Origin of the sequence: Pseudoalteromonas sp. SG41-2 (genome assembly GCF_014164535.1) — a bacterium.
Taxonomy (GTDB): Bacteria; Pseudomonadota; Gammaproteobacteria; order Enterobacterales; family Alteromonadaceae; genus Pseudoalteromonas; species Pseudoalteromonas rhizosphaerae.
Genome location: NZ_JACJFK010000009.1, coordinates 1 through 57,671, shown reverse-complemented (window position 1 = coordinate 57,671; position 57,671 = coordinate 1). Strand labels below are relative to the sequence as shown.

The window sequence follows — 57,671 nt, the reverse complement described above, 5'->3', positions numbered from 1 at the left end:
ATCACTTTCAATAGACATTAGCGTAATTGAAAGTGCTGGAAAACAGCTTGTCTAACTTCAATATACTCAATGTGGCCATTACTAGGTATGATCATATCTTGAAATTCATACTGGTATCCGTTGAAATTAACAAAGACATCACAGGTATAAAAAGGCGTACCCTGTGCGCCAGATTTACTGACAGGAACCACACGTTGATGATCGCTGGTTGTGAAATTTTCGCGATCAATACGCCCATACGAAAACCCCTGTGATGATTCAAACCAAGTAAATGCAACAATTGAAAGAATTACGGGCATACACAAGTAAGCGTGCTTTATAAGCCTTTCCCTATATTTATAGGCCAAATTTGGTAGCATAATCATATTAATAACAATTAATGCCGCAGATAAATAAACGCCAAAAATGAGGAGTAAACGAGTATCAGCCATTGCGATCACCATAAATGGAAATAAAGCGATAACGATTAAGATAATGGCATAACTAAGGCGGGTTTTAGGGTTGCTTGCAAATAATGCTAATAACACCATTCCTATAAAAATATAAGCAAGGAACAAACAAAGTGGTAAGCCAAGTATTGAAACGCTAACATATATTTTCTGCATGCGGGTAAAGTCCAGCATCGGTATATTTACAACCGTTACAGCAATAACGTAAGCAATTAAATAAACCATTAAACTTATTTTAAAGTTGTTAAAGACTTTGCCAATAAGCCAGTTGATTGACTTGGTAATGTAGCAAATAGGCGATAGCATATTTAAGTCATCTTTAACTTCTATTAACTTTTCTTTACTCATTTAGCTCCAATCATCATATGTATTTTTTAAGTTATTGACTCCATTAGTATTATAAGATAGTTGCGTAAAAATAGTAATCAGAAAAAGTTGCCCTTAAAATACACGTCGTTACTTAATTTAGTTCCTTAGGTTTATTCTTAACCCCAAAACCAGCACTTCAGTAGGTGATTATCACTAATTAGACCTTTTCTGTAAAAAATATTTATATTAATTATTTAACTGTTTTTTAGTTAAGCCGTGCAGGAAGCTTGAGCCGATAGGAAATCTATAACTGCATGGAAAATTCTGGAATTACTGAAGAAGATGTAATTCGTTGTCGATAATCGAGATTGGTTAACCCAATAAATTGGGGCGTTAAATGCAGGGCAAGCTTACTGTCGAAAACAGCAAAGAACTGGGTAATACAAAGGGTCGTAAAGTAAAATTTATCATAATAGTTATAATCACTTTTTTTAAGAGGTTGTTAAAACTAGCATTACACGGGCTAACTCTCTATGACCAGATTTTTGATAGCTATTACGATATTTGTTTTTGATTATTAAAATTGCATTGCCTGCGATTCAATTCCCACCTACAACTGCTACAGATATTAAGAAGATAAAACCATGAAATTACAAAGCAGATAATTGATTCAAGATCTTTACCGACTAAATTATATGGTTTTTGAACAATTAGAGTAAAAATTGCAACCCCAAATTTGTAGAGAAAATCTAATTGATTTGTAAGTGCTATTAGCTGAATACAATTAGCGACCAGTTAAATGCTTATTCATGGCGTACGTATTATCAAGCTGTTGCTCTATTAAGTTAATCGTTTGCTTATTTACGCCGAGTGCTTTAGCTGTGTCTTTAAAGTTGAAAATAATCTCTGCTATTTCAGATATGATCACTTGTACCTGCTTCCAATTTGCATAACCAGCTGCAGAGGCCAGCTTTTGAATCGCTTTTAGTGGTGGGTTTTTTCCAAATCCGGCAAATGAAGTCGCATGCTCGTTAAAAGGATGAGGACTAAAAGTTACATCATAAAAAGGCGCTAAATCCCACTCACCTGAATCTTCTTGTAAAAAAGCCCAGTTTTTACTGTGGTCATCTTGATTACAGCTAAATAAATTAAACATAGCTCGACGAAATTGCAATTGCCCTGCAGCAGGTGATTTGCATAAAACACGGCTCGCTTTAATTAAATCCTCATAATCTAATGAAGGTGTGCGAAAATCAGCATCCAGTAAGCCACATGCACTATGCATATGTTTGCAGCCCATTTTATCACCCATTAATTTAAACCTATCGAATCGCTTTAAGGCGAGCCATTGCTTTGCACCGGTTCCTTCTGGGGCGGGTACCAGTAATCTCTGAGGTGGGTTTAATCCCGTTTGTTCAGCCAAATCCAAATATACAGCTTCACATAACCCTTCCTCATGTCCTAAAGCGAGGTTTTTGGATGTGAACTTTATTAACCAAGCATCATCGCCCGATTTAGGCTTTGTTCTACATTCTTGTATATTATTGTCAGGAAAATAAATTTGAGCCTTAGGTCGTGCACCGCCGGAACTGCCAGCAGCTACTAACGCAGAAAGTACTTCTTCTGTTTGCCCGTCAAATATTGCTTGAGCTTGTTGACCTAATGTAGCAAGGCCAGCCTCATTGTCATTTGTGCCATCATAATGAGTTTCAGGTGTAAACGATAATGCGCCCATAGCCGAATGGCCAACAAAAGATAAGCGGTCCATAGCGGTAACAAAGTTAGGCATTATATTATTTTGTCTGAATACGCGGTCCTGTAGTAGTAACCCCCACCCATCAGGTAAACAATCAGAAAAGACCCCATGCAACCCGTTGTGTGGGTTTTTAGGTGCTAACTGAACCTCTCTATTAAAGGCGAGTGAGAATGGCGAAAGGTTACCGTATGTCTCTAAATAGCCCTGATCGTATTGAAAGTAAACACCTTGCCTATTTTGAGCAAGTACACCCACCATTAACTCTGTTGAGTCTGACAGCGTACGTTTTACTTCTAGCTTATCTATGGGTTTAAAGGCCATTGTTTAACACCTGATCAATAGACGTTGGCGCATTTTTATTTTGAGCTGGCACTTTTGTTAAGTCATATAAACGAGTTAAGTCGTCGAGTGTTTGCCACAAAAGCAATAGCTGTCTGAATGAAATAAGCCCTGTAACCTCAAACTTTTTTATTGTAGAAGCAGGTACTGTGCTTTTTTTAGCTAACGCCTCGCGTGACATTTTTGCTTTTTTGCGACATTCTTTTAGATGCTCAGCAAAGGCTTGCTGCACATCACCTTCGCTTAATAATAGATAATTAATAATAGCACCTCACGAACTTGATTGGACATTACTATAGCCAAAATTGCTTTTTTATGATCTTAATGGATATTATAGTATCCATTTTTTAGTTGTAAAGTGAATGGTTGAATGCGGATTACCTAATATGATTTTTATTGATTGAGATCAACAAGAAAACGCGGAATAAAATGCATAATTTACGGCTGCAAATTTATGCTAGAAGTACTAGCTCTAATAAATGAGGTTAGAGAGTGGCTTTACTAATTAACAGCAAATGCATTAACTGCGACATGTGCGATCCAGAATGCCCTAACGAAGCGATTTATATGGGCGCTAAAATATACCAAATCGATCCTGCAAAATGCACCGAATGTGTAGGCCATTACGACAAACCCACCTGCGTGAGTGTATGCCCCATTGATTGCATAAAGCCCGATCCCGCTCATCGTGAAAGTATAGATGAACTGGCGGAGAAGTATGTGAGGTTGATGGGTTAGTTTAGTATTTTTTTGTTATTCAACGAGCGTGATTTTAAAACGAGAGGCAATGTCTCTCGTTTTTAGTTTTTATGAAATGTGGTTATTTCAAGCTTCAAAATAACTCTCTTATGTTTATCAGTATTGCCAATCCTCGTAAGCTAAAGGCAAGCTGTTTAGTAAGTCTCGGCGCTCGCGCCAGTTATGCATATGCTTATCCATTAATGCTTTAAAGCGTTCATTGTGGTGTCGTTCAAGTAAGTGGATTAGCTCATGTACTAAAATATACTCTAAACATTCAGGTGGCTTTTTAGCAAGTTCAAGGTTGAGCCAAATCCGCTTTGCTTGAATATTACAGCTGCCCCATTTGGTTTTCATTTTTTTGATATTAAGTGAGTCTGCTTTTACGCCAAGCTTTTTTTGCCATGAAGGCAGTAACTTTTCAATTGATCGTTGCATTTCATCACGATAAAAACGGTTTAATAACTTGAGGCAATTATTGGGTGATGTATTCTCATTCAATTTTAACTCTAACTGACCGCTACCTTTCGCGGTCACGGTAAATTTACCCTCAGGCTTTTTTATTGCTAGCCGGTATTTTTTTCCCCAAAGGTAATGACACTCACCATTGACCATTTCACGGATTGACTGTCGTTCTTGCTTGGCAAAGTCAACTTGTTGCTTTTTTATCCAAGCAAGTTTATTAACAATAGCAAGCCGAATGGTTTGTTCGCTTGTTTTATTAGGTACCGATAATCTAACCTTACCATTGGGCGGTAACACACTTAGATGGATGTTCTTAATGTCTCGTCGATTAATTTCAACATCAATACCGCCAATTTGTATCACTTCAGTATTAGCCTTATCCACTAATGATATTCCTTTTGGGCTTTTACAAGCTCCATAACTTCATTAATATCGACTTCATAACTCGATGTCTCTTGCCTAATTGCATTAACAATCTCACGCTCTTTAAACCTATCGCCAAGCCACTCAGCTTTTTTTGTGTAGCGCACTGCGGTATCAATTTTACTTGTAAGTACTTCATCATTGCCAAAATTATCGTAAATAGCCTGTTTGGCAGGGCTATCTACTGAAGTAGGGTAGTTATGGGCATTATTGCCTGTCGGGTTCACAACTTTTTTAGCTAAAGCTTTAATTTGTTCTAGGTAGTCTTGGTAGCTTATAGCTTGCTCTCTGCGCTGCGCAATAATAGCGTCAAGTAATGTAGCCATGCTTTCAAAGTACTTAGGGTTTACAGGGTTTTCATCAACAATGGTTTTTCTAACGTTATTTTCAATCGCTTCCGCCATCGATTCTTCATTATTTCTAATGCCTTCAGGTAATGAATCAAGTCCTGCGCCATTATTATTTACCACTAAATCTATTAAGCCAAGTTCCTCAAAATCCATGAGTATTTCGCTGTCATCAGCACGAATATACATATCGAGCAAATGTCGCATTGCAGGCTCAAAGCGTTTCATTTCGAGTAAGTCGCCACTGGCTAGTTTTACTTCGTCACGAACTTTCTCAAAATAAGCGACTTCTTTTTTTATTTTTTCAGCTTCAGTCAGTGAATAACCAGCTTGATCCATCTCATTTGCAACATTGGCGTACGCACGTATAAGTTTGGCAACGGTTTGATAAAGGGTTAAACGTAGTGCTTCTTTTTCATTGCGTTCGTTTTCATCTGTTGGTTCAACTCCTGATTCACCACAAAAGTAATGAATAAAGTCTTTAGTATTTCTTGGTGCTTTTACTGGTTCACATAAAGCTCTAACAGCTTCTAATGCATTGTCTAAATCAGATTTAGATTCTTTGAGGCGATCTTTTAATAAACCAGCGACATCTTCTTCATCGTAACCATCAAAAGCTTCAGCGGTGAAATCTTTAATCGCTTTATCTAATGAGCGAAATAAATCTTTATAATCGATAATATAACCATAGTCTTTATCTTCACCGTCAAGCCTATTTACACGACAAATTGCTTGAAACAGATTGTGGTCAGCCATCTTTTTATCAATATATAAATAGGTAGCAGAAGGAGCATCAAAACCGGTCAATAGCTTATCTACCACAATAAGTAACCGCATTTGACCAGGTTCATCAATAAAGCGCTTTTTAACTGTTTTTTCAAACTCTTCTACGCGTTTTGCAGCTTCATGTTCGGGTTGCTCAAAATAGTTCGCCAGCATTTTTCGGTAGGTGTCGTACTTAAATAATTTTTGAGTTAAACCTTCACCTGATTCTTCACCTTTAATACTACTTGCAGAAGGCTGATAACTTGTCACAACAGCGCATTTGCCAGCAAGATCCGTTTTACTAAATAAGTCATAAACAACGCAGGCTTGGTGCACACTTGCGCAAACCAACATGGCATTACCTCTGCCGGTCATAAGTGCAGGTTTGATCTCCATATCCATCAAAATGTCACTAACAATTTGCTCTAAGCGAGATTTACTCGAAAGCACCTTTTGCATGGTGCCCCATTTTTGTTTGAGCTGCATTTTGGCTAGGTTTGAAAGCCCTTTAGTCTTAGCCTCAAACCATTGATCTACTTTTTTCTCTGAAGTTAAATGCTGATCGATGTCTCTAGCTTCATACCGTAAGTCGAGTACTACACCGTCATTTACAGCTTCATCAAACTTATAGGTGTGAATGTATGGGCCAAATACTTCTAAAGACTTTTTCTTGTCCTTTTTCATTAATGGTGTACCAGTAAAACCAACAAACATAGCATCAGGTAAAAGCGCTTTCATTGCTTCGTGTAACTTACCCGATTGCGTTCTATGACACTCATCCACAAACACAAATAGGTTGCCTTTAGCAGCAAAGTCACTTGGTAAGTTTTTAGTCAGTGCTTCAAGATAATCTTTTGTTGCTTCTTCATCGTCTTCATCGTTTGGAGCTTCACCATTACGGCCAAATTTGTGTACTAATGAGCAAAGTAGCCAAGGGTTAGGTTGGTTTAAGGTGGCAACTAAATCTTGACCACTTTGGGTACGATATATCTCTTCATCAACACCAGAAAATACCTTCTCAATTTGTTCATCTAGTTCGGTTCTATCCGTCACGATTAATACTCGTGAGTCCGTTATGTTTTCGCGTATCCACTTAGCTAGCCACACCATAGTCAGGCTTTTACCTGAGCCTTGAGTGTGCCAAATAATACCATCTTGCTTTGCTGTTACATGTTTTTTAGCGGCTTGAACACCAAAAAACTGATTATGCCGGCAGGTTTTTTTAACACCGGCATCAAACACAATAAAGTCATGTATAAGCTGCAAAAATCGATGCTTATCGCATAATTGAGCAAGATGAGTATCTAGTAAGGTGTCTGCTGTTACCCCCGCAGCTGGTAAGCCTTGTGTGCTATTTGGCTCTTTCCATTCTAGGTAATATTTTTCAGAGGTTTCAATTGTACCGTAGCGTATACCTTGCGTATCGTTACCCGCCATAATCAGTTGCATGGTGCTAAAAAAATTACGAATAAAATCTTTTTTCTGGTTATCTAAGTTTTGACGAATACCTTCACTTACTGAGACCGAGGAGCGCTTTAATTCAATTACGCCAAGCGCAATGCCGTTTACATAAATTACTATATCAGGGCGCTTTCTTTTAGGTGAGAGCTGGTCGCCTTTTACGGTTACCTCTTCAGCAATCGCAAAATGATTAGCTTCTGGGTTTTCCCAATCGATCAGCCAAACTGTTTGATTTTGCTGTCCCGTGCCTTCTTTTTCTTTTACGCCATAACGCAGTAGCCGGTATACATCTTTATTAGCATCAAAGAGCTTTTTACCTTCGCCTAGAGCTGCGGCAGTGTCTAATTTTCGTAGTGCACGCTTAATAAGCGCTTCAGGTGTTCCACGGGCTTTAAGCCATTTAGTAAGTAATGGCGTTTCAATGTTGTTGTTGCCTTCGCGGTATTCCCAATCACCTAGATAGTCGTAATTAAGCTGCTCTTTGAAAAATGTTACTGCTCGGCTTTGGGTTTTTCGTTCTAATTGACCGACATTACTCATATTACTTCCTTGTTTGCGTTTTCTTTTTTGTTTTTGTTGAACCACATAAAATAGACAGCATTTCTTGTCCATGCTTTATTATTTGGGTGTCTTCCCAGCTATCGTCTTGCTCCATTAGTTGTAGCATTTCATATAGCTTTAGGCTATCGATCTGATTTTTCTTTAATCCAGCGGTAAAATGATTAAGTTTTGTTTTAGGGGGGAAATTACTTAAACGTGAATTTTTACTATGACTTATTAAGCACAAATTACCGAACTCATGAAGCGAACCACCTTTAAGTGGTTCGAAGTCATTCATTGGATGTTGCGGATAAAAGTGCTCAACTGAGCTTCTAAATGTAAACTCGAACTCAGAAATAACAGCTGTTGAATTACGCTTTTTTCGCCAAAGCAAATAATCAAGATAGTTAAAAACAAAGTTATTCTCTATTTCCCCAAAACACAGCTTATCAATATTAATATCATTTGCGGTTAAATTTTTTGGATAGTCGTTTGATTTCGACTTATAAATCATTTCAAAGTACGTTTTACCCTCTTGGTGAGAGAGAAAACGGTCAAATATAAAGCGTTTAGCTACCCGTCTTAGGTGCTTCATGTAACCTTCAAAATCCACTTCTTCTGCGTTGTATAGATAGTAAAGAGCAGCATTGAGCCAATGCTTATAAACCAAAGTCGGAGTGGAAACATGAAAAGCCGACAGCAACATTAGGCATACTCGGTTTTGTCCCTTAAAGCCATCTTCATCATCTAGTTCATTACTGCCACCAAAAGTGTTTATATAGCTTTGGCTTTTTGTATTATAAAAATGCAGACGTTTTAAGCTCCATTTATCTTTACCGTCACTAAATTCACGTTTGATGATGAATTGGTCAAAAAGGTATTTGCACTTTAATAATGCATAAACGAAGTCTTTTACTGCTTTAACTTTATTGTTGCTGTCTTTTAAATATCTATCAAACTGTTCTAGTAAGCGCTTATCGTCTAATGCGATGTCTTGTTTTGTTAAAACTCGTAACACATGAAGTAAGAAGTTTGAAAAGTTAATCACGCTATTAAAGCGCTCAGGTGTAAGCGTAATATCTGTCCCTAAAGACGACGGTGGTGGCTTGGCTAACATGTCATTTAGCGAAAGAGAGGCGCTTTCAATTTTTCCGCTCTGTTTTGTTTTGGCTACGCTTTCAATACACGCAGCTAAATCAGCATAATTTATTGGCGTAAATTGCCCCCAGTCATCTTTACCAAATATGCAGTGGCGCTCATCTGGATTAAAACCATACTGAATGTAACGTTCCATATTAGCGGTAGCGTCCCAGACCTTACTTAATAATTCTTTATCATTGTCATCGGTTAGCACCGACATCAATCTTGCTTTAATCACTTCATGCTTTTCAAGCTGCTCACCACGGTTATTCATTACCTCAAAGTAATGATTCAAATCGGTATCTTCTGGTACACAAACACGAGTAATTTCTACTTTATCGAATAAGTAAGAGCAAAAACCTTCTAGCTTAGCTCCAAGCGCTAATAAGCCCTTTTCAAGTAATGTATAACCATTAATTACATCTAAATTATAGTCATCTGTGCTTAGATTCTCTAAAGCAACGCCCTGAATCAAACTTGCAAAAGTGTCAGATGACTTCTGACGATTTTCAAAACTGAGATTTACTACGTCATACCAACCCATATCAAAGGCTTGATACTTAGTGACCATACGTTTAAGAGCAAAAGCCAATAAGGTAAGGGTCGTAAATCGCTGCTGGCCATCTATGACTTCATAGCTGTCATCTTTGCGCTTAAACACCACCAATGTACCAATATAATAGGTTTGATTTGGTTTATTTTCCTGATAATCCAACACATCTTGTATTAATTGATTAATTTCACCTTCACCCCATGCATAGTTACGTTGATACATAGGGACTAAATATCGGTTAGTATCACTTAATAACTCTTTAACTTTGTAACTATGTATCTGATTGTTCGCGTTGACATTACTGCTTTGCACCTTGAGCGCTTGGACATTATTCATAGTACTTCATTTCCTCAAACAGATTAGCGATCTCAGTAAGCTTAGTTCCATTACATTCAGACTTTTTCAATGTTGGTAAAGGCCAATTTAATACATCACTTGGTTGTACTGCTTGTTTTATTCGCTCAAACACATTATGGCTGAGTGCATGTTTATTCATGCGCTCAATACCAACAACCTGCATTTTCAAGCGGCAGCTATAAGCCCAAATAAACAGCTTTTCTATAGCTTGCGATAGCTCATGTGGGCCAAACTTATCTAAATAAAAAATCACCGCGCAATCAAATAGATTACGTATATAGCCATCACCTGTTCGTGTACGTGAACTGTAGCTGTTAAGTGTGTATAAAATCTTACAAGCACGTGGTTCTAGTTCATTATCTAATATGCGAATAAGCTGCTTAGAGTCGTTATTTTTGCTATTACGTTCATCGCTCACTATCTCAGCAATTTTTTGCTGATAATGACTCGTCATTTCAAAAAAGCGCCTACCGTTTATAATCATTTGATCAAGGTGGAAAGGAAAACGCATATGTTGATGATCAATATGGCGCTGATATTGCGCGTTATAGTCATCAACAAAGTGATGGGAAATGCGAAGTGGTTCTACATACGGGTAAAGTCCAACCTGGTCAATATTTACCCCTTTAAATAATCCCACTTGTGATTTGTTAAAATACAGTGCCGATTTCCCTTGTGCCCAGTTGCGAATACGAAATAAGTAGTTAGCAAATAATCGTGCTAGCTGTCCGCTCTCTAAGCTTTCCCAATGGCGTACAGAATCGGCTTTTAATTCGGTTTCAGCGTCTGAAAACTCACGTAAATGAAAGGCTTTTAACAAATCGTGCGGATCTAAATCTCGGCCTCTGGCATTTTGTGAATCAAAAAACTGAAAGGCTTCAGATATATCATTAAGTACAAAAGTAACCACTTCACAGCGTTTCAATAAAAACTCAATATCGGCCTCGGTAAAATCACTTCGTGCTACCGCGCGTTTAGCTGCCATAAAATTTTGATGTAAATTACGATGCGATATATCACTATTAAAGGTTTGACGTTGTAAAAAATTATTAATTGGTTGCTCAAGTGAGAGCAGTAATGTTTTTACATCTTGACGTTTAATTTGTGCATTGGAGTCATTTGTATTGAGTCGTTCATCTAGCAAGGCTTTTACTAATAGCACAAGTGTGAGCGTACGTTGCTGCCCATCAACAATGTCGAGCGTTTCTTGTTTTTTTTCTGAATGTTGATGAAATACAATAGACCCAAGGCGGTAAGCTAATTTACCTCTATAAAATTTTAAATCACCGAGCAAATCAGCAAGGTTAGCTTGTGTCCATTTGTAAGGGCGTTGATAGTTGGGTATAGCTAAATTACTCTTTTTGAGTAATGTGCTAACCGATATAATGTCCTTATTAAGTTTTCCTGTCATAGTTATTATTTCAACTTCACATTTTAGATTATTAAAACTCTTTATTTATAAAGTAATCAAGCAAATTGATTTAAATAAAGTTTATAAATTACAGCTTGTTATGTTTTTTTTTGCTTTATAAAATCACTTAATTGATTTCCTAGTCAAGCAACGGTCAAGCAAATTAATACCAGTGTGGTACGTAGCGCATTGCTTTGGTTCCTGCATCGGCATCATAAGGTTTAATTAAGCCCGCATGGACTGTATCCTTTATTATTCTGCTTACCATTGCGCTATTCTTTTCAGCAATAGCAAAGCGCTCGCGTAGCGACTTATTATTCATATGCTCTCTGTTTACATGCTTTAAACAACAATGCTGATAACAGGCACGAATACGATCTTCTTTGTCCATTTCAGCAAATTCCCTATGACCAAATAAAACAGAACGAGTATGGTGCTCTGTTACTTCAAATAAAGGGGCAGGTAATTGATATAACTCAGTTTGAAAAATAACTTTATCAATACCCGTACCGCGCTCTTCACAAATATTAATACGACGCATAAAAGAAGCTAGCGCTTCGTTACGGCTTCTAGGTGGGGAATCTAAAAATCGATCTGTATCGACTAGCGGAATACCAGGGTTGGTTATTTCCATGCGCGTATCGCTAGCTCTGGATACATAGGTACTTCTTTACGAAATGCTTTGCCAATTTCTTCATTAGAAGGCAGTAGGGTCTTTAAATAATCTATAAGTCCTTCGAAGCCAACGGCATAGCCTTTATTACCTTCGAGTTCTCGTACTGTTTCTACTCGGCTATTCCCTTTATACTGCACTAACCGCACGGCTTTACGAGCTAAATGCTGAAAATCTTGCAGCTTTTTAGCAAATAATATCGCCCCTAAATTGGTAATATGCCATTTACCCGCTTGCGTTGCACTAATGAGTTTATCAGCTTCAAGTGCGTTTAAAATCCCTTCGCGACCTTCAGGTAGAGGCAAATTAACTAAGTCAAAATAAGAGGGGTAGTCTATAAGCTTTAGCACTTCTTCAACATTGCAATTTTCTGCTGCTAATTGTTGCTCAAACGGGGTGTTATCAAATACGCGCCATAACGCACGTTCTTTTTCGGGGTATTCACGTAGCTTTTTTTTGTAAGAGCCAATACGAATAAACTCTGTACCATCAAATTGCACAGGTGTATGCGCTGCTGCCTGCACCTCCAAAATAACAACAGGTAAATCGTTAACATGGCTAAATTCGTAAAACTGAAAATGTATTTTGGGTGCGGTTTTTTGTAACAACCAGCTCTCTAGCTCTTGCCCTTTATGCTTTTGAGTTGAAGGTTTAAAGTTCGTACCAATTACATCATGGGTCTTATCATCTACACCATAAACTAAGTACGCAGTTTGCTTGCCAAGTAGCGCGGCTGAGTTTGCGAGTGCAGAGATATATTCGCCAATTTTAATCACATCAACATTATGCTTAAATTCCACCCATTCGGTTTCATCGGGTAAATGGCATAACTCTTTTAACAGAGCTCGCAGCTGGGCAAGGTTTTGTTCTGTCGGCATCAGCTACCTCCATCCTGTTTAGTCTCAAGTTTTTTAAATGGCAACCTTGTGCGGCCTGAGAGTAGCTGTTGCATCATACCTTGCTTGATTTGGCGCGTTTTCGTCAAGCGTTGTTCAAGGGTTTGGATTTCGTTATCCATATCCGAGAGGATAGTGGCGGTAGCGACTTGTTCTTCTTTTGGTGGGAGCGTAATAAGCATGTCAGCAATCATTTCTCTGCGAACAGAATCCACAGACGACTTTGCTGTCATAGACATGATCCTATCGTAGAAAAAATTGCTAAAGTAAATATAAAAGTAATAACCGTCAATTCGGTCACCAAAGTTATGCATCAAATAAACTCTTTGGTGATAATCAAATTTGCCATTGATGTAATGAAAAATTTTGCCTGTACCAACCCCGTCACCAGCAGTAAGTACAGCTTCTCCATCGAAAGAATAGGTATCAATACGCTCTATAGTTTGTGATCTAACAAAGAATGGGTATTTGCCGCTTGATAATTTATCTTGAGTGTTTCTACTACCTGTAGTTATTGATACAACTGAACCTATTTTTTCAACATCCCAATCCTCAGGGATTTTGCCTAGTTCGCTGGATTTTGTGCCTTTACGCTTACCTTCGTCAGCGCCTTCAGTGTATGTAGCAAACTGCGGTAAACGGGTTTTACCTGTGAGTAGTTGCTGCATGGTGGCGGTTTTAATCGCTTGCTTTTTAGTGATTAGGTTTTCTAATTCAGTTAATAGCGCATCAACATCGGATAAGGCATTGGCAATAGCGGTTTGTTCTTCCTTTGGTGGTATTGGTAAAACACACTTTTTTAGCTTTGTTGTGCTAATAAAGGGCTGATCAGTTCCAACAGCACTTTCTTCTACGAACAATTTTATAAATTTCGTTAGCAAAAAGAATGCGAAATTAAGATCTATATTTTTATCAGATGTTGAAATTTTACCAACGCGTTGATATAGGATACTAGGTAGATCGTGTGGGGCTAATTTAGCTAATTTTAGCTTTCCATTAGTGATTGGCCTATTTAACGCCAATAGTAGATCACCAGCTTGAAGAATTAAATGAGGGTACTTGTTTACATAATTCTCAGGTAAATAAGCTATAGAATCCCAAATAACCTTTCCATAAGAAACATTATCAATTCTTAACAAGTTTAAACCACTCTGCGTATATTCAGATTTACCAAACCCCAAGCCAGCGATGATGTTAAAGCACTCACCAAATGGTTTGATATCCCATGTTTTAGGGATTACTCCAACATCTGACTTTTTAAAACCATCAGGGACTAAATCTATAGTACTCATAGTGACCACTCCAAACCCATTGCTTTTAAGTGGTCTGTGACTTTATCGCTAAGGTCATCGACTGATTTTGTGAGTGTTGGCAGTGGCGTGCTATAACGTTCTTCCAGCTCTTTAACTCGGTTTGCCATTTGCTGAGTGACTCGTTCAATTTCTGCAACGATATTAGCTTGTAGAGTGGCAAGCCATTTGTCATCGACAATCAGGGTTTTGATTTCATCAATGGTTAGTTTTGGATATTGATTGAATACAGCTAAATCCAGAGCCTCTTGTGCTTCTTTTACTGCTTTTTTCGCAGTCGCTTCAGCGTTAAATAGCTTGGTTGCTTGTTTCAGCGCTTTCACTTCTTCAACATCAGTTGCTAGCTTAGCTCTTGCGGCAACACTGGCTTTGGTGATTTTGTCTTTATCGTTGAGAGCTTCAGTCAGTAAGCCATCTTCACCACCATTTTCCTCAAGGTAGCTTTCTAGCGATTGAGTGGCTGCGTCTTGTTTAGCTTGCAGAGCATCAATCTGAGCTTGAACACCTGCAAAGTAACGAGCAACTATTAAGCTTGGTGGAATAAGCTCGGCTTTGTACTTTGTTTTATTGATAATTAAATCAGGCGTTTCTTTAAGCTTTTCGCCTTTTTTAGCAATTAACTCCCGTAACGTATTACCTGCTTGCCAATCATCTTGTGCTATTACATACACATCGTCTTGTTGGGTATCGGCCCAGTAGTCCATCAGAATTTGGTAAATATCGTATTTACTGAGTAGCTCGCTATTGGCATAGCTGCTCAGTAAGTTTTCTGAAATATTAAAGATAAACTCTTTTGGATTATCACCGACTGTTATCTCTTTTAATTTAGCTTCAGGTATCCAGTTCTTAAATGGCAATAAGCTGCGGCTAGCAAAGTCTTTAAACTCTTGATGAGCAAGAATGCTGCTTTTAACTTGGCTGGCTTCAAGCATACAGAGGCTGTAACCGCTTCGTTTAGGGTCAGGCGCTGGCTTGAATAAAGTCGCCCTAATGCTTGGGAACACTTGCCAGTAATGCTGTAATACATCGATATCTCGGTTAGGAATACCGCCTTGCAGGTGAGCGCTTAAATCGTGTAAATCTTCTGGCTCAGATGAGTCAATATAACGAGGGATATTAAGGTTAAAATCATTCTTGGCGATTTCGTCAATCGGTACTAATCGGCTAAAGCGTTCAAGCTGTAAACCTTTGTTAAATACATCAACAATTTTATGAATGTCTTGGCTGCGCAGGCGGTTTTTGTTGCCATCTTTAATAAAGCCTTTACTGGCATCAATCATAAAAATAGAGCGACCTTCAATGGTCGGTAGATTTTCATCGTCTTCAGTAAAATTAGTAACCGCTTTTTGCGCGTGCTCTTTATCGATCACGATAATACAAGCGGGAATACCCGTACCGTAGAACAGGTTAGCAGGTAAGCCAATAATGCCTTTGATGTAACCTTGCTTAATTAGGTTTTCACGAATGGTGGCTTCGGCATTACCACGGAATAATACTCCGTGTGGTAATATTACTGCCCCCTTACCGGTACTTTTTAAGCTTTTAATAATGTGTAGTAAAAAGGTGTAGTCGCCGTTTTTTTCTGGTGGTATGCCCCACGTAAAACGGTTATATAAATCGTTTTCTGGGGTTAAGCCGCTAGTCCAGTTTTTGTTTGAAAAAGGCGGATTAGCAACTGCAAAATCAAATGTTTTAAGTTGGCCATCTGCGTCTTTCCAATGTGGTTCTGAAAGCGTATTACCCTTGAAAATTTTAGCCGTTGTATTGTTGTGCAATATCATGTTCATACGAGCGAGTGCGCTAGTCGCGTTATCCATTTCTTGCCCGTAAATAGACAGCCCTCGAGGGGCTTCGTCACTGGCTTTTAATAATAACGAACCTGAGCCCGATGTAGGATCGTACGCGGTAGCATCTTGCGGGGTATCTTTTGTTATTCCCACTACTTTGGCTAATATTTGAGAAACCTCAGATGGCGTATAAAACTGGCCTTTTGATTTACCCGATTCAGTCGCAAAGTGGCGCATTAAAAACTCATAAGCATCACCTAATAAGTCGTCGCCGCCAGCACGGTTGGTTGATAAGTCTAACCCCTGAAATATACCTACCAATTTGGTCAGGCGGTCAATCATATCTTTGCCTTTACCGAGCTTGTCTTCATCGTTAAAGTCGGCAACATCAATCACGCCCTTAAGGTCGTTTTCTTCAGCAAGGGCTGAAATGATTTTATTAATTTTATCGCCAATTTCTTTATCGCCTTTAGCGGCAATCATATCGTCGTAGCTTGCACCTTTTGGTACGACTATCATGGCGTAAGGGTCGCCTTTAAATTTGTCGCTTACGTACTTCATAAATAACATAGTCAGTACGTAGTCTTTATATTGGCTGGCATCCATACCACCACGTAGTTCGTCACAACTTGCCCAAAGAGATGAATAGAGTTCTGTTTTTTTAATAGCCATTGGAGTTTCGTTTAATCCTTGTGAAAGCGTTATTAGAGCAAGTCGGTGTTTAAGCCTGCGGCTTTGAGTCGTTGAGTGAGGTTGCGCATTTTTGAAAATTCAGTGCCAAAACTGTCTTTTAACCCTACGCCTTGGCAAAACTCTTTAGCGGTTATGCTTTTTAGATTATCAGCGTATTTAATCATTTGTAGGTGCATTTCGACAGTAAACTGATTGCGTGGCGCGTTGTTTAACGCTGTTTTGATATTATGGAATATCACTTGCTCGTTCATAAGAGTGTACTTTGAGAAGAGTATTTAGCTAATTTATATAAATTAGCTAAATAAGCAAGTAGAGATTGGGTTTATAGTCAGAAATGCTAACTCTATAAGTCGATATTAAGAAGTAATGTCTCTGAGTTTATCGAGTTCATCTACACGTAGGTTTAACGACATCACTAAATTTAAGATTAACTCTTCAGGAGTCAAACTTTCACGATTAAATGCGGAGTCTATTAATTGCTCCGTTATTGGGTGAAGAGTTAAATCTTTTGCTAAGCCATAAATTTCTTCAAGATCTAAATCATCGGCTTCGGGAGAGGTCACCTCTACGGGTATTTCTTTTTTAGCTTTTTGCTTAGCTAAAATCTTTTTAATTTTTTTCTGGTGTTTTAAAGATTCGTGCTCCAGCTCTTCTTTTAGCTCTTCCTTCAAGCGGTCCGTTTTATTTTTAACTGTGTTTTTCAGTATTTTTTTGGCTTGCTGTGCAGCATCATAGGAGTCATCAATAATCGTACTCATCCTAGTTTGTGGTGCATAAGTGTGCTGCAAACTAAACGAGACATCATAAACGTCATCACCTAAAACTCTATTAGTCCAACCTCTGAGTGTTTCATTTTCATCTATCGGGCCTGGTACATTAGTTCTAGAAATATTCCCTTCAAAGTCGACAATAACACCGTACACTTCCATAATTCTGCGGCAATAATTATGTTTATTCATTTTAATTCCTTATTTACAACCCAAATATTGGTGAGGTTTTTTGTATCCATCATTTCGTTAATTTCAATTAGCTTAAGATAAGCTTTACTCTTACTCGTTTTTTGTTCTGGTTTAGCAAGTTTTGAATTTGCCATTGTAACTGGGGTTACGTTTATATAGTGGAAGCTATCCAAACGGTTAAGTACTTTATTTAAAGCATCGGTAGAAATTGAAGTTTTAAATAACGCAGATAATTGGTCGGCAAGGGGGGTGGGGTCTATTTCTCTCTCAAATCCATCGCTAAAAACAATATCCTCCCCGAATTCACCATAGTTTTCGAGGTCTAACTCTTTTGAGGTACATAAGTAAACCATGCCTTCAGCTTTGTGACGCCATTCAAGTATTTCAAATAAGGCTAAGGCTATTTTAATATCAAGTGGCTGTAAATTAGGGTTGGAGATTACATTTAAAGCAAAATGTTCGTCTCCTTCTGGCGCCTTATCAAATGCAAATTCATCACCGTAGTTATGTTTTGTAGATTTTTGTAGAAAAGTGCGATGGATATATAACTCCCCACGGCGTGCATACTCTTTAGATAACTCTATGTTTTGATGTTTATTCTTTATGATAATAGGATTATCAAATGAACCTGGTTTTTTATTCAATATTTCCATATAAATCCTCACACGTGCCTTTTAGAGCTATTAGTTAATTTTACATCTTCAAATTAGACAATAAACATCATATATAACAAGTTGTTATAGAGCTTAAAGTCAAAAATCATTTAAAAAATTAAATTTCAGTCGTTTTTATGTTTTTAAGTGGTTGTTTTATATTGTAAATTTAGTTTTATTGTTACGTGCTCTCAAAATTTTTTGCCTTGCTACTATGTATCCATTGATTACAAACAACTAGGTACATAGCATGAACACAACCCCTCAATTAAAACGTATTGTGGCACACTTTACCACTGAATTATTAGAAGAGTTCGACACAGAAGAGCTTTGGCAAGATAAGCTATTTAAAAAGGCTTTATGTAGCATTTCTGGCTTTAGCTATACAAATTTACAGGGCTTAGATGTTGATGATTTGATCACGCGAATAGATCATTTAGCAATCAACACAATGTCAAAAACGATACAAAAAAATGTGTATATATTTTGTAAAGCGTTTTCACTGCCAAAAGTGGTTACTCCTTTAGTTATTTTTTCGTGCTGTATGACGCTCAGTAAACCATTGCGCGAACTTGTTGAATACTTACGTGACGATTACGCGAGCGTTATTTTAGAAAAAATAGCTTACGTGCTTAGTATTGATGAGGCACTGCTTAACAAGCAAATTGGGTTAATTATTGAATCTGGCATGTATTCAATGGATATGGAGATATTTGCTGGGGAAGATGAGTTTTTAATATTACCAAACGCAATTGCTAAAAGCCTGCTCGAGGGTAAGTTAAATAGTGAAAGTGATATTTTATCTAACTTGGTCACTGCCTGTGAAGCTTCTGAACTTAGCGCTGCTGATTTATCGCACTTAGATTTAAATACTTTACTAAAAGCTACACAAAATGCGACTAAGACCGGTGGGCAACCATTGAGTATTTTATTTTATGGTGTGCCAGGTTCGGGTAAAACTTCATTGGCGAAATATTTAGCGCAAGCGTGTGACTCGCAGTTGCTTAAGGTGCAAGCTAAAGGTAGCAACTTAATAAACCCAACTAACGAGCTCGATAGTCGAAGCGCAAGCTCTGAGCTGCGTTTAGAGCACTTTAATGTGGTGAGTAAGTTGGTAGGTAAGCGTAAAAAAACAATATTGTTATTGGATGAGTGTGAAAACATTTTTGAGCGTGATTTATTCTCTAAAAGCTTCTCAAAAGAGCTACTTCATACTTACATTGAAAATCATCCGGTAGTGAGTATTTGGATCACCAACCATTTAGAGGATTTACCACAGAGCGTTATTAGACGATTTAATATTGTTTACGAAATTCCTGATCTAAACAAAGCAACTAAAGAAAAAATGATCGGCAAATATGTTAAAGGCTTGAGTGTTGGTAACAGCTTTATAAGTCAGTTAGCTGCTCAAAAGAATTTGCTGCCAGCTCATATTGCTAAAGCAGTACATGTAGCGAGGTTATGTGGGTTTAAAGCTCAAGAAGCACGTGAATGTATTGAAGAGAATATTCAAGACACCTTAACTGCATGCGGCTTTTCAACATATGAATTAACTTATCAAGCAGCGCAAAAGTTTAATCCACAAATGGTAAACGTAGAGTCTGAGTATGCATCACTCGAACAGGTGGAAGAGGCTGTAATAGAGTATTCAAGTTCACGTACATTGCTAACTGGCCCGCCAGGCACAGGTAAAACAGCCTTTGTGAATTATTTATGCGAAAAAGCTGACTTTAAACTTATTTCGATCAAAGCATCTGACTTACTAAGCAAGTGGGTTGGCGAAAATGAGCAAAACATTGCTCAACTATTTAAACAAGCTACACAAGAAGGAAGTGCAATATTTATTGATGAAGCTGATAGCTTGTTGTGTAGCCGTGAACAAGCAACGGCAAATTGGGAGGTACAAACAGTTAATGAATTATTATGCCAGATGGAGCAATTTCAACTCCCACTTTTTGCTGCGACTAACTTTGCTAAAAACTTAGATAAAGCGGTAATGAGGCGATTTGATTTTAATTTAAATTTAACCTACTTAACTTCGGTTCAAGCTAAGCAATTATTTAAAGATACATTGGGCCAAGGGGTGTTAAAGAAGGACCTAATGCATAAGCTATTCAAACTGTCGAAGCTAACACCAGGTGACTTTGCGATTGTAAAAAGGCAAATGAAATTTTCAAAGAAACGAATGACTCAAGAGCGAATGTTATCGATATTACAAGAGCAAAACGATCTTAAAGAAGGCGGGAAGCAGAAGATTGGGTTTGTTTAATTGAAAATTAATGAAAAAGATATGTATAACAACTTTATTGGAGAATAACTATGATAGATATAAGCAAAGCAGCATTTGAGATACCAGAAAAAGCAAAAGAATGGTTTATGAATTTCCCAGAGGTATTTGATTTAGCAAATACTTTAACTTTAGTTGTTAAAAATAGCCTAATAACATCAGATTGCCGTTGGCACGATAATAAAGAAAGGCCTCGGTTTATGGTAGGCAGAGGACAAGCGTCAAGATTAAGGATATATTGCTCTGAAAATGGCGCTCTTGTAGTCGGAAAGCTTACACAAGAAGACTTTCATCGTGTTACAAATGCAATAATAGATAAATCGCAAATTAAAGCTGATGAAGATAAACACTTTGTTAATATCAAATTTTCTACAAAGGAAAGCAATACAGAGAAGTTTACACGTTTACGTGAAACTTTAGGTACAGGTGTTTTTAGTCAACTAAAAGATAGCTTTTACGAAACATTAATTGATTTGGATTGTTCTGTATCACTATCACCTACGGAACGTGAAAGCTTAATTCAATCACGTATAGGGCAGGGGAAATATCGAAAAAGTTTGATCTCGCTTTGGAAAGGCTGTGCAGTTACTGGAGTAAAGTTTGAGGCCGTTTTAAAAGCTTCCCATATTAGGCCTTGGAAAGATTCAGATAATCTTCAAAGGTTAGATAAGTATAATGGGTTGCTTTTATCTTCACTATACGATGATTTATTTGATAAAGGCTTCATTAGTTTTGAAGATGGCGGGGAAATTATATTTAGTAAAAAACTACCATTGAAGCTTATTGATGAATTACAGCTTGATAACTCAATAAAGATTAAAACACAAAGTGAACACCATAAATACTTGAAATACCATCGAGGTGTTATTTTAAAAGTCTAAGGTAGATAGAGTGTTAAGCTTAGTGATTTTTAACAAACTATTACTTAGGGTTTTATAAGCAATGCAGATACAGCGGTATAATTTACTTTTTGATTGTATACCAAAAGCCCCAAAACGTGTTTCAGTACCCGACTTGAAAGCTAAGCTTTTAAGTCGGGGCTTTGATATCTCAGTTCGCATGCTGCAGAGAGACCTGCAATCACTTTACGATCAGGGTTGTTTTGGGCTTGAAAAAGACACGCGGAGTAAACCGTATGGCTGGTCTATCAATGCGCAGTGGCGAGGTGGTAGCGCTAAAATAATGAGCAGTGAAGTCGCTGAACATTATTTGCTGCTAGAGCAGCTACTACCGCAATCTGTACCGAGCGATGTGAAACGCTCTGTGCATACTAAAGCAGAGCAGGCTCTTAAGCGTTTTAATGGCCATGTACCTGACTGGCTTGCAACCCTTCCAAAATCGTCGTTAAAGGTGAATATTGATACTCATTTAGTTGCGCAAATTGAGCATGCGATTGAGCATAAACGTGCAGTGAGTGCTGAGCTTTATAGAGTACTTTACAATGAGGCACATTGGCTTAAGTTTACTGAATTGAGTTTTTATAACTTAGTTGAGCAAGGCGGTGTTTTAATGGTGCAGTTTATGGTGGGGCAACTTCACGATAAATGCTACCAAATGCCGGTTTACCGTATTCGTAATGTACAGGTACTACAAAAAACACGACGTGGGCCAACTGCTGAGCAATTAAAATCGTTACGCAGTGCGATTAATAAAGGTATGAAGCAATCAGCTATTGAGTTAATTGTTAAAGTGCCCAGCCATTCGGCGGTTAATCAAGGTTTTATTGAACTTGGCGAGCTGATTGACAAGCAACAGATTGACGATAAAAACGTATTACTCACCTACCAAACCATTGATACAGAGCAGTTAACTGATGAGTTGCTTAAATGTGCTCATTGGCTTGAGGTTATTAAACCTGAAAAGCTGCGGCAAAGAATTATTTCTAAGCTTAAAGCTGCTACTACATACTACCTCTAATGACCTTAGCTAGTCTGGGTGCGTCAATTCTTGACGCACCTGTTTGCTATGCTTCTTTTAAAGATGAAAGGAGTGGTTATGTTTCAATTAATTGAGCAGCAAGATGGTTTATCTATTGGTGTATTTGGTATTGGTGGCTGCGGCTGTAATACGTTAAATAGTATTTATGAGCAGCGAGAGAGTAAGCAGGCTAAGTTATTTAGTGTTAATACCGATAAAGTGGTGCTCGAACATACACAAAGTGATGATGCCGTGCTTATCGGTGCTGAGTTAACTCATGGTTATGGCGCTGGGGCCGATCCTGAGGTTGGCCTACAGGCTGCTCAAGAGAGTAAAGAGCAACTGTTAGTATTAATAAATAGCTGCGATATTTTATTGTGTGCAACAGGGCTTGGTGGTGGCACCGGCACTGGCGCAAGCCCATTTATAGCGCAGCTTGCGCGTGAGCAAAATAAGCCAGTGATATTTGTAGCGACATTGCCTTTTAGCAGTGAAGGGCAGTTTAGAAGCAACATAGCGCAAGCAGGGCTGAATACCTTAAAAGAGTATGCTAATGCGGTGATCACGTTACCTAATGATCAACTTATTGAAGTGTTAGGTAATGATGTTGGCTTGTTTGATGCATTTAAGCACAGCAACCAAATATTGCATTCATTAATAAAATCGTTAATCGATATGCTGTGTTATCAAGGTTTGATTAACGTTGATTTAAACGACTTTGCTAAAATTATGGATTGCCAAGGCGATGCCGTATTAGGTGTAGGCAAGTGCGATCTTGAAGATGAACTTTCAAACGCGCTTGATGGGGCGCTTAATAATCCGCTGGTTAACCAAGTTGATATGTCATCAAGTACCGGCGTTATTGTGCAAGTAAACTGTAAAGATGAGATTTCACTGGGTAGTTATAATCTCATCACCGACACGGTTCGCCAGCAAGTTAGCCCTAATGCGTTAGTGATCTGTGGTGTGTCTAAAATTGAGAGCTTAGCAACTAATTACGAACTGTTGATCATAGCAACGGGCGCAAGCGCGAAGATGCTTGTTGAACCTAATGATAAAGCGCCTAATAGTGAACTAAAAAAGCCAGATGCTGTAATCTATAAACCTCAAGCTTCAGATATTTTTGATATACCCGCATTTATTCGTAATCAAGCCCCGCCGCCCTCCGGGAAATAACGGTTATTCACTATTTGTACTTAAAGGGTTGTTAGCTGTTGTTTTCAGAGTCTGAATACTTTTTTAAGTGGTATAAATCTATGAACGTATATTTAGATGATGAGAGGGAAACTCCAGCCGGTTGGTTACGAGCCTATTGGCCCGATGAAGTGATTAAACTTTTGAAGACCGGTAAAGTAAAGCAGCTCAGCCTCGATCATGATTTAGGAAATGATAATAAAGGCACTGGCTATGATGTTTTACTTTGGATTGAGCGGGCAGTGTTTATTGATGGCTTTGTACCACCAGCAATAGCTGTTCACTCAGCTAATAGCTCAGCACGCATAAAAATGGAGCGCGCAATTACACAAATTAACTTACTGGCTAGAAATCAACAGGGTTCTAAACGCTGCAATAACGAGTCGTAAATCTTACAATTAAACAGGATTATTTATGACGATATTATATATCACTGGCGCAGGTGTAAGTGCAGCCAGTGGCATACCGACTTTCAATAATATATTTAAGGCTCAAGTAAATCGGCAGCACTTAATGTGTAATTGATTGGTGGATAGTTAAACTCAAGGCTTTTGTTTTCTTCTCCTCTGAGCTTATAGTATTGTTTTTGTTCAGATTCTGTTGCGAAAGTAAGCCGCTGGCCGTTGTTTAAATAGGGTTGGCCGTTTTTAAATTTGATAAAGGTTTTTGACTCTCTAAATGTTAGGCCAAACCATTTATTATCTATTTCACCCTTTTTAAAACTGGGTGTTTTTTGCAATATAATTTTATGATGATACTGCTCATTGGTATCGGTTGAAAATAACACCACACTGTTATGTGTGAGCGGTATATCAAATTGCTCGTCACTATTTTTATGTTTAACGCGCAGAGTTCTAATATGCTTATCAGTTAATAAATCGGGTTTTTCGTAACACGAAAATAGCGCAATACATGAAGGTTTTTTAATGTCTAAGCACTGATCACTGTGATATTTCATGGTGCTGTAGCTGGCATCATACACTTCGACCAACGCATTGTTAAAGTCAGTCTCTGGTAATGCATGTTGTTTAAGCGCTTTATTTATATGCTCAACAATTTGCTGGTGGCAGGTTAAAAACGCTTGAGCCGGGTGTTGGTATTGGCTGGTGGTTCTAACAAGGGGAATACCCGCACTGGTTTTTTTAATCAGCGTGTTACCTAGCCGACCTTTCGTTATATTTTCTAATTGGGTATGCGCTTGTAAATGAGCAAATAAGTGCTCATCACAAGGGAGGGTTATTTTATAAAACGGGAAGGTCATAATATCGGCTTTTTATAATCGCCAGAGTTCATACTAAAATGCACTGTGCCGTAATCAACGTGGCTTTGGTATTTGTTTTCTTTGTAGTAAGCATCTCTTAAATCAAGCATGTTTTCGTCATTGATATTTTTCATTTCAATGAGTTCATCATTTTCTTTTATGAAGGTTTTATCGTTTGTATAAACCGCTTCTAAATTAGAGCAGCGTATTACATAGCCCATTCTAATAGGAATTTTATCGATGTTTAATACCGAAGGGCGTATTTCATGGGTATATAAGCGATTAGTTGACAGCGGAATAATAAACACCGAGTTAGGGTATAAAGTCACGGTAAATTCTTTTACTAATGATTCATCAGTTACCGTGGGTTTAAGCTTAAAGATTAAACGAGTTAGGGCGCTTGATTTTTTATAACACCAATCGAATGTGTCGGTTTTTGATGGTGTTAGCTCAGCAAATTTACTGTTTTCGTAAAATGTACAAAAAGCAATTAGCCCCGCTTTTGGCATATCTTTGGTTTTATCTGAGTGGGCTTTTATTTTTGCTTTAACATCTTTTGGGTTATTTTCATCTTTAGCTTTATTTTCATAAATCTGCGCCAATACATGATTAAGGTCGGTAGGCTGTGTAAAGTCATATTTAGCTGCCTCATTTACCAAATTAACAACGTGATGGTCGGTTTCACGCAGGTTGTCGGTAGCCCCGGTTAAATTGCTAGAGCAGCGTAGTAAATGAAAATGCAGTTGCTCGTCTTTAGCGTTAGTTTGCGTTACTTTGCTGATGTATATGCCTTTACGCAGCGCGGTTGATGGTTTGTTAGACTCTGTTAATTGTTGAAAGTCATGCTCGGCTTTTATTTTTGAAAAATAGTCACATTCATCACTAAACAGTTTACGATAATAAACCCCCGCACCGTGAATATTTAATGGCACTTGCCCATGGCTAATGGTTGTTAGTGTCGCATTACTTATAGGCTCAATATTAAGAGAAAATTCTTTAATAACTAACAGCTCAACATGCTCATTAAAACAGCTATCAAGTTTTGCAAGATCGCCAATAACATATATTCTTTGCGGATCATTAACGCAGGTAATATCAGCTGCGCAGGTTATTGTTGTGCCACAAAAGTGTGTTAATAGGTAATTTAAATTAGCATCGCTACTATTTTGATCAGTAAGATTAATGAGTATATTTTTACTGTTAGAAAGTGAATTTTCGGCGTGCATATACATCCTTTGTTACTAGCGGCTGATGAATTATTAAATCATTATAGTATTGATATATGGTTACTTTTATAATATTTACAAGTAGATGAATAAAACTTTTATAGAATATATTTAACCATTATCACGAGCGGTTATTAATACCTCTAATCACAGGGGAAAGCATGACTTTAAGGTGTTTTTGGCTCATTACACCGGCGATTGTGTCATATCGAGGGATACCTTGTATATGAGGGCTTATACTTTCCTTCTTCTAGCTTACTTGTGCATCTAATTCTAATTGCATTGATATCTTAGGTAAGCTCAATGCAGTTAGACTTTAAGAATTCTAAAAATACTTTTACCTTTTCTAGCGGGTATTTTCTGCCTGCATAAAATGCGTATAACACCAGATCTTCTGGTTCATGGTCGAGTTTAATATTGATCAATGAGCCGTTGTCTATATCTTCTTGGCATGCATGAATGGGTAAAATGGCATAGCCGAGCCCTTTTAGTGCAGCGGCTTTGGCCATGTTGCCACTGTTTACTTTAAAATTAGATTTTACTTGCACTGCTTGTTGCTGTTTAAAACGCCAAGGCATACCTTGCAGTACTGATAAGCTAGTAATACAAGGAACTTTACTTAACTCATCTAGCGAGCGAGGCGGTGGCGCATTGTTGATCAGTTGTGGCGCGCCAACAATGCAACTGGGCCAGCGCAGCAGTTCTTTAGCAACCCAACCTGAATCGTCCAATGGACCACGGCCAAAGCGTAGCACCAAATCAAATCCCTCTAACAAGCCTTCGGTTGGATTTAGTTGCGTATCGCAACTTAGTTGTATTTGTGGATGCACAGAGCAAAACTCTGCGCTTATTTCGGCTAAAAAAGGCAGATCAGGCATGATGATTTTAAGATGCCCGGCAAGAGAATCACCATACAAAGACACCTCTTCTAGCGAGTCATTCATTGCTTGTATCAGTGGGGTGATAGATTGATAAAGTTGTTTTCCTGCAGCCGTTGCAATCATTTTTCGGGTGGTACGTTGTAATAACCTTAAATTAAGTTGCTTCTCTAATAACGCGACATGGCGGCTAACATTAGATGTAGGCAATTGCAGTTGTTCGGCTGCGAGTTTAAAGCTCAGTTGTTCATATACGCACTGAAAGCTGAGTAACCACTGAAGTTCGATTTTATCAATCATTAATTAACTCAAAATATGGGATTAATAACGCAATTATTACTAATTTATCTTAAAAAATGACTTTGTGATAATGGTTATTCAGTTAATTATTGAGGTAAAGAATATGAACAGCAAGCGAATTGCCATTGTGGGTGCGGGCATCGGGGGGATAGCGCTGGCCATTCTTGCAGCACGAAAAGGTTATCAGGTGAACATATTTGAGCGCGATAGTGAGATTTCCTCTATTGGTGCCGGGGTAACGTTATGGCCGAATGCAATGTTTGTGTTACAGCAAATGGGCTTGGATAAACAGATCCAAGCGCTGGGCGGTATGCCTTTGTTTATGCGTCAGTGTGATCAGCATGGCACGGTGCAAAGTGAATTTGATATTGCAAAAGTAAATACACTCAGTGGTTTTTCTAGTATCAGTATATTGCGCCGTGATCTTATGAGTGTGTTGGGCCGCACATTAGCTGATTTAGGGGTAAACATACATTTTAACAGCGCAATAACCGTATCAGAGATTGCTCAACTAAAACAAGATTTTGATTTAGTTGTGGGCGCTGATGGGCGGATGAACTCGGTGGTAAGGCAATTCTTATATGCTGAAAAAATCACTCCTCAGTATCAGGGGTTTATTAATATTATTGCTATTAGCCAGTTAAAACCGGGCACTTTAGATAATGTGATCCATGATTTTCGCGGCCGTGGCGAGCGCTTTGGTATTGTGCCTGTTAAAGCAGACCTTTGTTATTGGGCTGCCGGGTGGAGTGCAAATATTGATAAAGCGCGGCCGCTATCTGCTTGGTATGAAGAAATGCACCAACGCTTTTTAACTTGGCCAGATGCGGTACAGCAGGTGCTTAAGTCTTATGATGAAAACTCACTGAAGCGAATATTTGTGCACGATATTGACCGTTTGCCATATTGGCATCAAGGTAACGTACTGATTATGGGAGATGCGGCTCATGCTCCTTTACCTACTTCAGGGCAGGGGGCATGTCAGGCGCTAGAAGATGCTTGGCATCTTGTACGGGTGTTAGAAAAGTATGATGATTTAGAGCACGCCTTAACGGCTTTTTATCAACAACGCATAGATAAAACCTCAGCCTCTCAACTTGTTGGTCGGCAAGTCGCGCAGAAAATTTTCACTACAGCAGCTGATACCAATGAGACACCAGCGCTAGGTATCTCTGCTCAGCAGTTAGTAACGTTATGGATGCAAGGCTTGAGTAATTAACCTATCGAGCTCTGTTATTTAGGTGCGAGCAAGGCTATTTATGAGGTGGTTATTTGCTCGCTTATTCAGTTACTTGTAAGTTGTGGTTAACAATCCATTAAGTCTGGCTGTGTACAATTGCCGCCTTTACAATTGTTAACCAGTAATGGACTCGTACATTCAATGTCAACCTCAACGTGTTACTCGCCTTTAGCAGCATCGCTGCGTTTTTCAGTTATTAGTTTATCGGTTTTTAGTGCTATGAATGCGGCGGCTGCCGAGCAATTAACAGGCACTCAAACAGAAAAAGATATGGAAGTGATTGAGGTGCGAGGTATTCGCTCTAGCATGGCTGAAAACTTAGCGGTGAAGCGTTTATCAAGTTCTGTGGTTGATGCCATTACCGCTGAAGACATTGGTAAATTCCCGGATAAAAACGTGGCTGATTCATTAGCCCGTGTGCCGGGTGTAGTGATTGAACGTGAAGGCGGTGAAGGATCAACGGTGAGTATTCGTGGTTTATCGTCTGATCTTACTTACACGCAGTTAAATGGTAATTTTATTGCCTCGTCACCAGGAGAGCCATCTCGTTCATTTGATTATGCTTTACTCCCATCAGCGATGATCGCAAGCGTTGAAGTATTCAAATCACCTGAAGCGCGACTAGATGAAGGTGGCGTCGGTGGTACAGTGTTAATGCATAGCCGCAAACCATTGGATATGGATGCTAATTCGGGCGTTTTTAATGTTGAAAGTACTTATGCAGATGTAACGGAAGATTATGAACCTCAGTTTACTGGTTTGTATTCATGGAAAAACGATAGCGATAGCTTTGGTTTTTTACTTGGCTATACCCGTCAAGAGCGCACCAACCGTACGCTCTCTGGCGGCACAGATGCCAATGTTTGGCGTTACACAGGTCAGCAAGCTGTTGATATAAATGGTAACGAGGTTAATAACAGTAATGACTGGGGCGCGGTGACTGATGCCAACGGGCAACGTTATGAGAATATGTGGTTTCCGCAGGTGGTGCGCAGCTCTGTTGTGAATGAAAAACGTGAACGTGAAGGCGTGCAGTTTTCGACTCAGTGGCGACCAACTAATCGCATTGAACTAGGTTTTAATTACTTTGGTTTTAGTTTAAAGCAACAACGCAGCGACTCGGTCGTTGATATGCCGGAATGGGCGTTAAATCCTGACTTTTTAACCGGTATTACACTTGATGAAAGTGGCACAATTGTCAATGGCATGGACTACAGTGCCATGGCCAGTGGCGTTGAAAAAGATATGCAATTGCCGTGGTTGCGCGGCAGTTATTTGGATGAAGAGTCAACCTCTGATACTTTTGATTTTAACTTAAGCTACGAAGGCGACAACTTTACAGCACGCTTTGTCGTTGGTAAAACTAAAGCTAAAGGCGGGCCAAAAGAAAGTTGGCAAGCAGCGTATAAAAGCTCAAACGCGGGTGAGGGGCAAAGTAATATTGAGAACGCCTCGCAAAGTGCCGCTTGGTCAATCAGTGATGACCGTATTTCGATGCTGATAGACCCAAATACACTCAATAACTTGCTCGCAGGTGTTGGCGGAGGTCGTGATGCAGGCTCATCGAACTCAAGTTTTGTACGTAGCACCTTAGCAGAAAAGTACTACCAAGCTGACGTTGATTTTTATGTTGATTGGGGCATATTGACCACCATTCGCACTGGTGCAAAATACCGCGATGCATCACTGCATCGCGAAACGGGCAACAACTTTTTCCTTGATCCGAGTTTTGATATTGCCGCAGGCGAGGCAAGCGCAAGCGGTATCACGCAATTTGATAGCTATCAATGGAATAATGGTATGCCACAGGCACAAGATGTGTTTAATGTGGAAGGTGAAAGCAATATTGCTGGTGGCTTTAATATCAATTTAATGCCAACTATTAATTGGCATAAATATCGCGATTATATTTACAGTAACTATGTGCCGTATACTCGAATTGAAGATAACTTTGTCTATGATATTGCCGAGCAGGTCAGTGCGTTTTATTTACAAGGTGATTTTGAGTACAGAGATATACGCGGTAATTTTGGTGTGCGCGTTGTACAAACCAAGACTAGCAGTGCTTCAACCGATCTCTATACCTTTTTATTGGATGAAACCGATGACGAAACGGGCGAGCAAATCACCGGTGATGATCGTTTAGTTGAGCAATACCAGTTGATCACGCAGCAAACAGCAGACACCCACGTATTGCCGAGTTTAAATATTGCGTGGGATGCCAGTGATGATGTGGTGATCCGTGGTGCGCTTGCTAAAGTGATGTCGCGCCCCGATTACGGCGATTTGGGTAGTCAACAGCGTATTACTTATGTGTCGGACGAATGGGCAGATGATCGCGCCGCTTTTAATGAACAACCCGGTTTTAGTGGTAGTGGTGGTAATAAAAATTTAAAAGCGTTTGAGTCAGTACAAGCCGATTTATCTCTTGAGTATTACTACGCGCCAGGCTCTGCATTAGGTGTTGCGTTATTTCATAAACAGGTCGATAACTTTATCGTGCCACTGGTGATTGATTCACAGCGTGAATTTGCAGGGCAAGCAGGTCTTGTTGATGCTGGTACTATTAGTATTTCCCCGTATAGCACAGTAGGTAATGGTACTGATGCGGTATCAAAAGGGGTGGAAGTGTTTATTCAACACGCCTTTGATAGTGGCTTTGGTATTTACGCAAACTACACGTATAACAACACCAATCAGGCCGATGTAACAGTTGCAGGTGAAAAGTTAGCAGAGTCGCCATTAATAGGCAGTGCTGACTATCAATATAACACCTCCGTTTATTATGAAGGGGATAGTTTTAACATTCGCGCTTCGTACAATAAACGAGGTGAAACGGTGCTCGGTATTAACAGTGGTTTAAATGTCTACCAAGATCCATACCAGCAAGTAGATGTAAATGCAGCATATAACGTTACCGATAACTTAAGCTTTACCGCAGCGGTAATTAACTTAACGCAATCGGAGTCGGTAACACGTTTGGGTAAAGATACCGATGCGCGGCTACTTAATACTAGTTATTCAGGCCGCCGTTATTATGCTGGGATTAATTACAGTTTTTAAGTGTGCTAACAGCGCGATGTAAAATCGCGCTTATTAGACATGCCGCCAATGCCCGCATTAAAGCTATTGGTTGGATCTAAATTGCGGTAGTTATCAGCAAGGGCTGGTTTTGCATCATAATGATGCCCTACATTATGCTCTGCGGGGTATTGTGCGCCGCGTTGCTCTAATAACTCAAGTAAGGCTGCTTTAATTGCTTTGCCGTCTTCACCTTTACGCACTAAGTAATCTTGGTGAAATACGTGACATAAAAAGTGCCCGTAATACAGTTTCCCTACTAATTTATTGCAGATGCTTGGCGGTAATTTTTCGAACCATTCGTTGTGGTTACGTTTTAAAGCGATATCCAGCGCGAGGATATCTTCGACTTCTTGATGATTTATTTTGGCATATTGCACAGCAGCACCTGCGGCAGCAAAACGCAGTAAGTATGCCGATTTAGCTTCTTGCTCACTACACTGAAAAAAATCAATTTGGTAGTCTTTTTGAACGTGTTCAAGCAATGCAAGAGTTTGTTGATGCGCCTCGCCTTTAACTGTCAAAATGAGCTGATGTTGATATTGACTATTCCATTGCTTGAGCTTATTGGGTGTTTGGCTTGGGAACAGTTTTGCGAAACGATAAACTAGTTTATCAATAGCATTTTTGGGTATAAAAGGCAGTTTTTGACAGACGGAATCGAGCTGGCGCTTAATATTAAAAAAAGTAGGCAACCAATTGGTGCCAAGATGTTTAATTAATAATACTGTATCTCGACCATAATTATCAGCAAGCTCAAAAATATCACGGTGTAAATATTCGGCGTAAACAGGCAAGCTGGTGGCTTGCTCTAATAACGTTTTTCGTACCGCTTGCAACGCAGTGGAGGAATTAGTACCGAGGTAAAACGTCAGTTCTTGTTGATTTTTTGCGAAGGTATCTACTCGTACGGCGAATACAGCTAGTTTTCCCGCACAGCCGCTGGCTTGATGTAAACGCCGAGGATCGGCATTAAATCGTGCCGGGGTATCATCATCTGTTTTACGAACCCAATCGGCATATTCGCGATCAGATGCTTTCTTAGCTGTCGTTTTAACATCTTGGGTGCGGTATTTTTTATTTTGTAAATTAGTGAGTATTTGCTCTGGTGTATTGCCAAGTTCAATATCTAAATTATTAATTAAACTGAGGCTACCATTGCTATTTACTTGGGCGTATAAGGCAAGTTCAGTATATGCTGGGCCTCGCTCAACTAAAGCGCCACCTGAGTTATTACATACCCCACCGACAATCGATGCGCCAATACATGATGAGCCAATAACTGAATGTGGTACTTGGTCGTATGGGGCGAGGGCTTTTTCTAATGAGAACAAACTCGCCCCAGGAAACGCGACAATTTGTTGTTGCTCAGCTAATACTTGAATGTCGTTAAGGCGCGAGGTGTTGATGATCACCGTATTGCGATCGCAACCTTGTGTCGGTGTTGAGCCGCCCGTTAAACCGGTATTTGCGGCTTGCATAATAACGATGACCTTTGCACTTACACAGGCTTGTAAAATATGCCATTGTTGTAATAGTGTTGCCGGTTTTACTACTGCTAGTGCCGGACCGTGACCTTCTCTAAAGCCTTTACGGTAAGGAGCAGTTGCACGATCGCTCGTTAATACATAACGTGCGCCAACAATCTTTTTAAAAGATCGAACTAAGGAGGATTGTGACATGAAAACTCTAGTTAAGTGAAGACTTTAACGATGTATCTATATACTGGCTTTTGCGCACACTGGTACGCAATTTTTCTTGTTCTAAAACTTGTGTCGCGTCGATATCATTTAAAGGTATCGCATCTTCGCGGGTTAAGTTGCCATCGGCCACCAGCGATAAATAACGCGAACAACAGACACGTAAAAATGAAGTGAAATTACCAATGTCGTGATCAGCATCAAGAGATTCAAGGTACAGCTTAGTGATCATTTGATTAACGGTCATTTGATCACGAAATGCCACTTCTTCTAAAATATCCCAAAAAAACTCTTCTAAACGAATCGACGTAACAACGCCGTCAATCCGCAGTGATTTGGTACGACAGGTCCATAACCGACTGTCGGCATTAATAAAAAGTTGGCACATGATTAACCTCTTGATGCTGCTGAACTGCGATTATAGCAAGGCTACAAACTGTTTTAACATGGCAGGGTGTGCAGGCCATGCTGGTGCTGTTACTAGTTTGCCATCGGTAATGGCGCCATCCATTGGTAATTCAACGTACTCGGCACCCGCCATTTTCACTTCAGGTTGGCAAGCAGGGTAAGCGGATACTTTTTTACCTTCAATAACTCCTGCTGCTGTGAGCAATTGCGGGCCGTGACAAATAGAGGCAATGGGTTTATCCGCTGTAGCAAAATGCTGAATTATTTCAATTACTTTCGCGTTTAAGCGTAAATACTCAGGGGCACGGCCACCGGGTAAATACAGGGCATCGTAATCAGCGGCATTAATATTGGCAAATGTCGCGTTTAGCGCAAAGTTATGACCGCGCTTTTCAGTATAGGTTTGGTCGCCTTCAAAATCATGAATTGAGGTGGCGATAGTATCACCTGCTTTTTTATCAGGACATACAGCATCAACTTGGTGACCCATCGCCAATAATGCTTGAAAAGGCACCATGTTTTCATAGTCTTCTACAAAGTCACCGGTGATCATAAGTACTTTAGCCATGTTCTGCTCCAGATATTAATTGTGCGTAAACGTATCAGAGTGGAGATTAAGTGCACTCTAATACAATGAGCTCCTAGTAAAACATACACTAATCAGTAACGGGTAATATTCTAATACTACACAGTCATTTTATAGGATATCTTGTTGCCATCGCAGCGCTAAAAAATCAATAAACGCTCTGACCACATTTTGTTGATAATGACGAGATAAATACACAGCCCATAAATGCTGGCCAGGTGATGAAAAAGATGGATTCACTTTAACCAGTTTACCTTGCTCTAAATAGCGATTTGCCAAGTCACACGGCAAATTTGCGATCCCCATTCCTTTGATTGCTGCTTTTAGTAGCACAGACATATCATTAGCATTAATACTGCCTTTTACGGTGACTTTTTCATCCTCGTTATCACTAATAATATGCCATGTTGAACTACCGCTATGCACTAAACAATTGTGTTGCAATAAATCTTGCGGTTTAGTGATTGGACTGTTGTTCGCCAAATAAGTTGGGGAGGCGCAAATAGCCGTATTGATATACATAAGCTTACGCGCAATTAATTGCTCATCAGGCTCATGAGTATAGCGCAGTGCTATATCTACTCGCTCATCAACCAGTTGTGATAACCGATCTGAGAGTACTAGCTGAAAATGAGTATTTGGGTGTATAGCAACAAATTCTTCAATTGCATCAAACAACAGATTTTGGCCAAGTCCAATAGGGGCTGCGACTCTAATGGTACCAACCAGCTCGTTATTATGGTTATGTGCTCTACTTTGTAAATCCAATACGGTGCTGAGTATTTGCTTACAGTAGGCAAGCGCTTCTTCGCCCTGATTGGTTAAGCTGACTTTACGGGTGGTGCGGTGAAATAATCGCAAGCTCAGCCACTGCTCAATGTCTTGTACGTGGCGGGTGACTTGTAAGCGGCTGAGCTCTAAGTGAGCAGCTGCTTTTGTAAAGCTGCCACTGCGGGCGACTTCAACAAAGCTTTGGATTGCAGTTATCTTATCCATTAGCATCCTAAGGTGAACTAATGTGTATCTATAAGGTTTATTTATCATCAATTAATGAGCAAGTAAACTGATTACATCAACTCAGATGATTAATACTTTTTTAAGGATACAGACATGAATATTACTATTTTAGGCGCAACAGGTTGGATTGGTAGCCACATCATGGCGCAGGCAAAAGCTAATGGTCACTATGTGACGGCGGTTGTTCGTGATGCGGATAAGGTGACTGACGGTACAGCGGTAGAAGAGTTTGACTTACAATCTCAAAATGACATTGCAGAAGTATTAACGAACGCTGATGTGGTGATTGCCTCAATCGGTGGACGTGCAGCGGGTAACCATGAATTAGTTGCGCAAACGGCCAAGCGTTTATTAACTGCACTGTCAGGTAGCAGTACTCGTTTACTGTGGGTTGGTGGTGCAGGTAGTTTAGAAGTTGCGCCTGGTGTTACGTTAGTGTCATCGCCGGACTTTCCTGCTGAATATAAAGATGAAGCGTTGGCGCAAGGTGAGGCTCTCAGTGTATTTAAAGCAACAAACACAACCACACAATGGACGTTTGTAAGCCCTGCCGCGGTTATTTACCCTGGCGCAAGTGAAGGTCCGTATCGTATTGGTGGCGATGCGTTTTTTACTAATGAACAAGGTGAAAGCAAAATATCAGTGACTGATTACGCGATTGCTATGCTGGATGAAGTGCAAAATGCCGCGCATATTAATCAACGTATGAGCGTCGCTTATTAAGGGTTTTTCGCAGGGCTTACAAATAAAGTATGATTATTTAATGATACTTTTGAACCCACTTTTATCCTTTGCATTAACCAGCTTTACCTGAGCCTTTTGCAACTTAGGTAAAGCTAAATCTAAAGGTTATTGCTAATGAGCAGCCGATTTTTTGAAGCAATGATATGGCAAAACCTATTTGCTCAGCTTAGTAATACCAGGATGTTATTCGCGTGTAAGCTTACTTTTAGCAACTATTTATTACTTTCACTTTTACAATGATCTCATGTCTAGACTATATTTGAACTGGTAACTGATTAATTATTTTAATTTTAGTGCAATCTTACAATCAGTTTTTGCATGCAAAGATTGCCTTTACTATTGATAAGTGATGCATTGTATTGATGATTAGCTATTCTGATATGGCCGAACGAAAACTTATTATTAGGTTCTTTTCCGTAATAGGTACGTTGACAACGCTTTGTATGGCAATAATCGCTTTGTTTAATAATCAATCTACTTTGGTTTACCCTCTATTAGGCTCATCAATTTTACTTGCTTCCCCTTTTTGCCTTGGTGATAGAGTCGAGATTTCCTCTTTAATTGTTTTGTATACTTTATATGCTTTAATGATTTATTTAGTACTTACAGGAGGGAGCCATGGTACTGGGCCTATTTGGATTTTTATTGTATCTCCGGTAACCTTTTTTGTGCGTGGTTTTAAACGGGGAATCATTGATTTAATTATTTTTGTAATTTGCGTAACTGGCGCCTTTTATTTATCGAGCTACTTTAAATTTTACAGCGGCTACTCGGCTTATTTTCCAATTCGTATTATTGCTTCTTTTATTATTGTTGCTCTGTTGAGTGGCTTTTATGAATATTTTCGGCAAATGTATAGCCACCGTTTGATTGAACTTGTTCAAAAAAATGAATATTTAGCGACTCGCGACCCTTTAACAAACCTGCCCAATCGACGTTATGCTATGAAAGAGCTCGAGCAATTCGAAGCGCAGCTGCTAACTGGGAGTATTATCATTGCGGATGTAGATAATTTTAAGGATATTAATGATCAATATGGTCACTCAGTTGGCGATGAAGTACTAAAGCACCTTGCTGATTTATTTGTTGCTCAGTTAAGTGAAAATGATATGGTGGCGCGCTGGGGCGGTGAAGAGTTTTTATTTTTTCTACGTCATAAAAATAAACAACAAGCGACACAATTTGCCAACGATATTCATTATGCTTTATCACAAAATCGTTTAGATATTGGTGTAAACCAGCTGGCTGTTACAGTGAGCATGGGGATCAGTAAACTAACTGCGGATGTGCCGATTGATAAAGCGATGCACAAAGCGGATGAATTGCTTTATCAAGCAAAGAAGCAAGGCAAAAATCAAACGTGTGTTTAGCGCTTATTGGGAACGCTATGAATACATTATATATAACCGGAGCCGGTGTGAGTGCCGCCAGCGGCATTCCTACCTTTCGAGGTGAAGATGGGTTTTGGACTATTGGTAGTAAAAACTATACGCCAATGGAAATGGCTACGCGTGCTATGTATGAAAACAACCCACGGGAGTTTTTAGCTTGGTATTATCATCGCTTTGCTACTTATCGCAACCATGGTCCTAACGAAGTTCATCAGTGGTTGAGCGATAAAAACCTGATCACACAAAATATTGACGGGCTAGATGGCAAAGCAGGAAATAAAAACTATATCGCCATTCATGGCCGGCTTGATCAAATGACTTTGTTTCATCATCAAGGCGATGATGTGAAAGCGCATACGACACCGTGGGATAATGTAGACGAAAGCCGCTTACATGAGTCACTGCTTGAGCTGTTTAACATTGAAAACCAGCAGCCAGTGGTGGATCAATCTTTAAAGCCTTTTGTGTTGTTATTTGATGAATACTACACTGAACTTTATCGTATTAGCGAAGCACAACAGCGGATGCTTGATGCCGATAAAATCGTTTTTATTGGCACTTCGTTTAGCGTTAATATTACCCAAATGGCGCTAGAAGTGGCACGCAATTACGATATCCCAATCGAAATCGTTGATCCAGAACCTGCGCATGTTATGTATAGTAATGTGAGTTATCATAAAATGACTGCATTAGACTATATTCAACGTAACTAAACATAGCAACACTGAAGAGATTTAAATGAAAGATTTAACAGCAATAGCCAATTTATCAATATTATTAGTAGAGCCTTCAGATGTTCAGCAAAAGCTTATTATAAAGTCACTTACTCAATGCGGTGTGTCACAAATTGAAACTGCCACTTCTCAAGCTAAAACGTTAACAATGCTGGAGAATTATCAGCCGGATTTGGTTATTAGCAGCATGTATTTTTCTGACGGTAGCGCTGACTCTTTATTGCAAAAAATCAGAGTAACCCCTGGTATTGAGCATCAAGCTTTTATGCTGGTATCAACAGAGCGCAATAAAACCTATCTTGAACAGTTAAGGCAGTCAGGGGTATTAGCTATTTTACCAAAGCCATTTAGCGCTGAGGCAATTACGCGTGCGTTAAAGGCAACCTTAGATATCATCACTGAAGAAGAAGTTGAGTTAGAGCATTTTGATGTAACGCTATTGCGTGTACTTGTGGTTGATGACAGTCGTTTTGCTCGTAAGCATATTATTAGGGTCTTGGCTGGAATGGGAATACCGACGCCTGTAGAAGCCGAAAATGGCAAACAGGCTATTGAACACCTTAATAGTCAATCATTTGATTTAATTGTTACTGATTACAATATGCCAGAAATGGATGGCAAAGAGCTAACGGAGACCGTAAGAAGCTCGAATGCTTACTCGCATATTCCTATTTTGATGGTGAGTTCTGAGGCAAACGACACTCATTTAGCTAATATTGCTCAAGCTGGTGTAGACGCCATATGTGACAAGCCATTTGAACCTGCCACAGTAAGAGAGCTGCTATTTAAAATAATGTCTTAGATATTCACCTAAATGACTTAATAGCAAGCTGAGTTACTTCAACACTATTTTATTGAGGCTTTAGCTTGTGTTACATCAAGACGAGCTTCAAGAGGATCTGGTGAAAAAGTCGCAGTACCTTGTTTATTCAGTTGTAGGATATAGCGCTCATCTTCTTTAAATGCGCGCCAAGCAGATAACCCCGGCCCATTGGGTGTGCCGTATTTAATAAAATTAGTAACGTAACGATGCATTGTTTTAGCCGTTTGTTTGTCTTGCTCGGTGGTAATATGGCCATACTTAGTTGTTACTGTATTGAAAAAGTAAGGTATTTCAGTCGCGTGCGCTGCGCCTTGTGCAGTAACTGTTTGTGCTACATAGCCAAATCGGTAAATAAACGCGGGCTGTGAAAATTTACTCACTTGTTGAGCAACAAAACGAGCAGGTTCTTGCATTAAGAGGTCTTGACCAGTTTCATAATTAAGTATTGCGAGATCTGTGTTGCCTTTACTGTCATAAGCTTGTTGGGCTTGCTCAGCGCGTGAGCCAAAACTTTTAAATAATGCTTCCTTTGTGCTGTAAATTGCAAAGCCAATATCTTTATCTGTGGTGCCAACCATAGTGGGAACATGGCTAAAGTTACCTTCGTTGAATGCTTCTTCGGTCGATGAACTAACTAATATACCGTCTAAAATGGGCCCGCCTACATAGGTGGGCGCTTCTGGGGAAGGGGTCATATTTGCTAAGTTAAGGCCATCAACAAGCTGCTCGGCGCTTAGCGCACGCAGTGCGTTTAATGCTGCTTTATTATCGCCTGTTATACCGTGCTGAGCTGCAAAGTTAACTCCCACTTGCTCAGCTGATAGGATATTTTTATTATCACTGGTTAGTGGCAGTTGATTAAAAAGCTCTCTACCACCACCAGACATAATAATAGCTTTATTGAATAATCCTTGTGCAGCAGAGGTTTGCATCATTGCATGCACCGACTTACCGCCCGCAGATTCTCCCATCAGTGTGACTTGCTGAGGATCACCACCAAATTGGCTGATGTTACTTTTGACCCAGTTTAATGCTGCAATTTGATCCATGAAGGCATAATTGCCAAGAGCATCATTTTCAAAGCTACTCAGTGCTGGATGAGCAAAAAAACCAAACCGGCCAAGTCGATAATTAAAGCTGACAAACACCACACCTTGCTTTGCAAAACTTTCACCGGAATACACACCAGGAGATGAACCGCCATTGACAAAGCCACCCCCATAAATCCACACCACTACTGGGTAAGGCTGTTTACTCTGTTTTGCAGGCTTAAACACATTCAAATATAAACAATCTTCAGCTGGTGGGGTTCCCAGTGGTGCAGCATCGCCAGCAAATGGTTTTTGCATGCAATCTGCTGCGAATTCGGTAGTACTTTTTACACCTTGCCAGTGAGTTACTGGTTGCGGTGCGCGCCAGCGCTTATCATTTACCGGCGGAGCAGCAAAAGGGATCCCTTTAAAAGAAATCACTTTGCCCGAATCAGTACCTTGAATTTTGCCGCCAGTTACATCAGCAATGGTATTTTGGGATGGCTCGGAGCAAGCTTGTAGAATAAAAATAGTAGCGATCAGTGATGGAATAAAAAGCAGAGATTTAAGAGAACGCAATACCATTTTTAAGCCCTGTAATGGTTGTTTTAATGTCTATAGTTATCAGATAGTAGCATCTAGACTCGTATAATAAAAAGTGGCTATACAGAGAATAATCAAATGCTATACCGAGAGACTCGTTGTATTTATTAGATTATTAATTCATCAATGCTAGACTTATTGCTACATAAAAATACTTTCGTTACTCAAGCAAATAACTTACCCAAATGTGGGTTATAAAAATGCTAGCATTGCAGTGCTGCCAATAGCTAGATCCAAGTGTATGTAAAGGAATACGTTGATATGCAATACATTGAGTATATTACAATACTTGCTGTGATATCTATCAGTGGTTGCAGTGATATTAAAATAGAGAAGCAGTGCTTTGAGCCCATTCATTATCAAGCAAATAAATTATTTCAAAGTAGTGAAATTCGTGTCGAACCTATATGGGTTGGCCATCCTCGAAACGACTACTTAAAAGATCACAACGTAGAGGGTCATCTCAGCCCTTACGGCGGGTTTGAAAAGATATCAGCTTCTAGTCAGCTTACTCTTACCGGAAATATATATAAGATAACGCCAAATATAGGTGAGCGTTATATTGGCAGAAATTCAGAGTATCTTTTATTTGAAGTCACAGTTGATGCAAAAAAGTATGTGATCTCTGATCAGATCCCTGAGCATATCCTGCTACCTTTACGGTGTTTTTTTAATTAATGGCGTGTCTATATAGATAATGTTATTTCGTTGGCTGCTAGTGGTGCTCATCTTATCACCTACTTGCATAGTTAAAAACATGGAAAGTCGTTGTTCAAAAATTTAATTTAAATAAGGAAATGTTTAACAATGAAGTATTTTAAAACCCCTGAATTTTTGCATGAAGTGTTTGGCGAAAAACAATCGATTTTAGAGATCACCGGTACTATTTTGTTTGCTTTAGTCGGCAGTTGGGTTATTTATTCGGTTGCGGAGATTAAACTCGATAATTGGCGAGCAATCTTAGCTTTTATATTAATTGCTGACGTATTAGCAGGATGTATTGCTAATTTCACTCTTGGTACCAATGAGTTTTACACAAAGCGTCCTAAAAATAGGCTGATTTTTATTGCCATTCACGTTCATATAATAGTGATTGCGTGGTTACTTTCACAGCCACTAGATACTGCACTGCTTATATGGGCATATACGATAGTGGCAGCATCTGTTGTTAATGCGTTACATGGTAAATTAATACAGAGTTTTATAGCTGCAAACTTAATGTGTTATGGCATCTTTTTGTTGATTTACTTATCGCTGCCAACGTGGTTTTTGATGGTGAGTCTATTTTTTATGATCAAAGTTTTATTTAGTTTTGCTGTTGATCACTATCGGCAATCAGCCTAGATGAATCCACTTAGGTATAAAAACCAGTACAGCTTAATTGTTGATGCTCTGCAAAATAAAGATGCGTTAAGTGAGTCGCAAGTTATCGAGATTAATCATGGTACGATTGCGCAAGTTATCGCATCAATTAACCGATTAAAACAGGCGCGTTTAAGTTGCAGTAATTAATTTACTGCTTGGATCAAATTAAATGCCCTGTTAAGGGCATTTATTACTGTCGAGTCCGTTAATTACTCGGCATCAAAAATAACTCTCGTACATTGCAACGTGGGTTTGCCTCTATAGCAAATAGTACCGCCTCGGCTACATCATTTGGGTCGAGTTTGTCGGGTTTTGCTTCATCAAAAAAAGGCGTATTGACCATGCCTGGGGCAATAGTGGTGCAGCGTCCTTGCCATGGCTTCATTTCTTCAGCTAAGTTTTGCCCAAAACCGTAAGCAAACCATTTTGTTGCGCCATAAACAGAGCCTTTAAGGGCAATCCGTCCTGCGGCTGAGCTGGTTAAAATAAAGTGTCCTGTGGTTTTTCTTAGGTGTGGCAGAGTGAGTTTTGCGGTGTAAAGCAGTGCATTGATATTAATATCAATCATTGTTTGCCATTGCTCAGGATCGCCCTCTTCAACACCTGGCGTTTGAACACCCATACCGGCATTGGCAAATGCAACATCAAGGCGGCCAAAGTGTTTTATACCTGCATTAACTACGTTTTCAAGCGATGAAAAATCAGTGGCATCTGCGCAAACTGCTAATGCGTTATCAGCCCCTAACTCTTCAACCAGCGCATTAAGTTTGTCTTCACTGCGAGCGGTCAAAATTACTTTATGACCGTTTGCGACTAAGGTTTTTGCTGTTGCTTCACCAATACCACTGGAAGCGCCTGTAATAAGTACAACTTTCTCTTTACTCATGACTTGCTCCTCGATTAAATCTGAGACTAGGTTTGATACTCTTAGTGGTGATGGTAACAGTGAAGGATTAACCTCCATTGAATGCTTATTACACCAACTTGCTGGCTTGATTTAACTATATGATTTTTAATTGTTTTTAAAGATTAAAATAAAAAGTTAGGTTTATATTTATTATGCTATATAATCGCGCGGTTTCGCTTTGAGGCCAGCTTATTTTTTAGCAGGCTAAAAATCGCAAATGGTTATAGCAGCTTACACTTATTGGCTTATAACAATGTGGTTTTAACCTTGTGTAAGCTATGTTAAACCTTGCTCAATTGCAGCAATTACTTAGTGGAAATAAACAGTGAAAGATAAGTTATTAGTGTTTTGGCAAAATCATTCAGAAACCATAATGACTCTAGGTTATAAACTGATTCTAGCGTTGGCTATTGTTATAGCTGGTGCTCTAATTGCGCGCTCTGTTAAAAGAGCGATCCAAAACTCTAAGTCGCCTCTTAAGAAAATGGATAAAACCTTACTACCAATTTTATCGAGTGTGCTGGGCTACTTGGTGTATATCATTGCAGGGTTGTTTATTTTAGATATTTTTGGTGTTAATACAGCCAGTTTAATAGCACTTATGGGGGCGGCTGGCCTTGCGATTGGCCTTGCGTTAAAGAATACCCTCAGTAATATTGCCGCAGGTATTATGTTATTAATACTTAGGCCATTTAAAGTTGGTGACTTTGTTGATGCCAGTGGCACAACGGGTACTGTGAGTGAAATTAACCTCTTTACAACTATTTTTAAAACCAATGATGGCCTATATATCGCTTCGCCAAATGGCAAAGTGTGGGGTGGCAATATTAAAAATTTCACTCGCAATGGTAAAAGACGCATGGATATTGTAGTAGGTATTTCGTTTGCTGACTCAATAGATGATGGCTTAAATGTACTTAAAGAAATAGCCGCATCAGAAAGCCGATTATTAGCGGATCCAGCACCTAAGGTGATGGTGACATCGATAGCTGAAAGCTCAGTGAATATTCAATTACGTGCGTGGACAGTTAACGGTGATTATTGGCAAACAGTCTGGGATCTTAATAAGCGTGTAAAAGAGTCTATTGAGCAAGCAGGGCTGACAATTCCATTTCCGCAGCGTACGTTACATATATCGGAGTCGATGGCATCGGCAATAACCGTTAACAAGGATGTATAAATAACAGATAGTGATTTAATATATTAAATAGCAATCTGTCAGCTTAACGCCGGTTAATTAATATTGACTGGCGTTTTCTTTTTGTGCTCATTGAAAACATGCTGATAAGTTCGTCTACTTGATCCCATTTTATCTGTTCTGTCAACGTATCAGCAGCGATTTAAACGTTATAGTAAATGCCTTTATGGTAGGTTACAAAAACGAAGTGACTGCTGATAACATTATAAGGTTGTAAGCGATTGACGAATTTAACTCACTTAAGTAATTTATAAAACAGCACAGTACTTTGTAATTCGCCCGATGAACTAAGGGCAAACTGTGGTATTTCACCGGCTTCTATATAGCCTAATTTTTCATATAAAAGTGAGGCAATATCGCCTAAGCGGGTATCCAGTACCAGTAGCTTTAATTGTTGCTGCAGCGCACTTTTTTCAAGGGTATGCATAAGTTGTTTTGCAAATCCTTGGCCTTGGTATTGGCTATGTACCATTAGCTTTTCAACCTCACCGCGGTGAGCGCCATTAGCTTTTTGACACAGCGATAATTGCACTGCACCAATTACCTCAGATCCTTCGGTGATAACAAATAATTCGCGGCTATCATTTAATAAATCGCATTCAATACTGTGCCAGTAGTGATCTGCTTGTGCGCGCGTCAATGGCGCGATAAAACCAATCGATGCACCATTGTTAACGCTATCAACCAGTAAATGATTTAGCGATTGCTGATATCCCGCTAGTGAACTGATTTTATGTATTTGCGTATCTACAACGCTTGTATCTTGCATGGTTTATCCTTCTAATTGAAATGGATACACAGAGCCTAGGTGCAGATGTTGAGTTAATTCATCCAGCGCTTGCCAGCTTTCACGTAACAAGTTTGGATCTGCAAAATCATCATTACTAAGTTTGTCACGATAGTGCTTATTTGCCCAATCACATAGTTGTTGGTACTTACTATCGTTTAAAATAACCGCAGGATTGACTGCCGCGAGTTCTTGTTGATTTAGCGCTACACGTAATCGTAAGCAAGCAGGGCCACCACCATTTTGCATGCTTTGTTTTAAATCAAAAAATTGCACTTGATCAATTGGATTGTCTGCAAGGATCATTTCTTCAATATAACTGTTAACTGCCTGATTGTTTTTACATTCTTGTGGAGCAACCAGTAACATTTTGCCATTGTTTAAACTAACCAGTTGGCTATTAAATAAATAGCTAGTTACAGCATCTTGCACGCTTACTTTGGCTGTTGGCACCTCAATAATATGCAGTGTTTTGTCGCCAATATATGCATCTTTTATTTGTTGTAGGGCGATAGGCTGATTTAAGAAAGCTTGCTCGTGACAGAGTAATACATTGGCGTTACCCACCGCGATTACGTCATTATGGAACACCCCTTGATCAATCACCTCAGGGTTTTGTTGAATCATTAATTGGCTAGATGGTTTTAGCTGATGTAGTCGGCATATTGCTTGGGATGCTTCAAGTGTCTGCCTTGCAGGAAATTTAACTGGCTTAGGCAGTGCGCTGTTAAATGCGCTGGCACCATATACAAACAGCTCCAAACCTTGAACACCATGCTCGTCGCCTAAGCGAGTATGGTTAGCCGCGCCCTCATCACCAAAAAAACCTTGATCTGGCAAATGGGTATGATGACTAAAGTAGCCTTCGTTATTAAACATGGCTTTAAGTAATCGTGTTGTTGTTTGAGGCTCAAGGGAGCGATGAAATTTGTTATTCAAATTAGCAGCAGTAAAGTGAACTTTGCCATCAAGTGTGTCGGCTGATGGTGATACAGTGCCGGCATTGGCAGTCCACATTGATGATGCTGAATAACATGCGCGAACTAAAACAGGATCAGCTTTAAACGCTTTACTGATCACTTGTTCAGCAGTGCCTGTAAATCCTAAACGACGCAATACATTTATATCAGGGCGAGCATGCGGGGCAAATACTCCTTGAGTTAGCCCCAAGTCATGCATAGCTTTCATTTTCGCTAAGCCTTGCAGTACCGCCTCTTTTGGATTGGAGTAACTGGCCGCATTATTTAATGATGCTACGTTACCGTATGATAATCCCGCGTAGTTATGAGTCGGGCCTACAAGGCCATCAAAATTAACTTCTACAGCTGTCATAGTTATCCTGCAATTTTACTAATTTTAGTGTATTTAAACTATACAGAAAATAATCTGTAGTAGGTTAATTAAAATTAGCTAATTCTAGTTCTACGCTCTGCAAGTTTTGTTGCAAACGTTTTTGTGCTGCGAGTAGGTAGCTTTTTTGCTGTGCTATTTTTGCTTGTTGTTGACGCAGTGCTTTATAGATAACTCGTTTGGGCAAATCATAGTGCTCAGAGGCTTGGCTAATTGTTAATTGATGCACCGACAACTTTTTAAGCGCTTCATCTAAGTGCGGGTAGTTACTTAACATATTCACGCTCCTTTTCTGCGGTGGTATGTGGATCATTAGCATGGTGAATATGCCAAATGCTTATATCTAAGCGCCATAGTAAATACAACATATGATAAATATTAGTCATAGCTCGCTCCCTGTAGACGAGGTAAATGAAGGTAAAACTCAGATTAGTGAGTTACTCTTTTGTAAGGAAGATCTGTGCCAGTCTTAATAATTATTTTTAGTTAAAACAAATCAATAGCTTAAGGTTTTTTCGTTGTTGTATGATTGAGTATAAGCACTAATGTAGTGAAAAATAATGATGGCTTTGCACTTTGCTGGAGCAGAAGGGGAATTATTTGCGCGTTCAGATGAGCGCGCAATAATATTAAGTAAGTTTAAAACCCTTCAAGTACCAGCTTACCGCGAGATTGATGAGATTCTAATATTGCGTGCGCTTTGAGCAGGTTTTCTATATTAATTTTTCCTAAATGTTGGCCTAAGGTAGTTTTAATGATGCCGTTATCAACTAGCTCTGCTAATTCAGTAAGTAACTGATGTTGCGCTATCATATCGTCAGTTTGGAACATTGAACGAGTATACATAAACTCCCAATGTAGCGAGATACTTTTGCGCTTGAGTTTTAAAATATCAAAACTTGCTGGGTCGTCTATTAAAGCTAATTTACCTTGTGGTTTGATCACTTTAATAATTTCATCAAGATGTTGATCGGTATGAGTGAGGCTAACGACATAATCAAATTCGGCAAGATTATGCTCTGTTCGTTGTGTATCTAAGCTTTGTGAGTGATCAAGCACTTGATCAACACCTAGCGCATTTAACCAGCTAACACTATCTACGCGTGATGCTGTGCCTATCACCGTTAAGTTGGTTAGCTGTTTAGCCAACTGCACTAAAATTGAGCCAACACCGCCTGCGGCACCAATAACTAATAATGAAGCTGGTTTTGCATTGTTGGAACGTGATATTTGCAAACGATCAAACAGTAATTCCCAGGCTGTAATACTGGTTAGCGGTAACGCAGCAGCTTGGGCATCGTTCAAGGTAATAGGCGCACGGCCAACAATACGTTCATCAACTAGTTGAAATTCAGCATTACTGCCTGAGCGCGTTAAATCACCGGCGTAATAAACCCGATCGCCCAGATTAAATAAACTTACTTTATCACCAACAGCTTTTACGATCCCAACAGCGTCCCAACCAATGACTTTATGACCTTGTTCAGGGCTAACATTTGCGCGGATCTTCGCATCGACAGGATTAACTGAAATTGCTTTTACTTCGACCAATAAATCGTGACCGGATGCTGTTGGAATAGGTAACTCGATGGCTTCGAAAGAATGATTACTAAGTGTTTTGGTTGCTGTTTGGTATCCAATGGCTTTCATGAGTTGCTCCGTTAAATTGTTTTGCTGCACCCACTATAACGCAGTTTTATAATAGAAAAAGAGTGGGGTATGTATACACGAATCTCTCTCAAAATTTTTGATAATTAACTTAAGTCAGTATTGAGTTTATCAAGTAAAGTAATTAGTTGTGTGGCTTCTTGCTGTGTAATAGATGGAAAACGGCAACGAATTTGCTCAGGGATGTTCGCTGCTTGTTGTTGCAGCTGTATGCCATGTTTGTGTAACTTTACGACTCGCTTACGTTTATCTGTTTCATTTTTAACCACGGCTAATAAGCTTTTATCGGTCATTTTTTTCAAAATTTGCGTCATGGCGCCGCCATCAATTGCGGTTTTTTCCAGCAGCTGTGCAATACTGATCTCATCTTCTTCCCAGAGCGCCATCATCACCACATATTGTGGATAGGTCAGTTCAAGTTCGTTTAGTGCATCTCGATAGGCACGTACCACTGAATTGGAGGCCATATACAGACGATGACAAATTTGATTATCTAATTTCAATTGTGGATATTTCATAGTAGCTCTCGAATGATGACATTGCATTTTAATTTGTACGCAAAGTATTTGCAATGATCAATAAACTGCTCTATTATTTTGCATACAAAATAAATTCAGTCCCAACCTTAAATAAGGAAAACATTATGAAAGAATTACTACAAGTCGCGTACACAGCTAAAGCAACTGCAACGGGTGGCCGCGAGGGCACTGCAAAATCAGACGATGGCCGTTTAGATGTGGCACTTTCAACTCCAAAAGGGTTAGGTGGCGATGATGGTCAAGGTACTAACCCTGAGCAGTTGTTTGCAGCGGGTTATGCAGCGTGTTTTATTGGCGCATTAAAATTAGTTGCAGGCCAAGCTAAAGTTAAGTTACCTGCTGATACCCGCATTGATTCAGAAGTATCGATTGGTCCAATCGAAGGTGGTTTCGGTATCGCTGTAAAATTAGCTGTTTTTGTAGGTGATGTAGATAAAGACACCGCAGAAGCGTTAGTGGCTAAAGCACACGAAGTTTGCCCATATTCAAATGCTACTCGTGGTAATATCGCAATTGAATTGTCGGTTATCTAACTTATTGTAAATTTGAATAATTTATATTTTAAAAGGCGCATTTTTTATTTTAAATACGCCTTTTTTGTGGCTGTTTTTTATAATTATGAGCTTTTTAGAACGCCATTTATAACCAAGACGCGTTATTGTGATAATTCGTACTTAATATTCAATCCTCAGTTTGTGCTACCCGACAACCAACATCCCCCATTTTTATTTTGCCATTTTAAGACTATTTATAGAGTGCAAAGTCATTGCCAAGCGTTTACACCAATAGTTAAGTAATGATCAACTCGATGTCTAAATTGGTTTTGTTATCGCGAAAACTTTTTAGCTACTGGTAAAATTAAATAGTATTAGCGCAGCGTTAGTATGTTTTTTTCAACAAAATAGATTAACTTATGAATAATTGAACTAGAATGTAAACGTAGTTTTAATTAAAGGATAAGTGGAATGCGGCAATTAGCGTTGGCGAAAAAGTTACTATGGCTTACTTTAGGTAGTATTTTTATCACCGTTGTAGTGCTATCGAGTGTGCTTTGGTGGCAATTATCAAGCAGCAATAAAGTGTTATCAGCACAAGCTGAAAAATTGATAGTTACTGAGGTAGAAGAAAAGCTCACCAGCAATGCTGCTGTGTACGGTGAAAAAATCGCAGGATTTATCAACGAAGCGTATCGAGTGCCTTTTTCACTCGCAGCAATACTTGGTAATGAATCAGCTAAAGATGCTTTAACGCGTGATTCAGTGGTACAGCTTAATAGCTCTATTATAGAAGGTAATTCAATACTTTCTTCAATCTACTCGCAATTTGAAGCTAATGGTTTTGATGGTAACGATCAACAGTATAAAAATGGCTATGATCATTCAGTCGCAGGCCAAGGCACCTTAGAGATTTACTTCACTCGCAGCCGTGAAGGTGTGATTGAACAGCAAGTTGTTGAAGATGCAGCAGAAAAATACGTTACGACCTTAAACGAATTTGGCCAACGTGAAGCTGAGTGGTACTTATGTGCTAAAGACACTAAAAAGCCGTGCATAATGGAACCCTATCTGTACGAAATATCTCCCGGCAATTCTGAAATGATGACTTCTTTGACTGTGCCAATACTTCGCGACGGTAAGTTTATTGGCCTCAGTGGTGTTGATATTACACTGCCAGTTTTTCAAACCATGACCGAGCAGTTATCAAAAGAATTATATAATGGTCAGGCGCGAGTTACCCTATTAAGTTCGATGGATTTAATTGTGGGTAGTAGTCATAACAAAGACAAACTTGGCCGTCCGCTAAAAGAAGCCGTCTCAGCCTCGGTGTTAAAAAATTATACTAGTTTGAAAGAACGCTCTGGAGTACAAAAGGGTGAAAATGAATACTTAGTCAATTACCCAATAGATATTAAACTTGCTGGTCGCCAGTGGACTTTATTAGTTGAAGTACCAGCAGAGCTTGCACTGCAAGGGCCACAGCAGCTCAGCGCGAGTATGCAAGAAAATGCCAATACACTAGGTGGGCTAATTTTAATATCAGGCTTAGTGATTGCTGGCGCTGCCTTTATTATTATGACTTTAGTTGTCAAAAGCATCGTTGCACCGCTGCAACAAATTCAGCTACGGGTTGATAATTTAGCCAGCGCGGATGGGGATTTAACACAAACGTTAACGGTTGACACTCATGCAGAGTTAATTGCGCTCGCTGTTGGATTTAATGCATTTTTGGAAAAATTACGTGATTTAATTGCACAGCTTAAAGATGTATCAGGGCAGACGAAAGAGCAGGCGCAAATTGCCGCGCATGTAGCCGTTGATACTAAGCAAAATGTGCAAGCTCAGTTTCAAGAAATTGAAAGTGTCGTAACGGCAATGAATGAAATGAGTGCCACCGCACTTGAAGTTGCCCGTGCTTCAGAGCAATCAGCGCAACAGGCAGATGAAATCAATTCATTAGTGGTCAGCAGCGAAGCGAGTTTATCGTCTGCGGTATCACAAGTGAAAACTATGTCTGAAGAAATAAAACAAGCCAATCAAGCCGTAGCCAAGGTGGCAGCACGTAGTAATGATATTACGCAAATTTTAGATGTGATCCGCACTATTTCAGAGCAAACTAATTTACTCGCACTTAATGCTGCGATTGAGGCAGCTCGCGCTGGTGAACAGGGGCGAGGCTTTGCTGTCGTAGCCGATGAAGTACGTGCTTTGGCATCTAAAACTCGTGCGTCAACAGATGACATTAGTGGCTTAATTGACAACTTACAGCTTGAAGTGGGTAATGCCTCAACAGTGATTGAAAAAGGGGTTGTGCGAGCACAAACCGCGGTTGATGAAACCACCGTTGCCTTTGATGCTTTGCACAGTGTGGTAATTAAAGTGGAAGAGATCACTAATCAGATCACCCAAATAGCGACGGCTGCTGAGGAGCAAAGCTCTGTAACCGAAGAAATTAATCGTAATTTAACGCGGATATCTGATGCCGCATCACAACTTGCTGATTTATCAACTCAAGCCGGCGATGGTAGTCAAATGCTCAATCAGCTCGTTGCACAGCAAGACGATGAACTGAATAAATTGAAAACATAATACCTTCAATACGATTAAATTGGTTTTGTATAAAATCGGTATAACTTAACCGTTCGCTCAAACTAGCAACGCCACTTCGGCGTGGTTAGTTTGAGTTACATTATCAATTCTAAACTAGATCAACTCTAATCTAGCTGTAGAAAATAATACAAAACCAAACAGCGGCAAAAGCATTTCAACGGGCTACCTCTTTTAAATTAGTTATGTCTTTTTATATGGTAAGTCATCAGTCCAGCCAATTGATTCACTCGATTACTGTTATGCCGTTACTATTTAAAAATAACCTGTTTGTTACTGCGAATGTAAATACGTTTTTCAGGTTTTGTCCATTCGCCTTTTTTTAAATAAGAGGTAGAGACAACAAACTGCTCATCTTTAAAATTACTGGTTGATTTTACTTTTGTGATGCCTTCTTTTGAACCTGTTACGGTTTCGTATGCTACAAATTGCGTAGGGCTCAATACTTTCATGGTGCCTTGTGTGTAAAACCCTGCGGTGGTGAAATAATAAAAAACTAATGACTGCTTTTTGCTATCCCAAAATATCATTGATTCGCCGCCATATTCACCTTCATTAATGGAATGAAGGGTACGAATTGCTTTCCCATTGAGGGCTCGCTCCCAGCGACCTACATCCTGAATCTTTGGCTTATTATCGGCAACATTGAAATCAGCTTGCCATGTGCCGAGGTAAGGTTTAAATACTTCAAGCTCTGGTGCTAAGTCAATCGTTTGTGCACTAATAGTACCAGCGTAGATAAAGCAAAAAGATAGTAAAAGTGTTTTTAGGTATGACATAATTGTGCCTATCATTATTAGTTTTTCAAATTGTAGTATAGGCGAGAGTCCGTTGATTAAAAAAACATTATTGCTTTTTTCTGTTAGTTTTCTAGTTGTATTAGTGATTGGTGGGCTGCTTGATTATTGGCCATATTTGGTTGCCAGTGTTTACTGTACTATGAGCAGTATTACGTTTTTAGTTTATAAATGGGATAAGCGTTTGGCGATAGAGTCAACAGATCGGCCTATTAGAGTGCCGGAACGTAGTTTACATATTTTAGCATTAATTTGTGGTTGGCCGGGAGCACTGATCGCTCAGCAATGGTTAAGACATAAATCACAAAAACGTACTTTTATTGCGTTACTTTGGCTCACTATCATTATAAATACTTCTGTATTAGGGGCTGCCTATTATTGGCAATTGCTTTAAATTGATGCACTATCAGGTAACCTAAAAATAACAAAAGTCCGATTTTATGTATTTTTTATATCGCTGCTATCATTTTATTTTAAAATGTATTGTTATTTTTATTGGTATTCCTGCTCCGCGTTTGTATCAAGGTTATAGCGGGTTTAAGCAATGGCTTGCATTACTTAATCCTAATAAACCTGTGTTAGTTGTAACTGACAATACGTTAAAAAATTTAGGCGTTGTTGCTCCCATTTTAGCTTTGCTGGATGAGCAGGCAATCTCTTGGCAGCTGTTTAGTGACGTTGATGCTAATCCAACGATTAGCAATGTTGAAAGTGGTTTAGCACTTTATCAGCAATACACATGTCATAGTATTATCGCCGTTGGTGGCGGCTCAGTAATTGACTGTGCCAAATTAATTGGCGCACGTGCAGTAAGACCTAATAAATCAATTAAGCAGTTAAAAGGCTTGTTTAAAGTACTGAAAAAACTGCCCCCGTTATGTGCCATTCCAACAACCGCAGGTACTGGCTCAGAGACTACAGTTGCTGCGGTGGTAAACGATCCGCAAATGCAAACAAAATATGCCGCCACTGACTTTGCTCTTGTACCAAGTGATGCAGTTTTAATTGCTGAGCTAACACAAACGGTGCCTGATTTTATTACCGCAGCTACAGGTATCGATGCACTCACGCATGCACTTGAGGCATACATAGGCACTAATGGCCTTGCTTTTAGTGATGACAAGTCATTGCGGGCAATCGAACTTATTTTACAAAATTTATTAACAGCGTATAAAAATGGTAATGACTTAGTTGCACGGGAAAATATGTTACTCGCTTCATTTTATGCAGGGCAAGCGTTTACCCGAACATCTGTAGGTTATGTGCATGCTATAGCGCATCAATTTGGCGCGCAATACGGCACAGCTCACGGTTTAGCAAATAGTGTGGTATTGATGCATGTGCTGAAATTTTATGGTTCCAGTATAGATAAAAAGCTGGCGGCTATTGCTGATCATTGCCAATTAACACAATCACACCAAAAACCAACAGAAAAAGCAGCAATACTATTAAACACCTTAGAGCAGTTACTTATTGATCTAGCGATCCCTCATCATTTAAAAGAGCTAAAAGTAGCTGATATACCAAAGCTTGCTGATGCTGCAATTGTAGAGGCTAACTGGGACTATCCAGTACCAAAATTTATGAACGTAGCTCAATGCCAAGCCATTATTCATAAAGTAGTGAGTGATACGTAATAAATGAAAACCTTCCCATCAGCACAGATAGGGAAGGTTTAAGCGTTAAATTAGCGTTTTAACTGTGCTTCAGGTTGATTTAATAATTCAATCATAGGATTTTGTGCAGTGATTTTTGCTTTAAGAGCAAAGCCGATCAATAACCCTGCGATAAAGCCACCGATATGAGCGCCATAATCGATACCATCAGGTGCTGCAATCATGCCATAAATATTGATCCCTAACCAAATTACAAAAAACCACACTGTAGATAATTTCTTTTGATAAATGATAAACATAAAAGTAAGGCTGGCGTGCCTAAACCACATTAAGTACATACCAAATAGCCCTGCAATTGCGCCGCTAGCCCCGACACTTGGAATAATCGAGCTGGGATCAACGATAAAGCTAGCAAAAGACGCTGCCAAACCGCATACCATATACCATATTAAAAACTTTTTATGACCTAATACGTCTTCGAGGTTATCGCCAATAATGTATAAAAAATACATATTACCGATAAGATGCATTAATGAGCCGTGTAAAAATACACAGGTAATCACACTCCATAAATGTTCGCCTTGAGAGATCTTACTTGGATTCATTGCAAACAATTCGAGGGCGGCACTGAATGCCTCTGCATTGAAAAAATACAAAGCAAAAACAATGGCATTTAGGGCAATTAAACTGCGAGTCACCCACGGCGTTTGTTTTGGCTTTAGGTTATATTCAACGGGCATTTGCGTTAAAAATTGAAACAGATAAGTTTTCCAACTAACTTTTTGGTTTAGCTTGTCTAGGTTTGTTTTGAGCTCAGGACTGTTTTCAACGCTTTCTAATTGATTTTTTTCAATCCAACTACCATCACAATGACGGCAAACATCAATTTCGGTATGAAAATCTTCGAGTAAATGAAAGCGCTCAAGGTTCTTATTGCAATCAGGGCAGTCTAGTCTTGAAATACCTAATGATTTACCAAAATGAGTCTCGTATTTTTCACCAATAGGACCTTCGTTGATTTCGGCAATCATCCGGTTAACTTCGTTTTTTTCAAACCATAAGCCACCGCATTCGCGACAGATATCTATCTCTTCACCTTGATAATGAGTAACATCCAAAGGGTGATCTTTGCAGTGAGGGCAGCGTTTAGTTGGCATTATCAGCGTCCTTTAATGAGCCGATAATAATATCGTTTTGTTGTAATTCTTGTTGTAAATTTAATGCACTAGTTTTTAGTTGAGGTAATGTTTGTTGTTCAATACTATCGGCAATTTGGTCTAGTTCAATAGACGCTTGGCGCGCAGACATTTTACGCCTTAACGCCGCTTCAATTACACACTCAGCACAACTATAAAAACGACGAATTTGTGTTAAAAATATACTCGGCGTTTCAAGTGTTGTGAACAAGTACTGCATGGTATGCCAAATATATTTTTCAAACGTGGGCTTATTATACTCAAGCTCACTCGTATGTGGGCTTTGTACTAAAAGTAACGAATAGCGTTTTATATTCTCTAAATTATCATTTACTTTATCATATAATGAAGTATGCAAATAATAGTTATCTTCCATTTTACTATAGGAATCAAATTTAAGTACTTGCTCTAAACCGCTTTTCGCAGCTAGGTAAACACCAAAGATAGTTGAAACTACTAAAAGCACTTGATTCAACCAAAAAATAGTGCTTTTTAGCTCTTTATTATCAACTATTTTAAGTGCGTTAGGTATTCGTGTGGAGATTTTATTTAAGCTGCCAGAATAGTTTTGTGATGACTCCAAAATTAATATCCTTATTCTTTACTGTCCATTTAATGAGCGCAATAGAATACGGGTATTTCTTTAATGCGACAATAACTTTGTATGTAAACTATACTTAATTTTTAATAAAGATAACACAAAGTGATGATGGCAAGAATACACTTGCCACCAGGGGTACTATAACGCAGATTGGCTTGCTTCAATTTGATCTAATTCGATAGTCAGGATCGTTTTCTTGTCAACAGTAACCCACTTTCTATAGGTTAAGTAACCATCTTTAGTAACTTCGATGTCGTATTTACCTTCATCGAGTTCAATACCAGCTTCGTATTTCGGCTTTATATTCATAATGCGAATACGGGCGTCATCAGGAGAAGTAATAACAGTCAATGATATTGCACTGTTAACTTCTTCTGCGACAACAACTGGTTGTTCAACTGGGGCTGCCTGTTGTTCAACTTTTGGGCTGCTTGAACAACCTGATAGCATCACTATAGCAACCAGCGCACTTAATTTTTTCATAATTACTCCATTAAATTGTTCATTATAAACATCTTTGTTTATATCACTTTTAGCAACGAAAAATCATGGAGTAACAATAGGAAGGATTATATTTCTACTAGAGTCTTCCATGACTTTTATATTTACTTTAACTATAAATCAAATGGCATTTTAGTATGTATAAGGATGAGGTTCAAATCATAGTTGCAAAAAATACCAGTTTTTCCTTGTTTTGTTATATTTATAACAATAAAAGAAACAATTTCATTATGATTATGATAAATATTAGCTTAGAGCTTTACTCTTTTTAAGCTTAGCAAATCGTCGCCATGTACCCCATATTAAAACAGTCACAAGCAGAAATACCGTGATGTAAAAGGCCATAATAGCCACTTTGATCATTAGTAAACATGCGATAATAATGGCGAAGATGATCGCGATACGAATAACCGGGCTTTTGATAAATTTACTTGAAAAAAGTAAGGCGGTTAGGCTTAGCTTGCTACGGGTGTTTTTCTTAACATCCATGTTTTTTGTCCTTAGTGTTTTTGTATTAGAGTAATTTACTTATTTAAGTTAGTGCGTATTTTGTGCAGTAATAACGTCATCATCGTGATTGTTACGCTCAAAGTTGAGATTAAATTGGCCTTGGCGATTAATGGTAAAAATAGCGCGTGTCCAGTTTTCGGGTTGCTGCTTTGTGGCTTTATCAAATACTTGTTTGAATAAATTGACTATCTCGTCTGTCACGGTAATTGGCTGTTCACTTGAGTCATCTGCTGTTTGATAATGGGCTTTGCATTCAAGTACGTTTTCATCTTCGCAATTTAAAATAAGTTGTGCTTTAAGCCACGGCTCATTGATTTGCTGATAAAGGTACTGACCGAGTTGTTGTGGGATGTTTGTAATGTCAGGTTTCATGTGCTGTCCTTAGTATTATAAATGAGCTTTAAATTAAATGATCAAACATAAAGTTTGTAAATATATGTCAGCCGAAAGACATCGCATTAAGGAATTTTTGGAAATTATCAAAAGCTTTGTAAAAAACAGGCGATAATTCTTCAGATTCATTATGATCCCATATTACTACTTTAGGATTTATTGCATCTTCTTTGAAGTCTAGGCATAAAAAATCACCACCAAAAAGATAAGCAAAAGGTAAGGTCTCGGCTCCAACCAAGTCTTCGTTAGCTGTAAGTCTTTCCTCAATTTGAGCCATTACTACTTTAATTTCGTATTGCATCAGTCCACTATCGAGTTTTTCATCTTCCGAAACTATTAAAAATCTTTCCAATACCCGCTCTTCAGAGTTAATTCTTATAATAGCTTCCTCTGGGGATGCACCATTGAATTCTAAAATAAACTCTCTGTAGCTAATTGGTAAGTTAATATTAAAAAACATTTCTAATGAATATAGCTCATCATGTGTTACTGAAACTTTTTTCTTTAAGTCTAAGTTTTTCATTAAGTTATGTGTGCCAAATAAAGCTCGTTTAAGTCCTCAACTAATCACATTTGCATACAGCGTTATTCGTACTGCTTAATAGCGCCACGTACCATAGAAGCCATATCAATAATTTCCATATCACCCATGTCGGCAATTAAATTCAAATGGGCAAAAATATCGCACTTTTCA

Annotated in this window: 55 protein-coding genes; 20 read left to right on the top strand and 35 right to left on the bottom strand. The window is 39.0% G+C overall.

What is annotated here, in order from left to right; genetic code table 11:
* Positions 1-17: 17 nt before the first annotated feature.
* The 3 genes from H5186_RS08965 to H5186_RS08955 form a co-directional block, all read right to left on the bottom strand.
* Entirely contained in the window at positions 18-797 is a 780-nt protein-coding gene (locus H5186_RS08965; RefSeq protein WP_149981913.1) for a hypothetical protein, read from the bottom strand.
* A gap of 745 nt (positions 798-1,542) precedes the next feature.
* A complete protein-coding gene (locus H5186_RS08960; RefSeq protein ID WP_182794369.1) occupies positions 1,543-2,835 on the bottom strand; it encodes a type II toxin-antitoxin system HipA family toxin in 1,293 nt (430 codons plus the stop codon).
* Positions 2,825-3,115 (bottom strand): helix-turn-helix transcriptional regulator, encoded by a 291-nt coding sequence (locus tag H5186_RS08955; protein ID WP_149981911.1) that lies wholly within the window; start codon positions 3,113-3,115, stop codon positions 2,825-2,827. Before H5186_RS08955 ends, H5186_RS08960 begins: the two co-directional genes overlap by 11 nt.
* Before the next feature lie 230 nt (positions 3,116-3,345).
* Here H5186_RS08955 and H5186_RS08950 point away from each other — a divergent pair, with 230 nt between their 5' ends.
* Complete coding sequence (locus tag H5186_RS08950; protein WP_182718278.1) at positions 3,346-3,591, top strand: YfhL family 4Fe-4S dicluster ferredoxin; 246 nt, start codon at positions 3,346-3,348, stop codon at positions 3,589-3,591.
* Positions 3,592-3,708: 117 nt separating this feature from the next.
* Here H5186_RS08950 and H5186_RS08945 read toward each other — a convergent pair whose 3' ends face one another.
* The 11 genes from H5186_RS08945 to H5186_RS08900 all read right to left on the bottom strand — a co-directional run bounded on the left by H5186_RS08945 (position 3,709) and on the right by H5186_RS08900 (position 18,024).
* Positions 3,709-4,440, bottom strand: a complete 732-nt coding sequence (locus tag H5186_RS08945) for a M48 family metallopeptidase (RefSeq protein ID WP_182794368.1) — start codon at positions 4,438-4,440, stop codon at positions 3,709-3,711.
* The gene (locus H5186_RS08940) at positions 4,440-7,592 is read right to left on the bottom strand and encodes a type I restriction endonuclease subunit R (protein ID WP_182794367.1); all 3,153 of its coding nucleotides are present in this window, start codon (positions 7,590-7,592) and stop codon (positions 4,440-4,442) included. Before H5186_RS08940 ends, H5186_RS08945 begins: the two co-directional genes overlap by 1 nt.
* A 1-nt stretch (position 7,593) precedes the next feature.
* On the bottom strand, positions 7,594-9,621 hold the full coding sequence (locus H5186_RS08935; RefSeq protein WP_182794366.1) for a DUF262 domain-containing protein: 2,028 nt from the start codon (positions 9,619-9,621) through the stop codon (positions 7,594-7,596).
* Positions 9,614-11,053, bottom strand: coding sequence for a DUF262 domain-containing protein (locus tag H5186_RS08930; RefSeq protein WP_182794365.1), 1,440 nt, complete (start codon positions 11,051-11,053; stop codon positions 9,614-9,616). The genes H5186_RS08935 and H5186_RS08930 overlap by 8 nt, the downstream gene beginning before the upstream one ends.
* A 163-nt stretch (positions 11,054-11,216) precedes the next feature.
* Positions 11,217-11,687 carry an ATP-binding protein gene (locus H5186_RS22850; protein ID WP_220496384.1) on the bottom strand — a complete coding sequence of 157 codons (471 nt, stop codon included), beginning with the start codon at positions 11,685-11,687 and terminating at the stop codon, positions 11,217-11,219.
* A complete protein-coding gene (locus tag H5186_RS08925; RefSeq protein WP_220496383.1) occupies positions 11,678-12,604 on the bottom strand; it encodes a helix-turn-helix domain-containing protein in 927 nt (308 codons plus the stop codon). Before H5186_RS08925 ends, H5186_RS22850 begins: the two co-directional genes overlap by 10 nt.
* Complete coding sequence (locus H5186_RS08920; protein ID WP_182794364.1) at positions 12,604-13,914, bottom strand: restriction endonuclease subunit S; 1,311 nt, start codon at positions 13,912-13,914, stop codon at positions 12,604-12,606. The genes H5186_RS08925 and H5186_RS08920 overlap by 1 nt, the downstream gene beginning before the upstream one ends.
* Entirely contained in the window at positions 13,911-16,391 is a 2,481-nt protein-coding gene (locus H5186_RS08915) for an N-6 DNA methylase (protein ID WP_182794363.1), read from the bottom strand. The genes H5186_RS08920 and H5186_RS08915 overlap by 4 nt, the downstream gene beginning before the upstream one ends.
* A 32-nt stretch (positions 16,392-16,423) precedes the next feature.
* A complete protein-coding gene (locus tag H5186_RS08910) occupies positions 16,424-16,663 on the bottom strand; it encodes a transcription factor (RefSeq protein ID WP_182794362.1) in 240 nt (79 codons plus the stop codon).
* A gap of 105 nt (positions 16,664-16,768) precedes the next feature.
* Positions 16,769-17,371, bottom strand: coding sequence for a hypothetical protein (locus H5186_RS08905; RefSeq protein ID WP_145242093.1), 603 nt, complete (start codon positions 17,369-17,371; stop codon positions 16,769-16,771).
* Positions 17,368-18,024: a hypothetical protein gene (locus tag H5186_RS08900; protein WP_182794361.1), complete on the bottom strand. Its 657-nt coding sequence runs from the start codon at positions 18,022-18,024 to the stop codon at positions 17,368-17,370. The genes H5186_RS08905 and H5186_RS08900 overlap by 4 nt, the downstream gene beginning before the upstream one ends.
* A gap of 250 nt (positions 18,025-18,274) precedes the next feature.
* Between H5186_RS08900 and H5186_RS08895 the strand changes: the two genes are divergently transcribed.
* The 5 genes from H5186_RS08895 to H5186_RS08875 all read left to right on the top strand — a co-directional run bounded on the left by H5186_RS08895 (position 18,275) and on the right by H5186_RS08875 (position 23,811).
* Positions 18,275-20,293, top strand: a complete 2,019-nt coding sequence (locus H5186_RS08895) for an ATP-binding protein (protein ID WP_182794360.1) — start codon at positions 18,275-18,277, stop codon at positions 20,291-20,293.
* Positions 20,294-20,343: 50 nt separating this feature from the next.
* Positions 20,344-21,192, top strand: coding sequence for an HNH endonuclease (locus H5186_RS08890; RefSeq protein ID WP_182794359.1), 849 nt, complete (start codon positions 20,344-20,346; stop codon positions 21,190-21,192).
* Positions 21,193-21,325: 133 nt separating this feature from the next.
* Positions 21,326-22,228 (top strand): YafY family protein, encoded by a 903-nt coding sequence (locus H5186_RS08885; RefSeq protein ID WP_259400301.1) that lies wholly within the window; start codon positions 21,326-21,328, stop codon positions 22,226-22,228.
* A gap of 78 nt (positions 22,229-22,306) precedes the next feature.
* Positions 22,307-23,404, top strand: coding sequence for a cell division protein FtsZ (locus H5186_RS08880; protein ID WP_182719077.1), 1,098 nt, complete (start codon positions 22,307-22,309; stop codon positions 23,402-23,404).
* 80 nt (positions 23,405-23,484) lie between these two features.
* Positions 23,485-23,811 (top strand): cyclic-phosphate processing receiver domain-containing protein, encoded by a 327-nt coding sequence (locus H5186_RS08875; RefSeq protein ID WP_182784692.1) that lies wholly within the window; start codon positions 23,485-23,487, stop codon positions 23,809-23,811.
* Positions 23,812-23,906: 95 nt separating this feature from the next.
* On the opposite strand, the gene H5186_RS08870 is transcribed toward H5186_RS08875, so the two are convergent.
* From H5186_RS08870 to H5186_RS08860, 3 genes are all read right to left on the bottom strand, one after another.
* Complete coding sequence (locus H5186_RS08870; protein WP_182794357.1) at positions 23,907-24,683, bottom strand: alpha-ketoglutarate-dependent dioxygenase AlkB; 777 nt, start codon at positions 24,681-24,683, stop codon at positions 23,907-23,909.
* Positions 24,680-25,909 (bottom strand): hypothetical protein, encoded by a 1,230-nt coding sequence (locus H5186_RS08865; protein ID WP_182768086.1) that lies wholly within the window; start codon positions 25,907-25,909, stop codon positions 24,680-24,682. Before H5186_RS08865 ends, H5186_RS08870 begins: the two co-directional genes overlap by 4 nt.
* A 290-nt stretch (positions 25,910-26,199) precedes the next feature.
* Positions 26,200-27,087, bottom strand: coding sequence for a LysR family transcriptional regulator (locus tag H5186_RS08860; protein ID WP_182784696.1), 888 nt, complete (start codon positions 27,085-27,087; stop codon positions 26,200-26,202).
* A 103-nt stretch (positions 27,088-27,190) separates the two neighbouring features.
* Here H5186_RS08860 and H5186_RS08855 point away from each other — a divergent pair, with 103 nt between their 5' ends.
* Both H5186_RS08855 and H5186_RS08850 read left to right on the top strand, forming a co-directional pair.
* Positions 27,191-28,306 carry an FAD-dependent monooxygenase gene (locus tag H5186_RS08855; RefSeq protein ID WP_182794356.1) on the top strand — a complete coding sequence of 372 codons (1,116 nt, stop codon included), beginning with the start codon at positions 27,191-27,193 and terminating at the stop codon, positions 28,304-28,306.
* A 162-nt stretch (positions 28,307-28,468) separates the two neighbouring features.
* Entirely contained in the window at positions 28,469-31,390 is a 2,922-nt protein-coding gene (locus H5186_RS08850; protein WP_182794355.1) for a TonB-dependent receptor, read from the top strand.
* Positions 31,391-31,395: 5 nt separating this feature from the next.
* Here H5186_RS08850 and dld read toward each other — a convergent pair whose 3' ends face one another.
* The 4 genes from dld to H5186_RS08830 all read right to left on the bottom strand — a co-directional run bounded on the left by dld (position 31,396) and on the right by H5186_RS08830 (position 35,098).
* Positions 31,396-33,090: a D-lactate dehydrogenase gene (gene dld / locus H5186_RS08845; protein WP_182794354.1), complete on the bottom strand. Its 1,695-nt coding sequence runs from the start codon at positions 33,088-33,090 to the stop codon at positions 31,396-31,398.
* A 7-nt stretch (positions 33,091-33,097) separates the two neighbouring features.
* Positions 33,098-33,496 carry a ribbon-helix-helix domain-containing protein gene (locus tag H5186_RS08840; RefSeq protein WP_149981898.1) on the bottom strand — a complete coding sequence of 133 codons (399 nt, stop codon included), beginning with the start codon at positions 33,494-33,496 and terminating at the stop codon, positions 33,098-33,100.
* Between the two features lie 30 nt (positions 33,497-33,526).
* Entirely contained in the window at positions 33,527-34,084 is a 558-nt protein-coding gene (locus tag H5186_RS08835; protein ID WP_149981897.1) for a DJ-1/PfpI family protein, read from the bottom strand.
* A 129-nt stretch (positions 34,085-34,213) separates the two neighbouring features.
* A complete protein-coding gene (locus H5186_RS08830; RefSeq protein WP_149981896.1) occupies positions 34,214-35,098 on the bottom strand; it encodes a LysR family transcriptional regulator in 885 nt (294 codons plus the stop codon).
* A 114-nt stretch (positions 35,099-35,212) separates the two neighbouring features.
* Here H5186_RS08830 and H5186_RS08825 point away from each other — a divergent pair, with 114 nt between their 5' ends.
* The 4 genes from H5186_RS08825 to H5186_RS08810 all read left to right on the top strand — a co-directional run bounded on the left by H5186_RS08825 (position 35,213) and on the right by H5186_RS08810 (position 38,790).
* Positions 35,213-35,842: an NAD(P)-dependent oxidoreductase gene (locus tag H5186_RS08825; RefSeq protein ID WP_182794353.1), complete on the top strand. Its 630-nt coding sequence runs from the start codon at positions 35,213-35,215 to the stop codon at positions 35,840-35,842.
* Positions 35,843-36,306: 464 nt separating this feature from the next.
* The gene (locus H5186_RS08820) at positions 36,307-37,233 is read left to right on the top strand and encodes a GGDEF domain-containing protein (RefSeq protein ID WP_182794352.1); all 927 of its coding nucleotides are present in this window, start codon (positions 36,307-36,309) and stop codon (positions 37,231-37,233) included.
* 17 nt (positions 37,234-37,250) lie between these two features.
* A complete protein-coding gene (locus H5186_RS08815; protein WP_149981893.1) occupies positions 37,251-37,967 on the top strand; it encodes a Sir2 family NAD-dependent protein deacetylase in 717 nt (238 codons plus the stop codon).
* A 25-nt stretch (positions 37,968-37,992) separates the two neighbouring features.
* Positions 37,993-38,790, top strand: coding sequence for a response regulator (locus H5186_RS08810; protein WP_182719069.1), 798 nt, complete (start codon positions 37,993-37,995; stop codon positions 38,788-38,790).
* 44 nt (positions 38,791-38,834) lie between these two features.
* On the opposite strand, the gene H5186_RS08805 is transcribed toward H5186_RS08810, so the two are convergent.
* On the bottom strand, positions 38,835-40,427 hold the full coding sequence (locus tag H5186_RS08805; RefSeq protein WP_182794351.1) for a carboxylesterase/lipase family protein: 1,593 nt from the start codon (positions 40,425-40,427) through the stop codon (positions 38,835-38,837).
* Positions 40,428-40,706: 279 nt separating this feature from the next.
* Here H5186_RS08805 and H5186_RS08800 point away from each other — a divergent pair, with 279 nt between their 5' ends.
* The 3 genes from H5186_RS08800 (at position 40,707) to H5186_RS08790 (ending at position 41,957) form a co-directional block, all read left to right on the top strand.
* Complete coding sequence (locus H5186_RS08800) at positions 40,707-41,123, top strand: hypothetical protein (protein WP_182768093.1); 417 nt, start codon at positions 40,707-40,709, stop codon at positions 41,121-41,123.
* Between the two features lie 129 nt (positions 41,124-41,252).
* Positions 41,253-41,789: a hypothetical protein gene (locus tag H5186_RS08795; RefSeq protein ID WP_182794350.1), complete on the top strand. Its 537-nt coding sequence runs from the start codon at positions 41,253-41,255 to the stop codon at positions 41,787-41,789.
* Positions 41,790-41,957: a hypothetical protein gene (locus tag H5186_RS08790; RefSeq protein WP_182768094.1), complete on the top strand. Its 168-nt coding sequence runs from the start codon at positions 41,790-41,792 to the stop codon at positions 41,955-41,957.
* A gap of 58 nt (positions 41,958-42,015) precedes the next feature.
* Here the strand turns inward: H5186_RS08790 and H5186_RS08785 are convergent, their stop codons facing one another.
* Entirely contained in the window at positions 42,016-42,696 is a 681-nt protein-coding gene (locus tag H5186_RS08785) for an SDR family oxidoreductase (protein WP_182761788.1), read from the bottom strand.
* Positions 42,697-43,042: 346 nt separating this feature from the next.
* Between H5186_RS08785 and H5186_RS08780 the strand changes: the two genes are divergently transcribed.
* Positions 43,043-43,897 (top strand): mechanosensitive ion channel family protein, encoded by an 855-nt coding sequence (locus H5186_RS08780; protein ID WP_145242032.1) that lies wholly within the window; start codon positions 43,043-43,045, stop codon positions 43,895-43,897.
* A 253-nt stretch (positions 43,898-44,150) separates the two neighbouring features.
* Here H5186_RS08780 and H5186_RS08775 read toward each other — a convergent pair whose 3' ends face one another.
* The 5 genes from H5186_RS08775 to H5186_RS08755 form a co-directional block, all read right to left on the bottom strand.
* Positions 44,151-44,684 carry a GNAT family N-acetyltransferase gene (locus H5186_RS08775; protein ID WP_182732116.1) on the bottom strand — a complete coding sequence of 178 codons (534 nt, stop codon included), beginning with the start codon at positions 44,682-44,684 and terminating at the stop codon, positions 44,151-44,153.
* Between the two features lie 3 nt (positions 44,685-44,687).
* Positions 44,688-46,034, bottom strand: coding sequence for an N-succinylarginine dihydrolase (astB, locus tag H5186_RS08770; RefSeq protein WP_145242028.1), 1,347 nt, complete (start codon positions 46,032-46,034; stop codon positions 44,688-44,690).
* A gap of 64 nt (positions 46,035-46,098) precedes the next feature.
* Positions 46,099-46,329, bottom strand: a complete 231-nt coding sequence (locus H5186_RS08765) for a helix-turn-helix domain-containing protein (RefSeq protein ID WP_182719062.1) — start codon at positions 46,327-46,329, stop codon at positions 46,099-46,101.
* A gap of 362 nt (positions 46,330-46,691) precedes the next feature.
* Positions 46,692-47,702: a zinc-binding alcohol dehydrogenase family protein gene (locus H5186_RS08760; protein ID WP_182719061.1), complete on the bottom strand. Its 1,011-nt coding sequence runs from the start codon at positions 47,700-47,702 to the stop codon at positions 46,692-46,694.
* 104 nt (positions 47,703-47,806) lie between these two features.
* Positions 47,807-48,238, bottom strand: a complete 432-nt coding sequence (locus H5186_RS08755) for a MarR family winged helix-turn-helix transcriptional regulator (protein WP_149981882.1) — start codon at positions 48,236-48,238, stop codon at positions 47,807-47,809.
* A gap of 125 nt (positions 48,239-48,363) precedes the next feature.
* Here H5186_RS08755 and H5186_RS08750 point away from each other — a divergent pair, with 125 nt between their 5' ends.
* Both H5186_RS08750 and H5186_RS08745 read left to right on the top strand, forming a co-directional pair.
* Positions 48,364-48,792, top strand: a complete 429-nt coding sequence (locus H5186_RS08750; protein ID WP_145242020.1) for an organic hydroperoxide resistance protein — start codon at positions 48,364-48,366, stop codon at positions 48,790-48,792.
* A 432-nt stretch (positions 48,793-49,224) separates the two neighbouring features.
* Positions 49,225-51,345 (top strand): methyl-accepting chemotaxis protein, encoded by a 2,121-nt coding sequence (locus tag H5186_RS08745; RefSeq protein WP_182719059.1) that lies wholly within the window; start codon positions 49,225-49,227, stop codon positions 51,343-51,345.
* 269 nt (positions 51,346-51,614) lie between these two features.
* On the opposite strand, the gene H5186_RS08740 is transcribed toward H5186_RS08745, so the two are convergent.
* Positions 51,615-52,142 carry a hypothetical protein gene (locus H5186_RS08740; RefSeq protein WP_182768099.1) on the bottom strand — a complete coding sequence of 176 codons (528 nt, stop codon included), beginning with the start codon at positions 52,140-52,142 and terminating at the stop codon, positions 51,615-51,617.
* Positions 52,143-52,194: 52 nt separating this feature from the next.
* Here H5186_RS08740 and H5186_RS08735 point away from each other — a divergent pair, with 52 nt between their 5' ends.
* Positions 52,195-52,554, top strand: coding sequence for a DUF1294 domain-containing protein (locus tag H5186_RS08735; protein WP_182740463.1), 360 nt, complete (start codon positions 52,195-52,197; stop codon positions 52,552-52,554).
* Positions 52,555-52,600: 46 nt separating this feature from the next.
* Complete coding sequence (locus tag H5186_RS08730; protein WP_182794349.1) at positions 52,601-53,797, top strand: iron-containing alcohol dehydrogenase; 1,197 nt, start codon at positions 52,601-52,603, stop codon at positions 53,795-53,797.
* Positions 53,798-53,847: 50 nt separating this feature from the next.
* Here the strand turns inward: H5186_RS08730 and H5186_RS08725 are convergent, their stop codons facing one another.
* The 6 genes from H5186_RS08725 to H5186_RS08700 all read right to left on the bottom strand — a co-directional run bounded on the left by H5186_RS08725 (position 53,848) and on the right by H5186_RS08700 (position 57,500).
* Positions 53,848-54,933, bottom strand: coding sequence for a rhomboid family intramembrane serine protease (locus tag H5186_RS08725; protein ID WP_182794348.1), 1,086 nt, complete (start codon positions 54,931-54,933; stop codon positions 53,848-53,850).
* Positions 54,923-55,555, bottom strand: a complete 633-nt coding sequence (locus H5186_RS08720; protein WP_259400299.1) for a hypothetical protein — start codon at positions 55,553-55,555, stop codon at positions 54,923-54,925. The genes H5186_RS08725 and H5186_RS08720 overlap by 11 nt, the downstream gene beginning before the upstream one ends.
* Positions 55,556-55,711: 156 nt before the next feature.
* Positions 55,712-56,056 carry a PEGA domain-containing protein gene (locus tag H5186_RS08715; protein WP_182719054.1) on the bottom strand — a complete coding sequence of 115 codons (345 nt, stop codon included), beginning with the start codon at positions 56,054-56,056 and terminating at the stop codon, positions 55,712-55,714.
* A gap of 264 nt (positions 56,057-56,320) precedes the next feature.
* Positions 56,321-56,563 carry a hypothetical protein gene (locus tag H5186_RS08710; RefSeq protein ID WP_182719053.1) on the bottom strand — a complete coding sequence of 81 codons (243 nt, stop codon included), beginning with the start codon at positions 56,561-56,563 and terminating at the stop codon, positions 56,321-56,323.
* Positions 56,564-56,611: 48 nt separating this feature from the next.
* Positions 56,612-56,956: a DUF600 domain-containing protein gene (locus H5186_RS08705; RefSeq protein WP_182794347.1), complete on the bottom strand. Its 345-nt coding sequence runs from the start codon at positions 56,954-56,956 to the stop codon at positions 56,612-56,614.
* Positions 56,957-57,023: 67 nt separating this feature from the next.
* Positions 57,024-57,500 carry an SMI1/KNR4 family protein gene (locus H5186_RS08700; RefSeq protein ID WP_182719051.1) on the bottom strand — a complete coding sequence of 159 codons (477 nt, stop codon included), beginning with the start codon at positions 57,498-57,500 and terminating at the stop codon, positions 57,024-57,026.
* Positions 57,501-57,671: the final 171 nt, after the last annotated feature.

Coding starts and splice junctions, on each gene's coding strand:
- H5186_RS08830 (WP_149981896.1), bottom strand. CDS start 35,098: ATGGATAAGATAACTGCAATCCAAAGCTTTGTTGAAGTCGCCCGCAGT.
- H5186_RS08860 (WP_182784696.1), bottom strand. CDS start 27,087: ATGATTGATAAAATCGAACTTCAGTGGTTACTCAGCTTTCAGTGCGTA.
- H5186_RS08930 (WP_182794365.1), bottom strand. CDS start 11,053: ATGACAGGAAAACTTAATAAGGACATTATATCGGTTAGCACATTACTC.
- H5186_RS08965 (WP_149981913.1), bottom strand. CDS start 797: ATGAGTAAAGAAAAGTTAATAGAAGTTAAAGATGACTTAAATATGCTA.
- H5186_RS08700 (WP_182719051.1), bottom strand. CDS start 57,500: ATGAAAAACTTAGACTTAAAGAAAAAAGTTTCAGTAACACATGATGAG.
- dld (WP_182794354.1), bottom strand. CDS start 33,090: ATGTCACAATCCTCCTTAGTTCGATCTTTTAAAAAGATTGTTGGCGCA.
- H5186_RS08765 (WP_182719062.1), bottom strand. CDS start 46,329: ATGTTAAGTAACTACCCGCACTTAGATGAAGCGCTTAAAAAGTTGTCG.
- H5186_RS22850 (WP_220496384.1), bottom strand. CDS start 11,687: ATGGAAATAACCAACCCTGGTATTCCGCTAGTCGATACAGATCGATTT.
- H5186_RS08875 (WP_182784692.1), top strand. CDS start 23,485: ATGAACGTATATTTAGATGATGAGAGGGAAACTCCAGCCGGTTGGTTA.
- H5186_RS08805 (WP_182794351.1), bottom strand. CDS start 40,427: ATGGTATTGCGTTCTCTTAAATCTCTGCTTTTTATTCCATCACTGATC.
- H5186_RS08725 (WP_182794348.1), bottom strand. CDS start 54,933: ATGCCAACTAAACGCTGCCCTCACTGCAAAGATCACCCTTTGGATGTT.
- H5186_RS08710 (WP_182719053.1), bottom strand. CDS start 56,563: ATGGATGTTAAGAAAAACACCCGTAGCAAGCTAAGCCTAACCGCCTTA.
- H5186_RS08820 (WP_182794352.1), top strand. CDS start 36,307: ATGGCAATAATCGCTTTGTTTAATAATCAATCTACTTTGGTTTACCCT.
- H5186_RS08940 (WP_182794367.1), bottom strand. CDS start 7,592: ATGAGTAATGTCGGTCAATTAGAACGAAAAACCCAAAGCCGAGCAGTA.
- H5186_RS08810 (WP_182719069.1), top strand. CDS start 37,993: ATGAAAGATTTAACAGCAATAGCCAATTTATCAATATTATTAGTAGAG.
- H5186_RS08760 (WP_182719061.1), bottom strand. CDS start 47,702: ATGAAAGCCATTGGATACCAAACAGCAACCAAAACACTTAGTAATCAT.
- H5186_RS08790 (WP_182768094.1), top strand. CDS start 41,790: ATGAATCCACTTAGGTATAAAAACCAGTACAGCTTAATTGTTGATGCT.
- H5186_RS08925 (WP_220496383.1), bottom strand. CDS start 12,604: ATGCCGACAGAACAAAACCTTGCCCAGCTGCGAGCTCTGTTAAAAGAG.
- H5186_RS08730 (WP_182794349.1), top strand. CDS start 52,601: ATGTATTTTTTATATCGCTGCTATCATTTTATTTTAAAATGTATTGTT.
- H5186_RS08935 (WP_182794366.1), bottom strand. CDS start 9,621: ATGAATAATGTCCAAGCGCTCAAGGTGCAAAGCAGTAATGTCAACGCG.
- H5186_RS08840 (WP_149981898.1), bottom strand. CDS start 33,496: ATGTGCCAACTTTTTATTAATGCCGACAGTCGGTTATGGACCTGTCGT.
- astB (WP_145242028.1), bottom strand. CDS start 46,034: ATGACAGCTGTAGAAGTTAATTTTGATGGCCTTGTAGGCCCGACTCAT.
- H5186_RS08865 (WP_182768086.1), bottom strand. CDS start 25,909: ATGCACGCCGAAAATTCACTTTCTAACAGTAAAAATATACTCATTAAT.
- H5186_RS08855 (WP_182794356.1), top strand. CDS start 27,191: ATGAACAGCAAGCGAATTGCCATTGTGGGTGCGGGCATCGGGGGGATA.
- H5186_RS08740 (WP_182768099.1), bottom strand. CDS start 52,142: ATGTCATACCTAAAAACACTTTTACTATCTTTTTGCTTTATCTACGCT.
- H5186_RS08880 (WP_182719077.1), top strand. CDS start 22,307: ATGTTTCAATTAATTGAGCAGCAAGATGGTTTATCTATTGGTGTATTT.
- H5186_RS08870 (WP_182794357.1), bottom strand. CDS start 24,683: ATGACCTTCCCGTTTTATAAAATAACCCTCCCTTGTGATGAGCACTTA.
- H5186_RS08715 (WP_182719054.1), bottom strand. CDS start 56,056: ATGAAAAAATTAAGTGCGCTGGTTGCTATAGTGATGCTATCAGGTTGT.
- H5186_RS08915 (WP_182794363.1), bottom strand. CDS start 16,391: ATGGCTATTAAAAAAACAGAACTCTATTCATCTCTTTGGGCAAGTTGT.
- H5186_RS08905 (WP_145242093.1), bottom strand. CDS start 17,371: ATGAATAAACATAATTATTGCCGCAGAATTATGGAAGTGTACGGTGTT.
- H5186_RS08835 (WP_149981897.1), bottom strand. CDS start 34,084: ATGGCTAAAGTACTTATGATCACCGGTGACTTTGTAGAAGACTATGAA.
- H5186_RS08890 (WP_182794359.1), top strand. CDS start 20,344: ATGATAGATATAAGCAAAGCAGCATTTGAGATACCAGAAAAAGCAAAA.
- H5186_RS08825 (WP_182794353.1), top strand. CDS start 35,213: ATGAATATTACTATTTTAGGCGCAACAGGTTGGATTGGTAGCCACATC.
- H5186_RS08785 (WP_182761788.1), bottom strand. CDS start 42,696: ATGAGTAAAGAGAAAGTTGTACTTATTACAGGCGCTTCCAGTGGTATT.
- H5186_RS08895 (WP_182794360.1), top strand. CDS start 18,275: ATGAACACAACCCCTCAATTAAAACGTATTGTGGCACACTTTACCACT.
- H5186_RS08815 (WP_149981893.1), top strand. CDS start 37,251: ATGAATACATTATATATAACCGGAGCCGGTGTGAGTGCCGCCAGCGGC.
- H5186_RS08775 (WP_182732116.1), bottom strand. CDS start 44,684: ATGCAAGATACAAGCGTTGTAGATACGCAAATACATAAAATCAGTTCA.
- H5186_RS08920 (WP_182794364.1), bottom strand. CDS start 13,914: ATGAGTACTATAGATTTAGTCCCTGATGGTTTTAAAAAGTCAGATGTT.
- H5186_RS08800 (WP_182768093.1), top strand. CDS start 40,707: ATGCAATACATTGAGTATATTACAATACTTGCTGTGATATCTATCAGT.
- H5186_RS08900 (WP_182794361.1), bottom strand. CDS start 18,024: ATGGAAATATTGAATAAAAAACCAGGTTCATTTGATAATCCTATTATC.
- H5186_RS08960 (WP_182794369.1), bottom strand. CDS start 2,835: ATGGCCTTTAAACCCATAGATAAGCTAGAAGTAAAACGTACGCTGTCA.
- H5186_RS08850 (WP_182794355.1), top strand. CDS start 28,469: ATGTCAACCTCAACGTGTTACTCGCCTTTAGCAGCATCGCTGCGTTTT.
- H5186_RS08750 (WP_145242020.1), top strand. CDS start 48,364: ATGAAAGAATTACTACAAGTCGCGTACACAGCTAAAGCAACTGCAACG.
- H5186_RS08910 (WP_182794362.1), bottom strand. CDS start 16,663: ATGAACGAGCAAGTGATATTCCATAATATCAAAACAGCGTTAAACAAC.
- H5186_RS08745 (WP_182719059.1), top strand. CDS start 49,225: ATGCGGCAATTAGCGTTGGCGAAAAAGTTACTATGGCTTACTTTAGGT.
- H5186_RS08755 (WP_149981882.1), bottom strand. CDS start 48,238: ATGAAATATCCACAATTGAAATTAGATAATCAAATTTGTCATCGTCTG.
- H5186_RS08795 (WP_182794350.1), top strand. CDS start 41,253: ATGAAGTATTTTAAAACCCCTGAATTTTTGCATGAAGTGTTTGGCGAA.
- H5186_RS08705 (WP_182794347.1), bottom strand. CDS start 56,956: ATGAAACCTGACATTACAAACATCCCACAACAACTCGGTCAGTACCTT.